Origin of the sequence: Nocardia sp. NPDC058518, assembly GCF_042719655.1 — a bacterium.
Classification (GTDB): Bacteria; Actinomycetota; Actinomycetes; order Mycobacteriales; family Mycobacteriaceae; genus Nocardia.
Window position 1 is genome coordinate 787,300 of the sequence record NZ_JBHXNJ010000001.1, and the last position, 57,671, is coordinate 844,970.

At 66.8% G+C, this 57,671-nt stretch carries 48 protein-coding genes (1 of these 48 running past the window's edge); 17 read left to right on the plus strand and 31 right to left on the minus strand.

Going from position 1 to position 57,671, the window contains the following annotated elements; all coding sequences use genetic code 11:
• Positions 1-159: 159 nt before the first annotated feature.
• The 10 genes from ACFWPX_RS03455 to ACFWPX_RS03500 form a co-directional block, all read right to left on the minus strand.
• Positions 160-2,319, minus strand: coding sequence for a 3-hydroxyacyl-CoA dehydrogenase NAD-binding domain-containing protein (locus ACFWPX_RS03455; RefSeq protein ID WP_378925603.1), 2,160 nt, complete (start codon positions 2,317-2,319; stop codon positions 160-162).
• Positions 2,320-2,323: 4 nt separating this feature from the next.
• On the minus strand, positions 2,324-3,535 hold the full coding sequence (locus ACFWPX_RS03460; RefSeq protein ID WP_378925606.1) for an acetyl-CoA C-acetyltransferase: 1,212 nt from the start codon (positions 3,533-3,535) through the stop codon (positions 2,324-2,326).
• A 51-nt stretch (positions 3,536-3,586) separates the two neighbouring features.
• Complete coding sequence (locus tag ACFWPX_RS03465; RefSeq protein WP_378925608.1) at positions 3,587-4,672, minus strand: hypothetical protein; 1,086 nt, start codon at positions 4,670-4,672, stop codon at positions 3,587-3,589.
• A gap of 58 nt (positions 4,673-4,730) precedes the next feature.
• Positions 4,731-5,591, minus strand: coding sequence for an enoyl-CoA hydratase (locus tag ACFWPX_RS03470; RefSeq protein ID WP_378925610.1), 861 nt, complete (start codon positions 5,589-5,591; stop codon positions 4,731-4,733).
• Between the two features lie 2 nt (positions 5,592-5,593).
• A complete protein-coding gene (locus tag ACFWPX_RS03475) occupies positions 5,594-7,219 on the minus strand; it encodes an aldehyde dehydrogenase family protein (RefSeq protein WP_378925612.1) in 1,626 nt (541 codons plus the stop codon).
• The gene (locus tag ACFWPX_RS03480; protein ID WP_378925614.1) at positions 7,216-8,886 is read right to left on the minus strand and encodes an AMP-binding protein; all 1,671 of its coding nucleotides are present in this window, start codon (positions 8,884-8,886) and stop codon (positions 7,216-7,218) included. Before ACFWPX_RS03480 ends, ACFWPX_RS03475 begins: the two co-directional genes overlap by 4 nt.
• A gap of 43 nt (positions 8,887-8,929) precedes the next feature.
• On the minus strand, positions 8,930-10,624 hold the full coding sequence (locus ACFWPX_RS03485; protein WP_378925616.1) for a thiamine pyrophosphate-requiring protein: 1,695 nt from the start codon (positions 10,622-10,624) through the stop codon (positions 8,930-8,932).
• A gap of 110 nt (positions 10,625-10,734) precedes the next feature.
• Complete coding sequence (locus ACFWPX_RS03490; protein WP_378925619.1) at positions 10,735-11,931, minus strand: amidohydrolase family protein; 1,197 nt, start codon at positions 11,929-11,931, stop codon at positions 10,735-10,737.
• A 99-nt stretch (positions 11,932-12,030) separates the two neighbouring features.
• Complete coding sequence (locus ACFWPX_RS03495) at positions 12,031-12,480, minus strand: VOC family protein (protein ID WP_378925621.1); 450 nt, start codon at positions 12,478-12,480, stop codon at positions 12,031-12,033.
• Between the two features lie 774 nt (positions 12,481-13,254).
• A complete protein-coding gene (locus ACFWPX_RS03500) occupies positions 13,255-13,896 on the minus strand; it encodes a TetR/AcrR family transcriptional regulator (protein WP_378925623.1) in 642 nt (213 codons plus the stop codon).
• Positions 13,897-14,011: 115 nt separating this feature from the next.
• Between ACFWPX_RS03500 and ACFWPX_RS03505 the strand changes: the two genes are divergently transcribed.
• Positions 14,012-14,347, plus strand: coding sequence for an NIPSNAP family protein (locus ACFWPX_RS03505; protein ID WP_378925625.1), 336 nt, complete (start codon positions 14,012-14,014; stop codon positions 14,345-14,347).
• Positions 14,348-14,478: 131 nt separating this feature from the next.
• Positions 14,479-15,246: an SDR family NAD(P)-dependent oxidoreductase gene (locus ACFWPX_RS03510; protein ID WP_378925629.1), complete on the plus strand. Its 768-nt coding sequence runs from the start codon at positions 14,479-14,481 to the stop codon at positions 15,244-15,246.
• 66 nt (positions 15,247-15,312) lie between these two features.
• Here ACFWPX_RS03510 and ACFWPX_RS03515 read toward each other — a convergent pair whose 3' ends face one another.
• Positions 15,313-15,810 (minus strand): flavin reductase family protein, encoded by a 498-nt coding sequence (locus ACFWPX_RS03515; protein ID WP_378926126.1) that lies wholly within the window; start codon positions 15,808-15,810, stop codon positions 15,313-15,315.
• Positions 15,811-16,492: 682 nt separating this feature from the next.
• Here ACFWPX_RS03515 and ACFWPX_RS03520 point away from each other — a divergent pair.
• The 7 genes from ACFWPX_RS03520 to ACFWPX_RS03550 all read left to right on the plus strand — a co-directional run bounded on the left by ACFWPX_RS03520 (position 16,493) and on the right by ACFWPX_RS03550 (position 26,445).
• Positions 16,493-17,686, plus strand: coding sequence for an acyl-CoA dehydrogenase family protein (locus ACFWPX_RS03520; protein ID WP_378925631.1), 1,194 nt, complete (start codon positions 16,493-16,495; stop codon positions 17,684-17,686).
• Positions 17,679-18,878, plus strand: a complete 1,200-nt coding sequence (locus ACFWPX_RS03525) for an acyl-CoA dehydrogenase family protein (protein ID WP_378925635.1) — start codon at positions 17,679-17,681, stop codon at positions 18,876-18,878. The genes ACFWPX_RS03520 and ACFWPX_RS03525 overlap by 8 nt, the downstream gene beginning before the upstream one ends.
• A 465-nt stretch (positions 18,879-19,343) precedes the next feature.
• On the plus strand, positions 19,344-19,850 hold the full coding sequence (locus ACFWPX_RS03530) for a hypothetical protein (protein ID WP_378925638.1): 507 nt from the start codon (positions 19,344-19,346) through the stop codon (positions 19,848-19,850).
• 253 nt (positions 19,851-20,103) lie between these two features.
• The gene (locus ACFWPX_RS03535; protein ID WP_378925640.1) at positions 20,104-21,096 is read left to right on the plus strand and encodes an oxidoreductase; all 993 of its coding nucleotides are present in this window, start codon (positions 20,104-20,106) and stop codon (positions 21,094-21,096) included.
• A gap of 172 nt (positions 21,097-21,268) precedes the next feature.
• The gene (locus tag ACFWPX_RS03540; RefSeq protein WP_378925643.1) at positions 21,269-21,952 is read left to right on the plus strand and encodes a TetR family transcriptional regulator; all 684 of its coding nucleotides are present in this window, start codon (positions 21,269-21,271) and stop codon (positions 21,950-21,952) included.
• Positions 21,937-22,986: a helix-turn-helix domain-containing protein gene (locus ACFWPX_RS03545; protein ID WP_378925645.1), complete on the plus strand. Its 1,050-nt coding sequence runs from the start codon at positions 21,937-21,939 to the stop codon at positions 22,984-22,986. The genes ACFWPX_RS03540 and ACFWPX_RS03545 overlap by 16 nt, the downstream gene beginning before the upstream one ends.
• A 222-nt stretch (positions 22,987-23,208) precedes the next feature.
• Positions 23,209-26,445 carry a protein kinase gene (locus tag ACFWPX_RS03550; protein WP_378925647.1) on the plus strand — a complete coding sequence of 1,079 codons (3,237 nt, stop codon included), beginning with the start codon at positions 23,209-23,211 and terminating at the stop codon, positions 26,443-26,445.
• Between the two features lie 33 nt (positions 26,446-26,478).
• Here ACFWPX_RS03550 and ACFWPX_RS03555 read toward each other — a convergent pair whose 3' ends face one another.
• From ACFWPX_RS03555 to ACFWPX_RS03600, 10 genes are all read right to left on the minus strand, one after another.
• Positions 26,479-26,706 (minus strand): hypothetical protein, encoded by a 228-nt coding sequence (locus ACFWPX_RS03555; RefSeq protein WP_378925650.1) that lies wholly within the window; start codon positions 26,704-26,706, stop codon positions 26,479-26,481.
• The gene (locus tag ACFWPX_RS03560; protein WP_378925652.1) at positions 26,706-27,134 is read right to left on the minus strand and encodes a hypothetical protein; all 429 of its coding nucleotides are present in this window, start codon (positions 27,132-27,134) and stop codon (positions 26,706-26,708) included. The genes ACFWPX_RS03555 and ACFWPX_RS03560 overlap by 1 nt, the downstream gene beginning before the upstream one ends.
• A gap of 76 nt (positions 27,135-27,210) precedes the next feature.
• Positions 27,211-27,990, minus strand: coding sequence for a TetR/AcrR family transcriptional regulator (locus ACFWPX_RS03565; RefSeq protein WP_378926128.1), 780 nt, complete (start codon positions 27,988-27,990; stop codon positions 27,211-27,213).
• Between the two features lie 29 nt (positions 27,991-28,019).
• Positions 28,020-28,478 (minus strand): hypothetical protein, encoded by a 459-nt coding sequence (locus ACFWPX_RS03570; RefSeq protein ID WP_378925653.1) that lies wholly within the window; start codon positions 28,476-28,478, stop codon positions 28,020-28,022.
• 205 nt (positions 28,479-28,683) lie between these two features.
• Positions 28,684-29,829 carry a TetR/AcrR family transcriptional regulator gene (locus tag ACFWPX_RS03575; protein ID WP_378925655.1) on the minus strand — a complete coding sequence of 382 codons (1,146 nt, stop codon included), beginning with the start codon at positions 29,827-29,829 and terminating at the stop codon, positions 28,684-28,686.
• Positions 29,830-29,846: 17 nt separating this feature from the next.
• Positions 29,847-30,992: an acyl-CoA dehydrogenase family protein gene (locus ACFWPX_RS03580; protein ID WP_378925657.1), complete on the minus strand. Its 1,146-nt coding sequence runs from the start codon at positions 30,990-30,992 to the stop codon at positions 29,847-29,849.
• Positions 30,993-31,006: 14 nt separating this feature from the next.
• The gene (locus ACFWPX_RS03585; protein WP_378925660.1) at positions 31,007-31,837 is read right to left on the minus strand and encodes an SDR family NAD(P)-dependent oxidoreductase; all 831 of its coding nucleotides are present in this window, start codon (positions 31,835-31,837) and stop codon (positions 31,007-31,009) included.
• Between the two features lie 13 nt (positions 31,838-31,850).
• Positions 31,851-32,258, minus strand: coding sequence for a MaoC/PaaZ C-terminal domain-containing protein (locus ACFWPX_RS03590; RefSeq protein ID WP_378925663.1), 408 nt, complete (start codon positions 32,256-32,258; stop codon positions 31,851-31,853).
• Positions 32,255-32,713, minus strand: coding sequence for a MaoC family dehydratase N-terminal domain-containing protein (locus tag ACFWPX_RS03595; RefSeq protein WP_378925665.1), 459 nt, complete (start codon positions 32,711-32,713; stop codon positions 32,255-32,257). The genes ACFWPX_RS03590 and ACFWPX_RS03595 overlap by 4 nt, the downstream gene beginning before the upstream one ends.
• On the minus strand, positions 32,713-33,888 hold the full coding sequence (locus ACFWPX_RS03600; protein WP_378925667.1) for a lipid-transfer protein: 1,176 nt from the start codon (positions 33,886-33,888) through the stop codon (positions 32,713-32,715). Before ACFWPX_RS03600 ends, ACFWPX_RS03595 begins: the two co-directional genes overlap by 1 nt.
• A 127-nt stretch (positions 33,889-34,015) precedes the next feature.
• On the opposite strand from ACFWPX_RS03600, the gene ACFWPX_RS03605 reads away from it, so the two are divergent.
• The 3 genes from ACFWPX_RS03605 (at position 34,016) to ACFWPX_RS03615 (ending at position 37,624) form a co-directional block, all read left to right on the plus strand.
• Positions 34,016-35,563, plus strand: coding sequence for a long-chain-fatty-acid--CoA ligase (locus tag ACFWPX_RS03605; RefSeq protein WP_378925669.1), 1,548 nt, complete (start codon positions 34,016-34,018; stop codon positions 35,561-35,563).
• Between the two features lie 164 nt (positions 35,564-35,727).
• Positions 35,728-36,888, plus strand: coding sequence for a zinc-binding dehydrogenase (locus ACFWPX_RS03610; protein WP_378925671.1), 1,161 nt, complete (start codon positions 35,728-35,730; stop codon positions 36,886-36,888).
• Between the two features lie 118 nt (positions 36,889-37,006).
• The gene (locus ACFWPX_RS03615; protein ID WP_378925674.1) at positions 37,007-37,624 is read left to right on the plus strand and encodes a TetR family transcriptional regulator; all 618 of its coding nucleotides are present in this window, start codon (positions 37,007-37,009) and stop codon (positions 37,622-37,624) included.
• 16 nt (positions 37,625-37,640) lie between these two features.
• Here ACFWPX_RS03615 and ACFWPX_RS03620 read toward each other — a convergent pair whose 3' ends face one another.
• From ACFWPX_RS03620 to ACFWPX_RS03640, 5 genes are all read right to left on the minus strand, one after another.
• Positions 37,641-38,432: a TetR/AcrR family transcriptional regulator gene (locus ACFWPX_RS03620; protein WP_378925676.1), complete on the minus strand. Its 792-nt coding sequence runs from the start codon at positions 38,430-38,432 to the stop codon at positions 37,641-37,643.
• On the minus strand, positions 38,429-40,012 hold the full coding sequence (locus ACFWPX_RS03625; protein WP_378925680.1) for an FAD-dependent monooxygenase: 1,584 nt from the start codon (positions 40,010-40,012) through the stop codon (positions 38,429-38,431). The genes ACFWPX_RS03620 and ACFWPX_RS03625 overlap by 4 nt, the downstream gene beginning before the upstream one ends.
• 69 nt (positions 40,013-40,081) lie before the next feature.
• Positions 40,082-41,770: a (2,3-dihydroxybenzoyl)adenylate synthase gene (locus ACFWPX_RS03630; RefSeq protein ID WP_378925682.1), complete on the minus strand. Its 1,689-nt coding sequence runs from the start codon at positions 41,768-41,770 to the stop codon at positions 40,082-40,084.
• Positions 41,767-44,088, minus strand: coding sequence for a hydantoinase B/oxoprolinase family protein (locus ACFWPX_RS03635; RefSeq protein ID WP_378925684.1), 2,322 nt, complete (start codon positions 44,086-44,088; stop codon positions 41,767-41,769). The genes ACFWPX_RS03630 and ACFWPX_RS03635 overlap by 4 nt, the downstream gene beginning before the upstream one ends.
• Before the next feature lie 28 nt (positions 44,089-44,116).
• Complete coding sequence (locus tag ACFWPX_RS03640; RefSeq protein ID WP_378925686.1) at positions 44,117-46,219, minus strand: hydantoinase/oxoprolinase family protein; 2,103 nt, start codon at positions 46,217-46,219, stop codon at positions 44,117-44,119.
• A 338-nt stretch (positions 46,220-46,557) separates the two neighbouring features.
• Between ACFWPX_RS03640 and ACFWPX_RS03645 the strand changes: the two genes are divergently transcribed.
• The 5 genes from ACFWPX_RS03645 (at position 46,558) to ACFWPX_RS03665 (ending at position 50,440) form a co-directional block, all read left to right on the plus strand.
• Entirely contained in the window at positions 46,558-47,313 is a 756-nt protein-coding gene (locus tag ACFWPX_RS03645; protein ID WP_378925688.1) for a maleate cis-trans isomerase, read from the plus strand.
• 37 nt (positions 47,314-47,350) lie between these two features.
• The gene (locus ACFWPX_RS03650; RefSeq protein WP_378925691.1) at positions 47,351-48,010 is read left to right on the plus strand and encodes a VOC family protein; all 660 of its coding nucleotides are present in this window, start codon (positions 47,351-47,353) and stop codon (positions 48,008-48,010) included.
• Positions 48,007-48,252 carry a hypothetical protein gene (locus ACFWPX_RS03655; protein ID WP_378925693.1) on the plus strand — a complete coding sequence of 82 codons (246 nt, stop codon included), beginning with the start codon at positions 48,007-48,009 and terminating at the stop codon, positions 48,250-48,252. The genes ACFWPX_RS03650 and ACFWPX_RS03655 overlap by 4 nt, the downstream gene beginning before the upstream one ends.
• Complete coding sequence (locus tag ACFWPX_RS03660; protein ID WP_378925695.1) at positions 48,249-49,484, plus strand: alpha/beta hydrolase; 1,236 nt, start codon at positions 48,249-48,251, stop codon at positions 49,482-49,484. Before ACFWPX_RS03655 ends, ACFWPX_RS03660 begins: the two co-directional genes overlap by 4 nt.
• Positions 49,485-49,546: 62 nt before the next feature.
• Complete coding sequence (locus tag ACFWPX_RS03665) at positions 49,547-50,440, plus strand: SDR family NAD(P)-dependent oxidoreductase (RefSeq protein ID WP_378925697.1); 894 nt, start codon at positions 49,547-49,549, stop codon at positions 50,438-50,440.
• Positions 50,441-50,463: 23 nt separating this feature from the next.
• Here ACFWPX_RS03665 and ACFWPX_RS03670 read toward each other — a convergent pair whose 3' ends face one another.
• The 5 genes from ACFWPX_RS03670 to ACFWPX_RS03690 all read right to left on the minus strand — a co-directional run.
• A complete protein-coding gene (locus tag ACFWPX_RS03670; RefSeq protein ID WP_378925699.1) occupies positions 50,464-51,729 on the minus strand; it encodes a lipase family protein in 1,266 nt (421 codons plus the stop codon).
• A gap of 628 nt (positions 51,730-52,357) precedes the next feature.
• Positions 52,358-53,515: an FAD-dependent monooxygenase gene (locus tag ACFWPX_RS03675; protein WP_378925702.1), complete on the minus strand. Its 1,158-nt coding sequence runs from the start codon at positions 53,513-53,515 to the stop codon at positions 52,358-52,360.
• Between the two features lie 18 nt (positions 53,516-53,533).
• The gene (locus ACFWPX_RS03680) at positions 53,534-54,421 is read right to left on the minus strand and encodes an SDR family NAD(P)-dependent oxidoreductase (RefSeq protein ID WP_378925704.1); all 888 of its coding nucleotides are present in this window, start codon (positions 54,419-54,421) and stop codon (positions 53,534-53,536) included.
• Positions 54,418-55,845 (minus strand): hypothetical protein, encoded by a 1,428-nt coding sequence (locus tag ACFWPX_RS03685; protein ID WP_378925706.1) that lies wholly within the window; start codon positions 55,843-55,845, stop codon positions 54,418-54,420. The genes ACFWPX_RS03680 and ACFWPX_RS03685 overlap by 4 nt, the downstream gene beginning before the upstream one ends.
• Positions 55,842-57,671, minus strand: partial view of an amino acid adenylation domain-containing protein gene (locus ACFWPX_RS03690; protein WP_378926130.1) — the 3' portion only. Its footprint extends 5,325 nt past the window's final position; only the last 1,830 of its 7,155 coding nucleotides appear in the window; its start codon lies beyond the right edge, outside the window; its stop codon occupies positions 55,842-55,844. Before ACFWPX_RS03690 ends, ACFWPX_RS03685 begins: the two co-directional genes overlap by 4 nt.

Consider the following 57,671-nt stretch of genomic DNA (forward strand, 5'->3'; position numbering starts at 1 on the left):
GGGCGGGGGCTTGTGGTGTCTCTCTCGGGTTCTCGCGCTCTCTCTTTTTGGTGTGTTCTCGTTCGGTCTGGGGGGGGGGGGGGGGGGCCCCCCCCCCCCCCCCCGACTCTGGTTGCCGAGGAAGGACCAGATGAACGCGGAAATGATCACCGCGTAGTCCTACTCGTAGATCTCACCCTTTTCCGCCTTCTCCACCAACGACTTCGGCGGCAGAAAGTGGTCACCGTAGCGTTCGGCCAGTTCTCGGGCCCGCGCCACGAAACCCGGTACACCGCCCTCGAATTGATTGATGTACTGGATGACCCCGCCGGTCCAGGCGGGGAAGCCGATCCCGAGCAGCGAGCCGATGTTGGCGTCCGCCACGGAGTTCAGCACTCCCTCGTCGAGACACTTGACAGTCTCGAGTGCCTCGGCGAACAGCATGCGGTCGCGCAGGTCCTCGAGCGGGATCTGGGTGCTACCACTGTCGAACGCCGCACGCAGGCCGGGCCAGATACGGGTGCGTTTACCGTCGACATACTCGTAGAAGCCGGCACCGGTGGAACGGCCCGATCGGCCGAACTCGTCGATCATGCGGTCGATGACAGCTTCGGAACTGTGCGGCGTCCACTGTCCACCCGCGGCCTCGACCGCGGCACGGGTCTCCTGGCGGACCTTGCGCGGCAGCGTCAAGGTCAGCTCGTCCATCAACTGCAGCGGCGGAGCCGGATAACCGGCCTGCGCGCCTGCCTGTTCGATCGACGCGGGCTCGATACCTTCGCCGACGGCCGCCATCGCCTCGTTGACGAACGTGCCGATCACGCGCGAGGTGAAGAAGCCACGACTGTCGTTGACGACGATCGGTGTCTTCCCGATCCGCAGGACGTAGTCGAAGGCCTTCGCGAGGGTCGCGTCGGATGTCTTCTCGCCGCGGATGATCTCCACGAGTGACATCTTGTCCACCGGTGAGAAGAAGTGGATGCCGATGAAGTCTTCCGGCCGCTGCACACCCTCGGCGAGATCGGTGATCGGCAGCGTGGAGGTGTTCGAACCCAGAACGGCATCCGGGTCGACGATGTTCTCGATCTCGCCGAACACCTTGTGCTTGAGTTCCGGACTTTCGAAAACAGCCTCGATCACGAAGTCCACGCCGGCGAGGTCCGCCGGGTCGGCCGTCGGCTCGATCCGCGCGAGCACCGCGTCCGAGGTCTCCTGTGTTGTCTTGCTCCGGGCAAGCGCCTTGTGCTCGAGCCTGACCGCATAGCCCTTGCCCCGTTCGGCCTTCTCCTTGGACACATCTTTGAGCACCACGTCGATGCCTGCCTTCGCCGTCACATAGGCGATGGCCGCGCCCATCATCCCGGCACCGAGTACACCGACCTTGCGCGCGGTGTACTTCTCGATGCCATCGGGACGTGAACCGCCCGCAGCGATCCGCCGCAGATCGAAATAGAACGCCTTGGTCATGTTCTTCGCGACCTGACTGATCACGATGCTGACGAAGTAGCGGGTCTCGATCAGCGCCGCGGTGTCGAAGTCCACCTGCGCGCTCTCGATCGCGGCGGCCAGGATCGCCCGCGGAGCGGGCATCGGCGCACCCTTGACCTGTTTGCGCAGGTTGCCTGCGAACGCCTGCAAGTTCGCCGCGAAGGCCGGGTCCGCAGGCGAGCCACCGGGCATCCAGTAGCCTTCGGCGTCCCATGGCTGGACGGCACCGGGGTTGGCTTCGATCCACGCCTTGGCCTTCGGCAGCAGTTCGTCCACCGAGGACACCAACTCGTCGACGAGTCCGAGGTCTTTGGCCCGGCCGGGGCCGTGTCGCTGACCGTGCAGCAGAACGTTGCCGAGTGCGCTCTGGACTCCGAGCAGCCGCGTGGTGCGGACGACTCCGCCCGCACCGGGCATCAGACCGAAGGTGACCTCGGGCAATCCTATGACGACATCATCAATGTCCGCCGCGATGCGGTGATGCGTCGCGAGCGCGATCTCGAGGCCGCCGCCCAGCGCGAGACCGTTGATAGCCGCCACGACCGGTTTGCCCAGTGTCTCGAGGCGGCGCAGCCGTGCGTTCATGGCGGTGGTGGATTCGGTGACGTGCTCGGTGTGCTCCGGTGTGGCCCGGATCAGGTCCCGCAGATCGCCACCTGCGAAGAACGAGCGCTTCGCCGAGGTGATCACCACGCCGGTGATCGATTCCCGCTCGGCTTCCAGCCGGTCCACGACCTGTGTCAAGGACTCCTGGAAGTCGGCGTTCATCGTGTTGACGGGTTGATTGGGGTCGTCCAGGATCAGCACGACGATGCCGTCGGCGTCCTGCTCCCAGCGAATCGTGTCGGTCATGTCCTCACACCCGCTCGATGATCGTGGCGATACCCATGCCGCCGCCCACACACAGCGACACCAGTGCGCGCCGGGCCTGTCGCCGTTCCAGCTCGTCCACCATGGTGCCGAGGATCATCGCGCCGGTGGCGCCCAGTGGGTGCCCCATCGCGATCGCACCACCGTTGACGTTGACCTTCTCGGCCGGCAGGTTCAGGTCCTTCATCCATTTCATGACGACCGATGCGAAGGCCTCGTTGAGCTCGAAGAGGTCGATGTCGTCGATGGTCAGCCCGGCCAGGTCGAGGACCTGGCGGGTGGCCGGCGTGGGTCCGGTCAGCATGATCGTCGGATCCGATCCGGTGATGGCGGCGGCCGTCACGCGGGCGCGTGGCGTCAGTCCGAGGTCTTGGCCGACCTGCTCGTTCCCGATCAGCACCAGCGCGGCGCCGTCGACGATGCCGGAGGAGTTCCCGCCGGTGTGCACATGGTCGATCTTGTCGACCCAGTGGTATTTCTGCAGCGCCACGGCGTCGAACCCATTTCGTTCGCCGATGCCCTCGAACGCGGGCCGGAGCTTGCCGAGGGACTCGACAGTGCTCCCTGGACGGCGATGCTCGTCGTGGTCGAGGATCGTCACGCCGTTGATGTCACGCACCGGCACAACGGATTTCGCGAAGAATCCGCCGGACCACGCGGCCTCGGCGCGGTCCTGCGACCGCACGGCGAAACCGTCGACGTCTTCGCGCGAGAAGCCCTCCATGGTCGCGATCAGGTCGGCGCCGATCCCCTGAGGCACGGTCGAGGCGTCGTAGGTCAGGGCCGGATCGTTGTAGATCGGGCCGCCGTCGGATCCCATCGGCACCCGCGACATCGACTCGACACCGCCGGCGATGATCAGCGATTCCCAGCCCGAACGCACCCGCGCCGCAGCCTGGTTGACCGACTCGAGCCCGGAGGAGCAGAACCGGTTCAATTGCACCCCGGCGACGGTGTCCGGCAGGCCCGCACCGATAGTGGCGGCACGGGCGATGTCGCCACCCTGGTCTCCCACCGGCGAGACGACGCCGAGGACGACGTCATCGATAGCGGCGGGATCGAGCCCGGGGTGGCGGGCGGTCAATTCTCTGATCAGGCCGACCACCAGGTCGACGGGCTTCGTCCCGTGGAGCGCTCCGCCCTTGTTCTTTCCCCGAGGCGTGCGGATCGCCTCGTAGATGTAGGCCTCGTTACTCACAATTGATCTTTCCTCTCGTCCAGCTGTTCGATATTTCGCGCACCGCCGGGTTCAGTCAGCGACGGTGAGGACGAAGGCGGTGGTTCGGCGGGCGTCGGAGGCCACGAGGGCCCCGGCCCTGCCACCGGTGTCTTCCAGCGAATTCAGCATCGTGACCAGCGACCGCAGATGGCCGGACCGGGGCAGGTAGCCGAACGCGAGGTCCCCTCCGCGCGGGTTCACGAGGTACTCACACATTCCGGTTTCCTTGATCCAGGCCACCGGCGTGACGGCGTACTGTTCCGGAACCTCGAGCTGGTCGAGACCGCCGACGTAGAAACCGCCGGGAGCAAGGAGTTGATCGACAGCGTGCGAACCGAGTGGGGCGATGCCGAACTCGGTGGTCGACCGGATCGCACCGGTGGCATGCAGGCGGGCCCGGACACGCAGCCCCAGCCTGATCGCGTTCGGCTCGCTGGTGAGCAGCATCGCGCTCGCACCACGGGCCGGGCGGGCGGTGACCGCCGATCCGTCGTCGATGAGGCCCTGCCCGGACATCGTGCTGTCACCCGTCCCGCCTCTGAACGAATCACCTGCCTCCGGCTTGTGGAAGCAGTCGGCGAGGTAACCGGGTGTGGTACACACGATCTCGGCCACGAAGTCCCCGGCCGCAGCGCACTCCGCGGACCGCGAATAGGACGAGCGGGCCCAGCCGGCCATCTCATCGGGAGCGATACCCCACCAGGCCGCGGCAACTCGGGCCATGTGCTGCTGTCGGTACAGCTCGGCGGCACCGCCGCCGAGCCACGACGTACTCATTCCGAAGTCGGCCGCCGCGACGACGACGACGGCGTCTGGGTACTTCTCGATCGTTCGTATCGCTTGCGCCATGCTCAGCGAACTGCTCGCGCCCGCCGTGGTGGTCAGACCGAGCGGCGGTGGGTCGACGACCCAACCGGCCTGCCCGACCGAGCAGCCGGTCGACAGGCAGCGGGGGTCGGCGAGAAACAGCTCGGTCAGCTCCGATCGGTCGAGGCAGCTTCTGCGTAGCAGCGCCGCGATCACGTCCTCGGCGAGCGTGGTGGGCGTTTCGGGCAGGTCGGGGTCATCCGGAACGACTCCCGATCGGCCCGCATCGATGAGCACAACGTTGGTCATCTCGGCCTCTCGAGCGGTGGGACTGTAGATCAATCGAGGTGGAAACCGGAGCGCCGGATCATGACCCCGCCCCCGCTCCCGCCTTCGCCCCGAACGTCCGCTGCATGAACCCCGGATCGATCAGCGTGCCGTGCACCTGCTGGTTGTGGCTGTGGCACAGCTGGTGGTAAGCGAAGGAGGTCTGCAGAGCGTTGGCGCGGCCCTGGTTGTCCTGGGCGACGTTGACGGCCTCCTTCGCGAGTCTGAGTGCGAACAGCGGCTTCTCGGCGATGCGCGAGGCCAGCTGCAGCGTGAACGACTCCAGCTCGGCCAGAGGTACGACGTGGTTCACCATGCCGAGCCGATGCACTTCGGCGGCCGTGAGGAAGTCGGAGGTGAACAACATCTCCTTCGCCTTCCGGACACCCACCTCGAACGGATGCTGGAAGAGCTCCACACCGGACACACCCATCGACACGGTGTTGTCCTGAAACAGCGCGTCGTCGGCCGCCACGATCAGATCGCACGGCCACACGAGCATGAGGCCACCGGCGATGACCTTGCCCTGAGCGGCGGCGATGGTCGGTTTCGGGAGGTTGCGCCACCGCTCGGACAGCCCCAGATACATCTCCTTCTCGACCGCCATCTGCGATTCGGCACCGGCGCAACCGAAACCGCACCACGTGCCGACCCGCCGGTGATCGGTCACGACCTGCAAGGCCTCGCTGTCGCGCAGGTCGTGTCCGGCGGAGAAGTGTGGTCCGTTCGCGGCGAGGATGATCACACTGATCGAATCGTCCTGCGCCGCAAGGTCGAAGGCGTCGTTGAGCTCATAGAGCATCCGCATGCTCTGCGCGTTGCGCGCTTCGGCGCGGTCGAGCACGATCCGAGCGACCTTCTCGGCAGGCCGTTCGTAGCGGATGGTTTCGAACTCGCTCATCATCAGCTCCGCTCGTCCGGACGATGCAACCGCGCCGTGATATCGGCGGGGGGGGGGGGGGCCGCGGCGGGGCGGCCCCCCCCCCGCCCCCCGGGGCGGACGGCGGGTCGCACAACACCCCCCCCGCCACACCCTCGCCAAGCGACGCTCTTACCAACCCGCCCTCTTATCTCGGGGGTCCCCCCGGGCCCCGCTCCGGCCACGCCGGCGACGCGCTCGGGTGTCAACGGGGGAACAAGCGCAGCGGCCAAGCCGATCGGCAGGTCGCTCTGGGCGATCACACGCTGGTGGGAAAACGTATCGAATCCGGCCATACCGTGGTAGGCACCCGAACCGCTCATCCCGACCCCGCCGAAGGGCGCGACGTGGTTGCCGTATGCCAGACCGAAGTCGTTGCGCGACACCGCACCTGACGTGGTGTTCACCAAGAACCGCTGGAAGTCGCTGGTGTCGGCGCCGTACCAGTAGGACGACAGTGGATGTTCGCCTGCGGCGACGAAGGAAATGGCTTCGTCTACGTCGCGGTAGGTGTGCACCACCAGCACGGGCCCGAAGATCTCCTCGGCGTTGATCTCGGCGTCGGCCGGGGTGTCGAGCAGCAGCGTGGGCGGGATGCGCCGAACCTGAGCATCGGGCACCCGGTTCCGCTCCGACTCCGGCACGATCACGACCTCTGTCGCGCCCTTCGACTTGGCGTCCTCGACGAGCCCTGTGACCCGCGCGTAGTTCGCGTCGTTGACGATCGACACGACATCAGGGTTGTCGATGAAGGTCGGGAAGTGCGCGAGCACGGCATTCCGATAGGACTCGACGAACGTGTCCCGCCCCGATTCGGGGACAAAGGCATAGTCGGGCGACAGGCACACCTGGCCGTTGTTGATGTGCCGAGCGGCGGCGAGCCGTTTCGCGGCCTCGGCGACATCGGCGTCCGGCGCCACGACGGCAGGGTTCTTACCGCCGAGCTCGAGCGTCACCGGAACCAGATTCCGTCCGGCGGCAGTCGCGACCAGTCGTCCCACCTTCGGTGAGCCGGTGAAGAAGAGGTGGTCGAACCGCAGGTCGGAAAACGCAGTGGCAGTGGCCAATCCACCATTGACGACGACGGCCTCTTCGGGACTCATCCGCGAGGCCACCGCGCGAGCGAAGACAGCGCCGGTCCTCGGCGCCATATCGGAGAACTTGATCATGACCCGATTCCCCGCGGCGAGTGCTTCGACGGCGGGCACGAGCACAAGCGCGACAGGGAAGTTCCACGGGCCGATGACTCCGACCACTCCCTTGGGACGATTCTGGACATAGGCCGGGATCGCACCGCCCATGGCCGCCGGCACTTCGGTCGGCGCCATCCAAGTCTCGAGTTGCGTCCGGGCGAAGGCGATTGTCTCCAACCCACCGAGGATGTCGAGTTCCATCGAAATAGTGGGGGGCCGACCGCCGAAGTCGGCGTCGAGAGCCGCGGCGAGCTCGTCGCCGTGCTCGAGAACGGCCGCGACGAAACGGTCGATACGATCACGCCGGGTCGGGGCGTCCGGAATCGGATCCAGAGCCTGGGCGGCTCGCAGGGCGTCGAGGAGACGCTGCAATTCCTCGGGCGCCACGTCGACGATCGGTGCTGTGGTCATGGTCATCTGCTCGGTTCCTTCTGTGCGGGCGAATTCTGGGCGGCGATATCGCGGCCCCATCGGTAGTCGGCCTTTCCCGCGGGGCTCCGGACCACCACGTCCACGCGGACGATGGCTTTCGGCAGCTTGTACCGGGCGAGCCGTTGCTCGGCCTCGGCCAGCAGTTCTCGGTCGGTGGGGTCGTGTCCGGGTAGTAGCTGTACGACCGCGACGATCTCGCTGCCCCATCGCTCGCTCGGCCTACCGACGACGATCACATCGCGAACGGCGGGATGGGCGATCAACGCCTCCTCGACCTCCTCGGCGAAGATCTTCTCGCCGCCGGAGTTGATCGTCACCGAGTCGCGACCGAGGAGCTCGATGCTGCCGTCGGCCCGCAGTCGCGCCCGGTCGCCGGGCAACGCCACGCGGCGGCCTTCGATGATCGGGAACGTGCGCTCGGTCTTGGCGCGGTCGCCGAGGTACCCGAACGGTATGGTGCTGTGCCGGCCCAGCCATCCGGTTTCGGTATCACCCGGTTCGAGGATCCGGCGACCGTCGTCGTCCACTACGCAGGTACCCCGCGCCGCGGTGAAGACACCGGAAGTAGCCGGTGCAGCACTGGTACTCAGGTTCGACAACTGTGAGCCGGTCTCCGAGGAACCGGCGACGTCGGCGATGGCGATGTGTGGAAGCAGCGCCAGGATGCGGTCCTTGACCGATGCGCTCGCGACGGCGCCGCCGGTACCGATCAGCTGCAGGGAACGCCCGTGGTAGCCGCCCCGCTCGAACTCATCGCACAGCGGCGTCGCGAACGAGTTGCCGACGAGGTTCATCAGCTGCACGCCCTCGCGGTCGATCACCTCCCAGACCGAGGCGGCGTCGAGCCGGTCCACGACATCGGGGAATACGACGGTGCCGCCGGTCAATACACCGGCCAGGGCGAGCCACTGGGCTGCGGCATGCATGAGTGGAGGCAGCGGCAGCACGACTCGCCGATCACCGGACACGGCCAGAGCGATGCCCTCGATGAGCGACGCGACGTCGAAGATGCCTGCCGGCAGAAAAGCCGCCAGGGCGCTCTCCAGGATTTCCGCCTGAGCCCACAGCGTGCCCTTCGGCATCCCGGTGGTGCCACCCGTGTAGACCATGTAGAGGTCGTCGGGGTCCGGTGCCGTCTCGGGAGCATCGGCGGAGGAGGCCGCGAGGGCCTGCTCGTAGTCGAGAGCGCCGGGGAGCAGCGGGTTGCCGGATTCGTCCGCCACCTGGAGCAGCAACGTCGGCTTCGCGCGCAGCGAGTCGAGGACCGCCGCCAGCGTCGGAGCGAAACGGGCGTGGTAGATGATCGCGCGCGGCGCGGAGTCGTCGAGCAGGTAGGCGAGTTCGGCTTCGACGTATCGGTAGTTGACGTTCAACGACGCCGCCCGGGCGGCCGCGGCGCCCAGCATCCCCTCCAGGTACTCGTTGCCGTTGTACAGATACAGCGCGACATGGTCCTGGCCCGACTCCCACGGATGCAGGTCGGAGCGCGGCTGGTAGATCGTGATCCCCTGCGACAGCAGGAGATTCGCCAGCCGGTTGACTCGCGCCGACACGTCGCGGTAGGTCAGCCGCCGGTCCCGGAACACGATGCAGTCGTGCTCGGGTTTCGCCGCGGCGACGCCGGCGAAAAGCTCGGCGTGGTTGTATCGCATCAGATCTCCATCAGGTGAAACGATCGGCAGTGGTGACGACGGGTCATTTGCAGCGGATGTCGAGCAGCGCCTGACGTCCCTCGTCACGCACTACGCGCAGCGCCTCCTTGATCGCGCCCTCGAGCTCGCTGCGGTGGTGGACCGTCGCGCCATGGCCGCCCGAGGCGACGCAGTAGGCCGCCAGGTCCGGCGAGGGGGCGAGGTTGGAAAAGCGGTCCTCGCCGGTGGTGGCCGCCGTGCCGTCCGGGTAGACGAGGTACGTCGCCATGTCGACCGCGGTCCAGTTGCTGTTGTTGGCCACGATGGTCAGCACCGGCAGGTCGTGTTTGGCGGCCGCGTGGTGGCACGCCGCAGGGTTGGCGAACATGTAGGCGCCGTCGCCGAGGGTGGCGACGACGGTGCGGTCCCGCGCGGCATACTTGGCGCCGAGCGCCGCGGGCAAGCCCCATCCGAGACCTCCCGACGCGGGCAGGAAGTAGTACGTGCCGGGCTCCGTGCGGCCCAGCAGGTCGGGGTAGGACACGTACTCGTTGAACACGATGTCGTCGTCGTCGAGCAGGTCGCCCAGAACGGCGGAGATCGCCGCCGTGGTGATCACGTCCTCGTCGCCACGGGCGAGCTCGGTGTCGCGCAGTTCGCCGACGGCGGCCCGGCCGGCCGCGGCCAGCGCACGAATCTGTTCGGCCCGACCCTGATCGATGCGGTCGGCGCGCACCTCGAGTGCCTCGATCAACCGGGTGAGGAACGCGGTCGGCGTGGCGCTGATGTTGAGGTCCGAGCGGTGCGACCGCATCGGGTAGGTGGTGAACAGCGGGTCGACGCCCACCTGGGCGACGAAGCAGTCGGCCGACGGCGCGGTGCGCGCCTGGATCCACGGGACATCGCACTCGACGAACACCACGACATCGGCCCGTTCGAGGACGGCCGCCACGTCGGAGCCGACGCGGTGTGGATGATCGGAAGGAATGTTCAGGTAGCGAGCCCACGGGTCAGCGACCCCGAGCGCGAACCGGGTGCAGCACTCGGCGAGCAGGCCGACGGACTCGGTCTCGGCGCCTGCCGCGGCGGCCACGATGACGGGGAACTCGGCCGCGGCGAGCCGGTCGGCGAGCGCGTCGATCGCGGCGGGGTCGGGCTGCAATGCGGTCGGAACCGGCGTGCGCGGCTGTGCCCGCACGGGTTCGTCGGCCGTCTCGGCGAGTACCTCACGCGGAAGCGAGAGGTACACAGGACCACGCGGGTGGGCTGTGGCGACGCTCAGTGCGCGGTCGACGACGGCCTCGACCTGACGCGGATCGCGCAACTCATAGTCCCATTTGACGAACTCGCGCACCATGCTCGCCTGGTCGAACATCTCCTGCGACCAGTGGATCGGCAGGTCACGCGCACCGGTGGCGCCGAACTCGAGGATCGGCGAGCGACCGGCGGTGACGAGCAACGGGACCCGGTCACGCGCGGCGTTGGCGACCGAGCAGACAGCGTTACCCGTGCCGACATTGACGTGCAGCATCAGCGCCTGCGGCCGTCCCGTCACCAGCGCGGCGCCGTGCGCCATGCCCCCGGCGAGGTTCTCGTGGGCACACAGGACGGGGATCGGCAGTGTCGGGCCACCCTCCTGCTTGTTGTCGGCGTAGGCCTCGACGATCGGCGCGAAGTCGGTCCCCGCGTTGACGAAGAACCACTCGATGCCTTGCTCGGCAAGGGCAGTGAGGTAGCGGGTTGCAGCGGTGTGCGGCATGGAGAACTTTCTGTTCGGTGCGCGGACATTCGTCAGGTGGCTGACAGGGCCGCACCGACGAGCCACCGCCCAGGACCGAAGTACCGGACGGTGGCCTCGTCGGGCGTCGATTACGGCAAGAGCCACTCGGCATTCGAGCGGAAGAACTTCGTGGTGATTTCCTCGCCGAGCGGTTCGACCTTCGCGAGCATCTTGCTCATCGAGTCCTTCGTGCCCTCGACGTGCGGATAGTCGGTCGAATAGCAGTACACGTCGGCCAGATTCGGATCATCCTGGAAGTAGCGGTCGACGGGCTCGAAATTGAACGGTGACACCCGCACGTTTCGGGCGATGTATTCCGACGGCTTCAGCGGGAATTTCGCAGCGGCCGCACCGGGGAATACCCCGATGTACATATCCATTCGCCGAGCGGCCGGCCCGACCCAATAGGCACCGACCTCGAGGAGGCCGACTCGCAGCCGCGGGAATCGCTCGAACACTCCCCCGAGCACCAACGCCGACAGATAATTGTCGATTGCCGTGTGCACGGTCGAGAAGAGCTGAATATTGGCGTTCGGGATTTCCGGCGACTGGAACAGATCCTGGAAGGTCTCGGCGACGGTCCACCGCGGATCGAGGAAGGCGAACTCGGTACCGATGTGCAGCGTGACCGCGACATTCGCGGCCTCGAAAAGCCCCCACAGCGGGTCGAGTGCCGAATGCGCCGGCGAGACCCCGCCCGGCGGCTCGTCGGCCTGCAGGTACACCGCGCGAACACCGGCGTCGACCAGCCGCTTCGCCGTGTCGATCATCTCGCTGACATCCGGGCTGGTCGGGACGATCCCGACGAGCCGGATTCGACCATCGGCCAGGACCGCGTTGTCGATGACCCAGTCGTTGTACGCGCGCAGGAAGCTCTTGGCGAAGTCCGGCCTCGACATCCCCTCGAACACGGATTCGTCACCGCCCCAGCGCAGTTCGAAGCCGAGGTCGTCCATGCCGCCGACCATCATCGCGCCGATCGCCGTGGTCGGGAAGACCAGCTGACGATCGACCCCCATGACGTCGAGGACCTCTACCCGGCGCCCGAGGTCGATCGCGCTCGGAGCCGTCGGCCCCTTGATCTCCCACACCGCCTTCGAGTCGATCGGCACCGTGTCCCCGGCCACGTTCGGCTGGTGCATATTGGTCGGACTCGGGTCGGGACGGAGCCGGTCCGCGACATCGAAGAGATTTCCCATAATTCGACCCGGCTGGCCGAAAACATCCCCGAGCAGGTGACCGGGAATCATTTCGTGGCTGTCGACATCATGTGCCAGGAGCTTCATTGCAACCTCTAGTTCTGACTTCCCGGCGACAACACCGGGTGGGTGTGAAAGCAAGCACCGGGAGGAGCTCACTCTGAGTTCTCGGATTCGGTGCCGACATCAGGGAATGAGCGCCTCGACGTCGATCGGCTTGAGAAAGCCGACGAAGTCGTCGTTCGTCCGCCAGTCGTACTCCGGTACCTCGCAATAGATCTCGATCGCGTTGCCATCGGGATCCTTGACGTACAGGCTCCGGGTCATGCCGTGGTCGAACATGGCCTCGATCGTGACGCCCTCGGCCTGCAGGTGCTCATGCATCCGCACGAGCGACTCCTGACTGTCGACGACCAGTGCGAAATGCAGCAGACCGACCTGACCGTCCTGCGGCGACCCGGCGTCCTCGGGCACCTTGAACACCCCGATGTCGTGGTGGTAATCGGCGAATCGGAAGAAGATCGCAATGTCCGATTCCGAGGAGATCGTCATGCCGAGGATCCCGCCGTAGAAGCGTTTGGCCGCCTCTAGATCGCGCATTTTCACCACGACGTGTCCAACGCGTTTGATGCCCATCATTTGCCTCCGCTGGCCTCGAGCCCACCGGTGTCACATGACCACGCCCGGCGGTTCCAGCCATAGGTAGCGTGCGATCGGTAGACGACTAGATAGATTGATCTATCGCCGTCAGAGTAAGCGGAATCTTCCCGGTCCGTCAACCCTCTGGAGGCAACTCGAAAACGGGAATTCGTCCGACCGGCGCCGCGCATCCCGGGGAGAACGGCGGCGTCAGCCACCCCGCTCCACACCGGGCATCCATGAATGTTTCGCGCATCGCCATCGCGATCGGCTTCAGCACACCGCAGGGCGGACCGACAAGCTACTGGTCGCATCATCTGCCCACCTCGCGAAAGACTTCGGATCAGATGAAGTCTCTGCGGTGGGCCGCGGGCTCACTACCCGCCATTCGTCGTGCGGTAGCCGCACATCGCCCGCCAACTGCCGGGTAGGCGACAGCACTACTCGGCCGCAGCCGCATTCGGCTCACTGGGACCGCGTAGGAATCACAGAATTCGGTGCGCCACGCGATCGGCACGGCGATCGCGACGGTCAGACCACCGGAGACCCTGGACCGGCGGCTCTCCGCACAGTCCGGCCAGTAGGCCCCGTACTGCGAGCAACAGCACGAAATCGGCTGCGCCGCAGCCACTCACCATCGGGACGTCGTCAACCGGTCAGCCGAAGATGATCGCGGTGTCCGTCGGCCCCCGGCCACTGTCGAGAACTCCGCCGAGTCGCCGACCGTCGGCCCTGTTGCCGACCCGGACCAGCACTCGGTAGCGGATCCGCTTACCGACTGACGTTGCCCTGACCTGTGCGGTCGTACCGACCAGCCGCGAGTCCAGCGGCGACGGCGTTGGTCGCGGCCCGCCCGGCGGTGTGCAGCGGCGCCGGCGATCGCGTGGTCCGCGACAGCAGCACCGATCCTTCTATCAGGCAGAAGATCTCCACCGCGACCTCGCGGGCGCGTTCGGCGGTCATCCCGGCCGTGGTGAAGCGCTCTTCGAGAACCTCCAGCCACGACTCGAAGGCCGTGGCGGCGGCGGTCCGCATCACCTCGTCGTTGTTGGCCACTTCCAAGGCGATCGTCGCGATCGGGCAGGCGTAGCCGTAGTCGGTCTGCGCGAGCAGCTCCGCCGCCTGGACGAAGGAGGCCGCCGTCGCCTCGACGACGTCGGCCCCGGGCGGGTACACCGACTCGAGTAACTCCCGGTAGCGCGTGCCACCGTGGGCCAGGGCAGCGGCGCCGAGTTCCTGCTTGCCGCCGGGGAAGAAGTGGTACAGCGATCCATAGGGCGCCTCGGCTGCGGCGAGGACGGCCTTGATGCCGGTGGCCCCGAAGCCCTGCCGGCTGAACAGCTCCGCCGCGGACTCCACGAGCCGTGTTCGCGTTTCCGGCTGCTTACCAAGGGTTGACGAGGAGGGAGACATACGTCCAGATTACCCCGCTAGATCAATCTGTCGTGCTGTGACGTTCACCCCAGCGCCGAACAGCCTACCGACGCATGCCGTTGTCGGCGGTCGCCAGACTTGATAGATTGATCTAGTGACTGACACTCGAATCTTCGAACTCCGCACGTACGACGCGGTACCGGGCAAGATCGACGCGCTCCTGGGCCGCTTTCGCGATCACGCCGCCCCGCTGTTCCAGAAACACGGGATGACCAACATCGGCTTCTGGGTGGCGACCGACGACGACGGCAATCCCACCGAGACTCTCGTCTATCTCGTGGCCCACGCCAGCCGAGCGGCCGCGGCGAAGTCGTGGGAGGCCTTCTGGGCCGACCCCGAGTGGACCGCAGCGAGGTCCGATGGTGAACAGGTCACCGCCAGCGCAACGACGAAGTTCCTCGACCCGACAGGTTTCTCCGAGCTGCGCTGAAGCGGCTCTCCGGTCCCCGCCACCGGCGCGGATGGCACAGGATGATCGGTGGCCCCGACATCCCCCGGCCGCGTGCCCGGCCGTTTCGACACTCTTCCCGGCACGGCCGGGGACGACCCGGAGGATTTGGCTTGACCTCGCTTTTCGACCTCACCGGACACGTCGCGTTGATCACTGGAGGAAACTCCGGGATCGGACTCGGCATGGCACACGGACTCGCCCGGTGCGGTGCCGATGTCTGCATCTGGGGCACCAATGCCGAGCGCAACGAGAAGGCCGCGCAGGAGCTCGCGAAACACAGCACCCGCGTGCGGGCGATCCGCTGCGATGTAGGCGACGAGGACGCCGTGACAGCGAGCTTCGCGGAGACCCTCGACCACTTCGGCAGGGTCGACTCCTGCTTCGCGAACGCGGGCACTCGCGCTCCCGATACGCCGTTCGTCGAGACGAGTCTCGCGGACTTCAGGGAGGTCACCCGGGTAAATCTCGACGGGGCGTTCCTCACGCTGCGCACCGCGGCTGCCCACATGGTGGAGCGCGGCGGCGGGGGCGTACTCGTCGGCACGTCGAGCGTTTCGACGATTCACGGAACCCCGCGTGGCCAGTCCTACGCGGCGAGCAAGGCGGGGCTGTCGGCGATGATCAGAGGGTGCGCGGTGGAGTTGGCGCGACACCGGATCAACGCGCACTCGATCATCGCCGGCTGGACCGAGACGCCGCTGATCTCCCGGGAGATGCAGAACTCGGCGTTCGGGGAGAACGTCATGAAGCGGATGCCGCAGCGCCGGTGGGGCGAGCCGGATGATTTCTCACGACTGGCGGTATATCTCGCCGGCGGGGTCGGCGGATTCCACACCGGCGACGAGATCGTGATCGACGGCGGATATTCGATCTTCTGAACGAACCGGCTCGAGTATGTTCGCCCGGGCCTCAGCGTCGAGTATCGGCGCTGAGGCCCTCTGCTGTCAGTGCGTAGCGAGTCGACGGAATCGGCTGCCGTGGAAGACCAGCGGCGCGGCCTCGGGATCCGCCCACATGCCGTGGATCTCGAACAACGCGACGGCGTGGTCGCCTGCCGGGACCTCGGTGTGCAGGGAACACTCCAGCCACGCGGTGGCGCCGTGCACGAACACCCCACCCGATGCGGCACGATCCCAGGCGATGCCGTCGAAGCGGTCGGTTGCGTTCCGGGACAGGCTCATACAGATCTTGTCGTGATCCTCCGCGAGCACACTGATCCCCAGCCGGGGCCGGTCCCGCAGTCTCGGCCAGGTGGTCGAGGAGGTCTGGAAGCACACCGAGACGAGGGGCGGTGCGATCGACACCGACGTGAACGAACTGGCGGCCATGCCGATCGGTTCGCCGTCGTCCATCGCGCACACCGCGGTGACCCCGGAGGGGAAGCACCCGAACGCCCGGCGCAGTGGACCCGCGTCAGCGGTCATCGGATCGAAGGCGATCATGGATCCGGTCGACCCGCCGATCGGGCCGGTCGCGGTACTCGCCATGACAACGACTGGGGTGGACTGGTTCACGGGGTCTCCCAACACTGGGCCGCGAGCGCGGCGGTGCGTTTCTCCCCTGCGACGCCAGAGCGGCGCCGAGGGCGCAGGTAGATAGATTGATCTATAAATCAGCCTGACATACGACATCTAGCGCGTCAACAGCCGCCAGGCAGCCCCGAATCACCGGGCCCGATGACCGGATCGGACGGGCAGGACGGCATCGTCCGCGCTCTCGGGCACCGCCATCTGGCGGATGTTTCCGACAGCAATCCCGCCGTTTGATGGCTACGACCGCGCCCACACGGCGGATTGACTGACTCTCGTGACGCAGATACCGCCCTTCATCAGCACCGCCCCGGTCAGGCCGCCGTTCAGTGCCGAGCCGGTCCCGGGGTTTCGAGCCTTCCGTTCCACCATTCCTCGGCTCACCACCGACACCGAGGGCGAGATTCGCGAACCGTCTGCCACGGAACCGCCTGGTCGACCCGCCCCCCGCTCCGCCATCTTCGACGTTGACGCACCGGGCGACATCCCCTAGTGTCACCCTAGCTAGATCGTTCTATCTAGTCGTGTTGTTGGTGAAGAAAAGGGAGCCGAATGCGATCCTCCGGCAAGGATGCCTCGATCACTGGAGCTGAAGTTGAGCGCTGAAGCCGACTACGCACGGGTCTCGGACGCCGCGCGCAGGGTCATCCGGGAGCACGATCCCCGGTCCGTTCCACTGACCGAGTTCCTCGGGGCCTGCTTCGACGCCGGTCTGTCGTGGGTGCACTTCCCCGAGAACCTCGGCGGGCTCGGCGTCTCACGCGGCCTCCAAACCGTCGCGGCCGCGATCCTTCACCAGGCGGGGGCCACCGCGCCGTACGCCGTGAACCCGGTCGGCTACGGCATGGCCGCGCCGACCCTCATCGAACACGCCCGGACCGACGAACTGAAGCGCCGGTGGCTGCGCCCGCTCGCAACCAACGAGAACATCTGGTGTCAGCTGTTTTCCGAGCCGGGCGCCGGATCCGATCTGGCCGGACTGGCGACCTCGGCCGTCCGCGACGGTGACAGCTGGGTGGCGAACGGGCAGAAGGTGTGGACCACCCTGGCGCATCGCGCCAGCTGGGCACTACTGCTCGCCCGCACCGACCCGGATGTGCCGAAACACCAGGGCCTCACCTATTTCGTCGTCGACATGCGCGCGCCGGGTGTCGAAACCCGGCCGCTGCGCCAGATGACCGGCCAGGCCGAGTTCAACGAGGTCTACCTCACCGATGTCCGGATCCCGGACGCACACCGGCTGGGCGCGATCGGCGCGGGCTGGCAGGTCGCCATGACCACGCTGATGAACGAACGAAATTCGATCGGCGCCAGCGGAACCCGTCGCGGCGACGGCACGATCGCCGACGCCGTCGCGCTGTGGGCTCGGCGCCCCGACCGGCACACCCCGGTGCTGCGCGATCGCCTCACCCAGCTCTGGGTGCGCTCGGAGGCACAGCGACTCACCTCGGCGCGCTCCGGCGCCACCGCGACCGTGCGCGGCCCCGGACCAGAGGGGTCGATCGGCAAACTCGTCGGCGCCGAGCTGAACAAGCAGATCTACGAGTTCTGCATGGATCTGCTCGGACCGGAGGGACTGCTCTACGGCGACTACACCATGCGCGACAACGACTTCGGCGAGGACGAGCTGGGACCGGTGCAGCAGCGCTTCCTGCGCTCCCGCGCCAACACCATCGAGGGCGGCACCTCCGAGGTGCTGCGCAACATTCTCGGCGAGCGGATCCTGGGCTTGCCCGGCGACCTGCGTGCCGACTCCGGACGACCCTGGCGCGAGGTGCCCCGTGGCTGATCAGAACTCGACTCCGAGCAAGCAGTTCGTCTTCACGCCGGAGCAGCAGGAGCTGCGCCGAGCGGTACGCGCCTTCTGCGCGGAGAACTCCGACGAAGCGACCGTGCGGCGGCTGATGGAGTCCGAGTCTCCGTTCGACCCCAAGGCTTGGGTCCGACTCGGATCCGAGCTGGGCGTACTCGGGCTCGGCGTGCCGGAGGACCTCGGCGGCTCGGGCGGTGGCATTGTCGACGCCGCGATCGTCGCCGAGGAACTGGGCGCCGCCCTGTTCTGCGGCCCCGTTGTCGGCACCCTCGCGTTGTCGATCCCCGCGCTGGTCGCCGCGCCGGACACGCAGGCCCGTACCGAAACATTGAGCCGGCTCGTCGCCGGAGTCCGGACCGCCGCCTTCGCCGCCCCCGACCGGGCCAGGCGCTTGGCCGTCGAGGCCGTGACGGTACGGGCCACCGGCTCCGGGAACGCGTGGACAGTGTCCGGGACCATCGAGCGCGTCGTCGACGCGAGCACCGCGGACGACCTGCTCGTCGCCGCGGCCGGTCCGGACGGGGTGAGTTTGTTCGTGGTCGACGCCACCGGTCCCGGAGTGCAGCGCACCGCCCTGTCCACACTGGACCCGACCCGGCCACAAGCCACCGTCCGGTTCGCCGACGCGGCAGCCCGGCTACTCGCCGGCCCCGCGCAGACACCTCGGATCTGCCGGCACGCCATGGACACCGGCGCCGTACTGCTGGCCGCCGCGCAGGTGGGCGGCGCCCAGCACCTGCTCGATCTGAGCATCTCGTATGCCAAGCAACGGCGACAGTTCGGTCGGCCCATCGGTTCGTTCCAAGCCGTCAAACACCGGCTCGCCGACATGCTCGTCGACCAGGAACACGCGCGCTCCGCGGCCTACTACGGCGCGTGGACGCTGCAGGACGGTACCGACGACCCGGCGCTGACGGCGTCGATCGCCCAGGCAACCTGCTCGGCAGCCTTCACCCGCATCGCTGCCGATACCGTCCAGGTGCACGGCGGTATCGGGTTCACCTGGGAGCACCAGGTACACCTCTACTTCAAGCGCGCCTTCACCGACGCCGTCCTGCTCGGTAGCGCCGAGGAACACCGGGCGCGGATCGCCGAGCTCGTGCTGGACACCGCCGCCGGCGACTTCGACGTCCCCATCGCGACCGGGCAGCTGCTCGTCAACCGTTGACGAGCTGGAAGACACGAGGTTACACTATCTAGTAGATCAATCTATCTATACACATTTCGTCACCATGATCCGGACACTCGCCCGCCAGCGGGTCAACAGTGCAGATCTGTCATCCCAGAGGGACGACAGATCTGGTTGCGATTACGGTGAACCGGCCAGGAGAATAGCTACCCATACCTATTCCCGATCCGCAATCCACCCTGACAGAGGAGCAATTCTTTTGTGCGCCGTTCAACTTTTCGGCGCACTCACCTATCGAGAAAACGCCTGGTCAGCAGCCCGCGGCGCCGCACATACATGTGCCCATGAAAGGCAAGCCATTCATACAGTGGCTGGCCTTTTGCGGTCATATGATGTGCGGCGCCGGAATTGTTTGTGGCACGATTTATAATCGTCGTACGAGTATTGACTTTCAGCTCACACTCATCGAATATTTGTCACATGAAAGAACTGACCTTCAAGGAAATGGAAGACATCCTGCTCGCGCACGAAAAGGCGGAGCTGGAGCAGGACATCGAGGCAACGATGGCGACGGTGTCCCCGAACCCGCACTACGAGTTTCCGAACTTCGGCTGGGCGGCGGACGGGACCGGCGCGGTCCGTGAACACTATCGGCGGGTACTGCCGAACACGGGCAAGTACGATATCGCCGCGGAAAAACGAGTGCACGCATCGGCATCGAACACACTGATCCGGGAAGCGTGGGTGTCGTTCACCCTCGAGGGCGAGCGCTATACCGGCATGTACTTGGTCGTGATCAGCTTCGATGCCGACCTGAAGCTGATCTCCGGCGAGCGGCTGTACACAGACTCCAACTTCGCGAAGGTCATGGGCGAGGACCTCGGTGACGACTACGGCGATGTGCCGGGCGTTTCACGGATCGACGCTTCCGCGCCGATCATCGACAAACATGACGCATTCGCCGAGGCGGCCGCGCGCGGAATCACAATTACCGCCCCCACCGCGAACTGAAGCGCCATCCTTCGCTGAGCATATTCCTGGCCTAGCACGCCCGGATTCTGCCTCGAAACGATGACGGAGGGCGGTCCATGTTGGCCACCCTCCGTCATTTCTTGTCAGGTAGCGGCACTGCGGATCACGGCTGAACCGACAGTGATCTCGTCGCACCTGCTCGGCCCCTCCAGCAATTGACGCACCGATAGTCCTGCACATACGATTCACTAGATCAATCTATCTAGGTTCGTGTTCGATTCAGGAAGGTGTCATGTCCAAGTCCTTCAACGCTTTCGTTGTCAACAAGAGCGAGACCGGGTTCAGCGCCGGCGTGCAGCAGCTCACGCTCGACGACCTACCCGCAGGCAACGTCACCGTGCGCGTGCAGTACTCGAGCATCAACTACAAGGATGGCCTCGCCTGCCTCCCGGAGAGCCCAGTCGTGACCTCGTACCCGATGGTGCCCGGCATCGATATCGCCGGCACGGTGACCGAATCGAGCGACCCGCGCTTCACGGTCGGCCAGGAAGTCGTCGCCATCGGCCGCGGGCTCGGCACCGACCGCTTCGGCGGCTACGCCGAATACGCACGCCTGCCCGGCGAATTCCTGGAGCCGCTCCCGCCGGGCCTGACCGCCAAGGAGGCGATGGCACTCGGCACCGCCGGCTTCACCGCAGCCCTCTCGATCCAACGGCTGGAGGAGAACGGGCTCGTGCCAGGCGATGGCCGCGTGCTCGTGACCGGCGCCACCGGCGGCGTCGGCAGCACCGCGGTGAGTATGCTCGCCGGACTCGGCTACGAAGTCGTCGCCAGTACCGGAAAGCCCGCGGAGCACGACTACCTCCGGGAATTGGGCGCGTCCGAGGTCCTCGACCGCGAAGACGTCTCCGCGAAGAGCCACTTTCCGCTCGAGGGCGAGCTGTGGGCAGGCAGCGTGGACCCGGTCGGTGGCGACACACTCGCCTACCTGCTGCGAACCACGCGCTACCGCGGCGCCGTGGCGAACTGCGGCCTCACCGGCGGTCCGGCACTGAACACCACTGTGCTGCCCTTCATCCTGCGCGGAGTCACGCTGTTGGGGATCGACTCCGTCCTGTGCCCGGAGGATGTCCGCGCCGCCGTGTGGCTGCGACTCGGCACAGACCTCAAACCGAAGAACTTGGTGGACAGCCTCTCCCACGAAGTGGGACTGGACCGCGTCCCCGAGATCGCCTCCGACATCCTCACGGGTGCCGTCCGGGGCCGCACCGTCGTACGACTGTAAGGGCGTTGTGAACAGCCGCGGCCGCGGCGGCGAACCTCTCAGGTTCACCAGCGAGTGGTGAACCTGAGAGCTCTGCGATCCAGCCGTGGCCCCCTGCCTCGCCCAGCGATCTCGCCCGATCCGGTACATCATTCTTGCCACACCAAACGGTTTGGTTTGGTACACTGACGGAGTGACTACCGCCACAGATGCCGATACCACACGCGACCGCATTCTCACTGCGGCAACGGACGAGTTCGCGCAGTACGGGGTCGCGGGTGGTCGCATCGAGCGGATCGCGCGCAGGGCGAAAACGAGCAAGGAACGCCTGTACGCGCACTTTCACAGCAAGCAACAGCTCTACCGGATCGTCGCCGAGCGGGAACTTGCGACGATGACCGAAGCCACCCGCATAGACGCGACCGACCTACCCAGCTACGCGGGGCGGGTGCACGACTACTTCACCGCCCATCCCGATCATCTGAGGCTGCTGCAGTGGGGACGGCTGGACATCACCCGGGCCGACGTCATGGACGACCCCTTCGAGGAGTCCGTGCGACAGACGGTGCGTCGAACTGTCGATCTGTTGAGACAGGCGCAGGAGACCGAGCAGCTGAATCCGGCATGGGACCCGATCGACATCATGGTTCTCGTCACTCAGATCTCGCTGGCTTGGGCCTGGCAGCCAGACCTCGTCGACTTGGCCCAGGGACAAGTTCGCAACACTTCCGGCGAGGCGCGCCGCGCCGCGATCGTCGCCGCCGTCGCGGGCTTGTTTCCCGCGGCCGCCGCGTCATCAGCAAGCCCTGGCACCGATGGCGTGGACCCATCGTCGGTGTATGAGGATCGAGGAGATTTTTCATGCGGGAGTGGATAGTCAAGCTCGCGACGATCGACGGCGGCGCAGCAGAAGCCCTACGGGTGATCGAGCATTTCGACTCGCTGGTGGACCAACGGTCCTCAGCGATGGCCATGCTGCGGGCAGCCGCGGTGCTGGCCGATTCCCCGATCGGGCTCGATGATCCGGAACGCGGCCTTCGGGTCGGCGTCGACGCGGCCGGGCGGACCATAACCGAGCTCGGCACCGGGACAGCATCGCGTCAGACCCAGCGATTCGAGGAGATCACGGTCTGGCTGGACCGCGAGGGTCCGGCCTGGCCCCTGGACCCGCTGATCCTGGAACGATTCGCCCGAAGCCTGCACGCGGTCAAGAAGACCCGCGACTCCTCCCCCATCACGGCCGCGGCACGCACTGCCTGTGATCCGGGCGTCACCCCCGCAGACCGGGACAGCGCACTGCGTCGGCTCGGCCTCGGATCGACCATCACAGTGGTGGCCACCCATCCGGCGGATGCGCGGCGGATGCCCGCCGGGCTCCTCATCGATGAGCACCAGATCCGCCTCTTCCCCGCTCCGGTGGCACAGAGCACGATTCCGCTCGACATCGCCGCCGGAATCCACACGTGCGCGAGCACCGAGGTTCATCTCGGGGTCCAGCACGCCCGCACCGCGCTGCGCATCGCCGTCGACCTCACCACCGGCAAACCCACCCACGTGCGATATGACCAACTCGGCAGCATCGCCACCATCGTCGAGAGCATCGATGCCGACACCGCCGCGCGCGCACCCGATGTCCGCCAGGTGGTCGAGCTGCAGGCCCAGCGACCATGGGTGGTGCCGACGCTGGAGGCTGTGCTGAGCCACAGCAGTATTCGCGAAGCCGCTCGCCTGCACAATCTGCACCACTCGACCATGCGCCAGCGGATCGATTGGCTCGAGCGCCAGCTCGGATACACCCCACTCAGCAGCGAGGGGTACGCCCGCGCGAGCACGACCCTCACCCTCTGGCGCATCGCGATGGCTGCGGAACAACGGCACAAAATTGTGCCCACCACCGCCATTTGTCGGTAATTCGGCCGCCGACAGCCGTCTGTCGGCGGCTACAGCGACCCTCACCAGGTGAGTTCACTGAGAAGCCGAAGGAGGCTCCTATGACCCACGACACAATCTGGTTCGGCTCAGCGACGGTGCAACCGCCCTACGGCAAAAGCACAGCTTCGCCGATATTCACGGTCCGCGAGGAGCGCCGTCGGAGATATTCCGACCGGCCTCACTGGTAGATCGCGAGTTGCGATGGCCGAAGACGACCCGTGCGAGACCCAGCGTGATGCCGGCGACGATGTCATCGCGGAACTGAGCACTGCCGGTTTCGCGGGCGCAGAGGAGATCGGGCGCGGAGGGTTCGGAAAGGTATATCGGTGCCGGCAGGTCGGCGTGGAACGCACGGTGGCAGTGAAGGTACTGATCGGAGAACTCGACGAGAATCGGGAGCGATTCTTTCGTGAGGAGCAAGCGATGGGACGTTTGACCGGACACCCGAACATCGTCGACATGCTGGAAGTCGGCGCCACCGGCACCGGTCACCCGTACCTGGTGATGCCGTACCACTCGCGTGGTTCCCTCCACGCGCGCATTCGATGCGACGGTCCCCTGCCGCTGCCCGACGTTCTGCACCTCGGGGTGAAGATCGCGGGGGCGCTCGAAACAGCACATCGAACCGGCATCCTGCATCGCGATATCAAGCCGGACAACATCCTGCTCACCGACTTCGATGAACCGGCGCTGACCGACTTCGGCATCGCCCACATCACCGGCGGGTTCGAAACCGCGACCGGTACTGTCACCGGTTCGCCGGCGTTCACCGCGCCCGAAGTGCTCCGTGGCGACGATCCCAGCCCGGCCTCGGATGTCTACGGTCTGGCCGCGACATTGTTCTGCGCGCTGACCGGACACGCGGTCTTCGAGCGCCGTAGCGGCGAACAGATGATCGCCCAGTTTCTGCGGATAGCCGAACAGCCGATCCCTGACCTGCGTGTCAGCGGCATGCCCGATGACGTATGCACGGTACTCGAGGCCGCGATGTCACAGAGCCCGGCCGAGCGTCCCACTGCCGCGCACTTCGGCGACCAACTCCGGCAGGTCCAGGTCCGGCACGGTTTCCCGGTCGACCGGCTTCCTGTCCGAACCCGGCCCGGCGCCGAATCGCTACCGCCGGCATCATCGAGCGCGGCAGAAAGCGGCGTCGGGAATCTCCCGCTCGAGCTGTCCAGCTTCGTCGGCCGTCGCAGCCAGGTGACCGAGGTCAGGAACCTGCTGGCTGGGTCCCGTCTCGTGACACTGACCGGAATCGGTGGCGTCGGCAAGTCGCGGCTCGCGCTGCGCGTCGCCCACAAGGCGACAGGAGATTTCACCGACGGCGGATGGTTCGTCGAGCTGGGCGATCTGCGGGATCCGGCCCTGCTGGTCGACGTCGTCGCCACCGGTCTCGGCCTTCGAACCCGGGGGGCCGGATCGACGCTCGCGGTGCTGGTCGAATACCTGTCCACACGCGACCGGCTGGTGGTGCTGGACAACTGCGAACAGGTGATCGACGCTGTCACCGCACTGGTAGAAACACTGTTGCGGGCGTGTCCGCAGATCCGCATCGTGGCGACCAGCCGTGAGGCGTTGAACATCGGCGGCGAATCGGTATTCGTCGTGCCCCCGCTGACAATTCCCGATCCGGCCGGCAAGCCCGCTCCTCGAGCAGCCCGCGAAGACGCCGTGGCCTTGTTCGCCGAACGTGGCTCGACAGTCGTGCCGGGATTCGATGTCACCGACGAGAACAGGGCCTGCGTGGCGCGTATCTGCGCTCGGCTCGACGGGCTCCCACTGGCGATCGAGCTTGCCGCTGCCCGGCTCCGCACGATGTCGCCGGAGCAGATTCTGGTTCGCCTCGACGACCGTTACGGTCTGCTGACTCGCGGGCGTCGTGGCGCCCCGATGCGGCAGCAGACCCTGCGGTGGTGCGTCGACTGGAGCTACGACCTGTGCACACCGGACGAGCAACGCTTGTGGACGCTGTTGTCCGTCTTCGCGGGCGGTTTCGAGCTCGACGCCGCCGAGGAGGTTTGCGCCGGCGAACTGACGCGATCCGAATTGCTCGACTCCCTGTCCGCATTGGTCGACAAGTCGATCCTGATCCGCGACGAGATCGACCGAACGGTCCGCTTCCGGATGCTCGAGACCGTGCAGGAATACGGTAGACAACAGGCCGAGGAAGGCGGCGCGTATGTGGATTCCGCTCGGCGACACCGGGATTGGTGCCTTCGACTAACCCTGCAAGCACAGGCGGAATGGATCGGTCCACACCAGTTGCAGTGGGTTGCCCGACTGGAACGTGAGCTGCCGAATCTCCGGAAGGCTCTGGAGTTCGCGCTGTCCGAGTCGAACGAAGCGGCGGTGCGGATGACTACCGCACTGTGCCTGTTCTGGATCATGCGGGGACGCCCCAACGAGGGCCGCCACTGGTCCGCTCGTGCGCTGACCCATACCACCGGATCCCAGACCATCGATCGAGCCAGGGCATTTCACGCCGCCGTGGCAATGGCCTCGTTGCAAGCGGACCTGGCCGATGCCACCGACAACCTGAAGCAACTCGCGCTGTTGGCCGACCGATCGACCGATCCGGTGGTGGCGGCGCTGCTCTCACATGCCGAGGGGACAACTGTTCTCCTGGCGAACGACGCCGACCTGGACCACGTCGACAAGCTCATGGCCGACGCCATCGAAGTGTACGAAGCAGGCGGCGAGCGCAGCCTGCAACTGGACGCACTGATCTCGCTCGGGTTGTCTCGCGCATTGCTCGGTGACACCGCCCGAGCCCTCGTCTGTTTCGAGCAGGTGCTGGCGATCACCGAGTCGGCCGGCGAAACGATGCTCCGCTCATGGGCATCGTGGGCAGCGGGGTATGTCGTGTGGCGCCGGGGCGAGTCGGCGCACGCCGCGCATTTGCTGGAAGAAGGCATCCGGTTGGCTCGGCTGGTGGCAGATCCGCTCGTCGCCGCGGCCTGCACCGAGGCACTGGCGTGGGTCGAATCCGAGAAACACGATCATCGGCGCGCGGCGGTGTTGATGGGCGTCGCCGATTCGATGGTGAGTGTCACCCACAGCTCGGCCTACGTGTTTCCGGCCCTGCTCGTTCACCGCGAGGACTGTGCGCACGACAGCCGGGAGGCCCTCGGCGAGCGAGTCTTCGAGGCGAGCCGCCAGGAAGGCGCCGCGATGACCTTCGATTCCGCGGTGGCCTTCGCACTCGGCGAACAATCCGCAGCCGCCACCCGCACCCGTGGTCCCGGCGGGACCCTGACCAAACGTGAGCGCCAGGTCACCGAGCTCGTCGCCCGCGGTATGTCCAACAAAGATATCGCCGCCCACCTGGTGATATCACAGCGCACGGCGGAGGGGCACGTGGACCATATCCTCACCAAACTCGAATTCACCTCGCGCTCGCAGATCGCCGCGTGGGCCGCCGACCAGCCGGATTTCTGAGCCTGCCCGGGCCACGGCTACTGTGCCGGGCGGCTACGGGCCCAGGAACAATCGCTCGTTCGGCAGACGATTCTCGGGCAGGGATCGCCCGATCGTGGACAGAATCAATTCGACCGTGCACCAATGCTTTCGGCGGCAATCATGAATCAAGTTGATCGCCGCGGCCAATGTTGCCCGGTAGTCGAAGGCCGTTCGGTCCAGCCAGATTCGCACGTGCACATCGATCTGGATCGGGAACCGAGACTGCTCGGCGAGGGTCATCAACGTATTTCTCCGATCGAGCCGCCCACATCGCGCCACGCCGATGTCAACGCGACCGCCAGCTGTCGCTTGAGCAGGCGCTGCTGTTGGCGGTCTGCTCGTCGGGTGCGCAGCCCTTCTTGCACCAACGCCATGAATCGCCCCCGGTCGACACCGAAGTTCACGAGCAGGTCGCCTGGACTCGCACCGCCGAAGGGCGCCCAGCTGATGGCGAATTCGATGATCGTCCTCATGTCCGGATCGATCGAATGACGTGACGCGAGAAGTTCCAGTTGCCGCTGTGTGGAGCGGACCCACACCGCGCCGTCATCGACGGTGGTGGAGGAGTTCGTTTCCTCGCCCGGCGTTCGCGGTGGCTTCGCCGAGTACACCCGACGCGCGCCGTGCATCGCGCCGGAGCGACTTCGCTGTCGCTGCTGTGATTCCATGATGTCCCCGAGCGGTAGGTGTGTGATCTGTCCCCTCACAGACTGCTTCCGGATCAGGCAATCGGCGACGGTAAAACTACGTAGACGAGTACCTGTCTTGTCCCGACCGGGCGCGCAGCGGCGTTTCGGCGGCAGGGGCGAGGACAGCCTCGGCGCCGCGAAATTCCGGCGCACCCCTTCGTCGGCGGCTCGCGCAGGCCTGTCTGGCGATCTCGATCTCTTCATCGCTGAGCGGCGGGACCGGCAACGGCGCCCGCGGCGGGCCATCGCCGCGCAATCCGTCGAGGACCAGCACGAAATAGCGGCGCCACACTTCGGTACTGACCGACCAGGAGAAATCGGCGATCGCCTGCACCATGCGGATGACCGCGAAGAAATCGTTCGGCTCCACGTCGGGCCGCAACACGCCGGCACCGCGGGCCTGGTCGATGATACGACCGACCACTGGATTCAGGCGATCCCGCACGGACGCGACCCGTGCCAGTCCGGCGTCGCTTCCGACCAGCACCTCGCCGAGCCCTCGATCGAATGCGACAGTGCGGCAAGTGAATTCGAAGAACTGCACCAGCCCGTCCCAAGGATCAGGGTTCGTCAGGGCGAGTTCGGCCTGCTCCACCACCATCTCGATGTGCTGTTCGAACACCTCATCGATCAGTTGCTGCTTGTTCGCGAATCGGCGATACACGGTGCCGACTCCGACACCCGCCTGCTCGGCGACATCGTCGAGAGTGACTCCGAGCCCACAGGTCGCGAACAAGGTGCGCGCCGCCGCGAGAATCAGCCGCTGATTGCGCACCGCGTCGGCACGCAATCGACGGGGCGCGGCCCCGTCGATTGCCGTGGCGGCGGGGTCCATGGCGTTCACACAGCCCTCCGCGCCCGGAACTAAGCAGCGGCCGGTCGAGGAACTCCACCTTGTGGCTGCGCATCGGGTGTCGGCAGTCTCCGGAGGCCGGCGTAACCGAGCGCCGCCATGGAGCCGAGGAACAGGACCGTACCCAGTCGCGCGTACGGGAGACCTGCGACCAGAGCGGATAGATCAGGTGCCGCTTCGGCCATGACGAACAGGGTGAGTACCAGCTGAACGGTGCCGGTCACCGCACACAGCAGCCCGCCGACCCGATTGCCCGCTCGGACCGCGACGAGCACGACCACGGTCGTGCTTGCCGCGAAGGCCCAGGCAACCCAGTGATAGAAGGCAGCTTGCAGCCCACTCGGATTGTTCGCATTCAGCACAGCCAGATCCGCGAAATTCAGCGTCATGGCCGGAGTAGCAGGGGAGGCCGGTACGTAGGTCCATGCCGGACCGAGCAGCGCGAGCCAGATCGCACCGACACTGACCATCAGGAGAGTGTCGGACTTGCGTCGGGTATGCGTGTCAACAAGAAATGTGTCCTGAGTCATAGTTACCAGTCAAGCTGTCCGCTTCGGCCCAGAAAACCGCCATACGACCTGAATGTATCCCCGCACATCCCGCCATCTGGCGGGGTAGCCCGCTCGCTACAGCGGCAGCCGTCGCTCCCGACACCCACCGCGGTGGCCGCACCGCCTACCCGGAAAGGCCGAGGGCGGCAACGGCAATCGTAGCCAGCGGGACGCTCAGCTGACGAACGTCGGAAAACGAGTCGTCCCTGGCGATGTCGTTCATCGCCATCAGGGTCGCTTGTACGGTGACCAGGGCTTGTTCCCGGGTGAGGGTGGGTCGTGCCGCACGGCACAGCCTGACCCATTCGCTGACATAGTCGCGCTGTGCTTGCACCAGCGGTTCCGCCTGCGCGCCGAGGCTGCGGACTTCGGTGACCAGGATGTCGACCAGGGTCGGGTGGCGCAGGGTGAACTCGGCGTAGACCGCGACGAGCGTGCGCAGTGCGGCGGCTTCGTCGGATGCGGCCAGCAGTGTGTCGTCCAAGGTGACCTGGAGGTAGCCGTTGGCTCGATGCAGCGCGACTTCGAGTATCTCCAGCTTGCTGCTGAAGTGGTTGTAGACGCTCGAGGTGGACAGGCCCACGGCCTCGCCGATCTCCTCCATCCCGGTGCTCGCGTAGGTCTGATCGGCGAAGATGCCCAGCGCCGCGCGTAGGATCTGTTCGCGCTTACTCCCGCGCGACAGGCCTGTCGGCGCTGGAACCGGTGGTGGCGCAAGCACTTCCAGTTCGACGCTCAGCACCGCCTCGGCGATGCCGACGAGGGTCACCCGGAATTCGTCGGCGGGCAGCTTGGTGCTGTGGAAGGCGGGGCTGAGCAGTACCGCCAACGCCGTTCTCGCGCGCAATCGGGCGCCGAGGCCGGGGGCGTCACCGGTCGCCACCACCGCGAACGCCTCGTACAACTGGTCGAGACGGGCGGCGAGATCCACGCGCTGTGGGCGGGGAAGGTGGCGTGCCTCGCGCACCCACAGCAGCGGCGCGCAGCGCCGCCCGACCGTGAAATCGGCGACGGCACCCAGGACGTCGGGGCCGTCGAGCGTGGTGGCGAACCGGTCGAGCGTCTGCTCGATGGCGGCCCGCAGCAGGTCGTCCTTGCCGGTGAAATGCCGGTAGAGCGCGGAGGGCCCGACGCCGACAGCGGCCGCGACATCGCTCATCGCGATGTTCTCGAAACCGCTGTCGGCGAACAGCAAAGCCGCCGCGTCGACGATCAGTTCGCGACGGTTGGCCGGGCGTTTGCGACGCGCGGCGGCGGGCGGTGAGGACACCACGGGGATGCTACCGCTCAGCCCAACCGCAACGATCGGCCGATGATCTCCTTCATGATCTCGCTGGTGCCGCCGTAGATGCGGGCGATCCGCGAGTCCAGATAGGCCCGGGCGATCGGGTATTCCAGCATGTACCCGTAGCCACCGTGCAACTGAACGCAGGCGTCGATGACCCGGCTCTGTAGTTCGGTCGCCCACAGCTTGGCCTTGGCCGCGTCGACGGCGCTCAATCGACCGGCGTTCAGTGCGGTGATACCACGGTCGACGTAGGTCTGGGTGACCTCGACCTCGGTGACCAGATCCGCGAGCCGGAACCGGGTCGCCTGGAAATCGCCGATCGTGCGCCCGAAGGCCCGGCGTTCCCGCACATAGTCCATCGTCTCGCGCAACGCGGTGGTCGAACCGGCCATAGCCGCGACCGCGATCGACAGCCGTTCCTGGGGCAGGTTGTTGCTGAGCCCGAAGAACCCCGTGCCTTCCTCGCCGAGCAGGTTGGCCACCGGAACCCGCGCGTCGCTGAAGGACAACTCCGCGGTGTCCTGGGCGTGCATGCCGACCTTCTCGAGATTGCGCCCACGCGTGAACCCCTCGATCTCGCGTTCGACGACGATCAGGCTGATGCCGCGGTGCGGGTGCTCGCCGGTGCGCACCGCGGTGATCACCAGATCGGCGTTGACGCCGTTGGTGATGAAGGTCTTCGCGCCGTTGAGCACGTAGTGCTCGCCCTCGCGGACCGCTTTGGTGCGGATACCCGCGAGGTCGGAACCGGTCCCCGGCTCGGTCATGGCGATGGCGACGATCGTCTCGCCGGTCGCGACGCCGGGCAGCCAGCGCGCCTTCTGCTCGTCGTTCGTCAGTTCGAGCAGATAGGGCATGCAGATATCGGCTTGCAGCGCCGGGCCGAGCATCGCGGGAGCGACATCGGCCGCGGCGGCCTCCTCGGTCAGAATCGCGTTGAACCGGAAGTCGTTCACCCCCGCGCCGCCGAACTGCTCGGGCACCGCCATGAACGCGCCGAGGTCGGCGACGTCGGTGAACAGCGAGCGCGGGACGATGCCCGCCTGTTCCCACTCCTGGTAGCCGGGCACGACGTGCTTGGCCAGGAACTGCCGCACGCTGTCGCGGTAGGCATCGTGCTCGGGTTCGAAGATCTCCCGGTCCATCGTGGAATCCCCTCTCAGATGGTGTAACCGCCGCCGCAGACCAGTGTCTGGGCGCTGATGTAATCGGATTCGGGACGGCACAGCAGATAGACGGCGCCCGCCGCCTCGGCCGGGGTGCCGGCGCGGCCAAGTGGAATCTGCGCCGCCATCGCGTCGAGCAGGGTCGGGTTCACGCCGACGGCGAGCTCGCGGCCGCCCACGTCGATGGTGGCGCTGCCGTCCGCGGGCGCTTCGGTGAGCCGCGTGGTGATCAGGCCGAAGGCGACCGTGTTGACGGTGACATTGAGTCTGCCCCACTCCTTGGCGAGGGTCTTGGTCAGCCCGGTGATGCCCGCCTTGGCCGCGGCGTAGTTGGCTTGGCCCGCATTGCCGCCGAGCCCGGCGATCGAGGAGATGTTGACGACCTTGCGGCACGGCACGGCTTCGCCGGCGGCCTTGGCCCGCTTGACCTCGGCCGAGATGACCGGCTGGGCCGCGCGCAGGATACGGAACGGCGCCTTGAGATGGACGTCGATGATGGCGTCCCATTGTTCGTCGGTCATCTTCTGGATGACGGTGTCCCAGGTGTAGCCCGCGTTGTTGACGACGATGTCGATACCACCGAACTCGTCGACCGCGGTCTGCACGAACCGGTCGGCGAAGTCGTCGTCGGTGACGCTGCCCGCGCACGCGACCGCCGTGCCGCCCGCGGCGCGGATGTCGGCGACGGTCTGCTCGGCCGGGTCCTTGTCGAGGTCGTTGACGACCACCGACGCGCCGTCCGCGGCGAACTTCAGCGCGATCTCACGCCCGATGCCGCGACCGGATCCGGTGACGATGGCTACCTTGCCGTCGAGTGTTCCCATGATGTGCTCCTGCTCAGTTCTCGCTCGGCACGGCGACGACCGCGGTGCCGAGCAGGGTGGAGGTGCCGTCAGCGAGAGTGACGGCGAGGGCGAGGGTGGCGAGTCCGTCCTCGACGGCGGTGACCGTCGCGGTGCAGGTCGGCTGCCCGTGGATCGGGGTGATCGCGGTGAAGCGCACGGCGAAGGACCGGATGTCGTGCTGGGGCACCCAACCGGTCAGCAGGCGGCCGAGGTAGGCCATGGAGAGCATGCCCTGGGCGAAGACGTCGTCGAAGCCGGCGGATTGCGCGTTGTCGAGATCGATGTGGATCGGGTTGTGGTCACCGCTGGCGCCGGCGAACAACGCCAGCGTCGCGCGGGAGATGGGCGGCAGAGCCAGGGGTGCCAGCTCGGCACCGACGGTCAGGAGCGCGGTGCTCACGTGGTCACCTCCGGATTGCGGACGACGGCCACATTGGTGGCCTTGGCGAGAAGATCGGTGCCACGGCGGAATTCGGTTTCCTTGGTCACGAACTCAAGGGCCCCTCCGCGTTTGACGGTCACGTCCACGACGCGCTCGCTGATCTCGACCGTGTCGCCCGCGTAGGCCATGGCGACGTACTCGAAGGCCTGCTCACCGTGCAGGATCCGGCGCAGGTCGATGTCCAGCTCGTCGAGATAGCCGAAAGGCGAGGGTGCTTCGAGGATCAGGCTGAAGAAGAACGTCGGCGGGACCGGGAGATCCGGGTGACCCGCCGCCCGCGCGGCCTCGACATCGGTGTAGAGCGGGTCGGTCTCGCCGATGACTCGCGCGAACAGGCGCAACCGGCCGCGCTCGACGTCGACGGTAAAGGTGGGCAAGGTGAGCGCGAGCGCGCGTTCGATGTCGACGCTCATCAGCCGACCTTCTCGTAGAGGGTGACCACGGCGGCGCCACCGAGGCCGATGTTGTGCTGCAGCGCCACCGTCACGCCGTCGACCTGCCTGGCTTCGGCCTGACCGCGCAATTGCCAAGTGAGCTCGGCGCATTGGGCGAGCCCGGTCGCGCCGAGCGGATGTCCCTTCGACAGCAGTCCGCCCGACGGGTTGGTGACCACACGGCCGCCGTAGGTGTTGTCGCCGTCGCGGATGAACTTCTCCGCGGTGCCCTCGGGGGTCAAGCGCAGCGCTTCGTAGCTGAGTAGTTCGTTGGCGGTGAAGCAGTCGTGCAGTTCGACCACCCGGATGTCGGCGGGGTCGACACCGGCGGCCTCGTAGACCTGGTCGGCCGCGCGCCGGGTCATGTCGTAGCCGACGAGCTTGGGCAGATCGTCGAAGGTGTCGGGGGTATCGGTCGTCATCGCCTGCGCGGTGATGGCGACGTCGGTCCGCAGACCGTGGCGGCGCGCGAAGTCTTCGCTGGTGATGATCGCGGCGGCCGCGCCACAGGTGGGCGGGCAGCACTGCAACCGGGTCAGCGGCCCGAAGATCTGCGGTGATTCGAGCACCTGCGCGACGGTGACCTCGTCCCGGAACACCGCGAACGGATTGTTCTTCGCGTGCGTGCGCGCCTTGACCGAGATCATCGCGAAGGTCGCCGGATCGGTGCCGTACTTCTCGGCGTACGCGGCGCCCGCTCCGCCGAACAGCTGCGCGGCGAACGGTGCGTCACTCTCGCCGTTGTGCTGGTGGGCCACCGCCATGAAGTCGACGAACGGACTCGGCCGGTCTGGCCACTTCATGGCGAGGGCGCCACGTTCCATCTGCTCGAAACCGAAGGCGAGCACGCAGTCGGCGGCGCCACTGGCGACGGCCTGGCGCGCCAGCCACAACGCCGACGATCCGGTCGAACAGTTGTTGTTGACATTCACCACCGGGATACCGGTCATACCCACGCTGTAGAGCGCGCGCTGGCCACTGGTCGAGTCGCCGTAGACATATCCCGCGTAGGCCTGTTGTACCTGTTCGATGCCGATTCCGGCGTCGCGCAGCGCGTTGCGGACCGCACCCGCTGCCAGGACGTCGTAAGGCTCGCTCTTACTCGGCGTCGAGAACGGCACCATCCCGACTCCGGCGACCTGCACCCGTTGCATCACACCACCACCCATCTAGACGAATCAATATTCACTTCATGGTTACATGACCCTTGACATTCCATCAAGACCCGCCAGAATGTCAGGTACATCACACGCATGAATATTCACAACAGAGGAGTTGGCCGTGCACATCACGCAATCCCTGCACGCGGCGCTGCAACACAGTCCCGACCGGACCGCCACCATCTTCGGGACCCGCCGGCGCACGGTCGCCGAATCCGTCGATCGCATCGCACGGCTGGCGGGGGCACTGCGCGAGCTCGGGGTCGGAGCCGGTGATCGCGTCGGGATCTACGCCCTCAACAGCGACCGCTACCACGAACTACTGATGGCGGTGCCGTGGGCGGATGCCGTGGTCAACCCGGTCAATATCCGCTGGAGCACGGCCGAAGTCGCCTACTCGCTCCTCGATTGCGGCACCGATGTCCTCGTCGTCGACGAGGCCTTCGCCGGCGCCGTCGACGCGCTGCGCGCCGGGGCGCCGAACCTGCGCACCGTCGTCTTCGCCGGTGACGGTCCGACGCCCGCGGGCATGCTCTCCTACGAGGAACTCATCGCCGCTACGGCGCCGATCCCCGATGCCCGTCGCGGCGATGACGAGCTCTACGGCGTCTTCTACACCGGCGGCACCACCGGTTCCCCCAAGGGCGTGATGCTGTCGCATCGGGCCTGCCTCACCTCGGCCATGGGCAGCCTGGTCACCACCGACATCCTCACCCGCGGCGGCATGCTGCTGCACGCGGCGCCGATGTTCCATCTGGCCGATATCGCCGCGTGGAACGTCGGCAATCTGACGGGGGCGACCCACGTCATCGTGCCGTCGTTCACCCCGGCGGCCACCCTCGACGCCATCGTCACCCACCGGGTGACCGACGCGCTGCTGGTACCGACGATGATCCAACTGCTCGTCGACTCCCCCGCCGCCGCCGACGCGGACCTGTCCAGTTTGCGGCGCGTGCTGTACGGCGCCTCACCGATCTCCGAGACCGTGATGGCCAAGGCGCGCACCGTCTTCGCCAACGCGCGGTTCACCCAGGCCTACGGGATGACCGAACTCGCGCCGGTCGCCACCTTGCTCACCGCGCAGGACCACGACGATCCCGCGCTGACCAGGTCGTGCGGGCGCGCGGCGGTCCACGCCGAGGTCCGCATCGTCGGCGAGGACGAGATCGAACTCGCGCGCGGCGAGATCGGCGAGATCGCCGTCCGGGGTGATCATGTGATGACGGGCTACTGGAACCGGCCGGAAGAGACCGCGTCGGCGCTGCGCGATGGCTGGATGCACACCGGCGATGCCGGATACATGGACGAGAGCGGCTATGTCTTCCTTGTCGACCGGCTCAAGGACATGATCGTCACCGGCGGCGAGAACGTCTATTCCGTCGAGGTCGAGAACGCCGTGGCCAAGCACCCGGCCGTCGCCCAGGTCGCGGTGATCGGCGTTCCCGACCACGAGTGGGGCGAACGCGTGCACGCGGTGGTCGTCCTGGCGCCCGGACAGACCGCGGCCGAGGCGGATATCCGCGAGTTCTGTCGCGAACACATCGCGAACTACAAGCTGCCCCGCAGCGTCGAATTCCTCGACGCGCTACCGGTTTCCGGGGCGGGCAAGGTCCTCAAGCGCGATCTGCGCAAGCTGCATTGGGAGGGCGCCGACCGCGCCATCCACTAGACACCACACCCGGCTGGGGCGTTCGAGGTCAGCCGGGGCGATCACCTGCCCCGGCTGACCTCGCAGAGCTACGATGACGACCGCGGACCTGTGACTCGACCCCTGCCCAGGGATTGCGGGCTCGGTCCGCCGGGTGACAGGCCGGCACAGCTCAGGAGGTACTCATGCGTGCGACGGTGGTCAGCAAGGGCGAATTCCGGGTCGAGGACCTGCCCGCGCCGGAACCCGGGCCGGGCCAGGTGCTGGTCTCCGTGACCCGCTGCGGCATCTGCGGCTCGGACCTGCACGCACGAATGCACTGCGACGAACTCGCCGACCTGGCCGGCGCCACCAGCTACAGCGGCTTCATGCGTTCGGACCAGCGGATCGTCCTCGGGCACGAATTCACCGGCGAGATCGCCGAGTACGGCCCGCGCACCCACCGTCGCTGGAAGCCGGGCACACCGGTGGTCGCGATGCCGATTCTGCGCAGGGATCGCGAACCGGAGCTCACAGGGCTGTCCGCGAACGCCCCCGGCGGATACGCCGAACAGGTGCTGACGCAGGAGTCGGTGACCTTCGAGGTCCCCAACGGACTCGCACCCGAGCTCGCCGCACTCACCGAGCCGATGGCGGTCGGCTGGCACGCCGTCCGCAAGAGCCGGATCGCCAAGGGGCAGAACGCGTTCGTGATCGGCTGCGGACCCATCGGGCTGGCCGTCGTCACCATGCTGAAGGCCGCCGGTGTGCGCACCGTGATCGCGAGCGATTTCTCGCCGCGCCGCCGGGAACTGGCCCGCGCCTGCGGCGCCGACGTCGTGGTCGACCCGACCACCGAATCCGCCTGGGAGGCGGCGCCGAGGCCGCCCCGCATCGCCGGCGCCGCAGATTTGCTGAACCTGGGCTTCGACGTCATGGAACGGGTACGCCGCATCCCCAAAGTCCCGTGGTGGTACCTGTTTCGCGCGGCCCACCTGCTCGACCGCGGCCCGGCCGGTCCGGTCGTCTTCGAATGTGTCGGCGTGCCCGGCATCATCGACCAGATCCTCACCGCGGCACCGCCGTCTACCCGTGTCGTGGTCGTGGGGGTGTGCATGCAGCAGGATGCGTTCCATCCCGCCAACGCCATCAACAAGGAGATCGAGCTGCGGTTCGTCCTCGGCTACGACCCCGGCGAATTCCGCGACACCCTGCACATGATCGCCGACGGCACCGTCGATCCCAGCCCGCTGATCACCGGTACGGTCGGGCTCGACGGCGTCGAAGCGGCCTTCGCCGCACTGGGCTCCCCGGACCACCACGCCAAGATCCTGATCGATCCGCGCAGCGACAAAGTTGCGCCCTGAGACCGGAGCCGTTGGTCGACCGACGGGGTGGTTGATACGGTCGCCTGCCCGCGCACTCAACGCCCAGGAATAGCCACGAACCGTCAATACCGAACAGTTCGGCCGGTACCGTTGTGGAGTGACCACCTCCGCTGATGCAGACACCACTCGCGACCGCATTGTCGCCGCGGCGACAGACGAGTTCGCGCAGTACGGAGTAGCGGGCGCTCGCATCGACCGGATCGCGAGCAAAGCGAAAACGAGCAAAGAGCGGCTGTACGCGCACTTCGGCGGCAAGCGCGCACTCTATCGGCATATCGCCGAGCGCGAGCTGGCGATGATGACCGAAGCCACCCGGATGGACGCAACCGACCTGCCCAGCTACGCGGGGCGGGTGCACGACTACTTCATGGCCCATCCCGACCATCTGCGGCTGCTGCAATGGGGGCGGCTGGAAATTGCCGAGTCACTGGGCAACCCGTTCCTGAGTACCGCGCGACGGACCGTGCGTAGCACTGTCGAACAGCTGCAACAGGCGCAGGACGCCGGGTATCTCGATCCGGCGTGGGATCCGATCGACGTCATGGTCGTCGTCACCCAGATCGCGCTGGCCTGGGCCTGGCAGCCCGACCTCGTCGACTTCCTGGCCGAAGGACAAGTTCACAACCCATCCAGCGAAGCCCGCCGCGCTGCGATCGTCGCCGCCGTCGCAGGCCTGTTCCCCGTCATGGCTGGTACAGCTCCGGCGATCGACTAGCTGCAGGGCTGCTAGGTCAGATTGCGCCGAGAGTTTGCTCGAGCGAGTCCAGGTTCTGGCGCAGGCGTTCGAGAATCCGGCGCGGGCCGCCTTGCCCGTTGGTGTCGGCTGCCGGATCCACGACGGTGCGCATCGCCATGTCGGCCAACTGCGCGGCGGCGGCCGGGCCGTCGTCCTGCCCGGGATGGTGCCAGAACGCGATCCAGTTCAGCATGCCGATGATGCCGAACGCCGCGGTGCGGGAATCGGCCGGGTAGAACTGCCCGGCACGGATGCCGTCGTCGATGACGGCAATGAATTCCTTGAGGACCCGGCGCTTGCTGTTGCGGTAGGTGTTCGCGAGCGTGTCGGGCAGTTCCGCTTCGGATCGCAGGAGCAGCCGGAAGCGGTCGGGCGCCGCCAACTGATGCAGGGCGATCGACATCGCCATTTCACGGAGTCGTTGCGCCGGATCGAGATCGGCGCGTTCGTTGATCTTGCGCAAGATTTGCGCGGGCTGTTCGGCGATTTCGGTCACCAGGCGGGCCAGCAGATCGTCTTTGTTGGCGACGTAGTGGTACAGCGCGGGGCGGGTCAGACCGGTCGCCTTGGCGATATCTTGGAGGGTGGTGCCTGCGAAACCCTTCTCCGCGAACAGGATGGTCGCCTGCTCCATGATCTCACGCTCGACGAGTTCGCGCCGGGAGGTGCTCTGCGCCCCCGCCGCGGGTTCGGACGCCGCCCGGCCACGGGTAGCGCGGCGGGCGGCGGCGGGTCGCGACTCGTCGTGTGCATCGGTGTTCACCCTCGATAGGCTATGCGCTGTCATGACAGCGCACTATCGCGCTCGCGCGGTGATCCCGCCACAACGGTGGCAACGGCGGTGAGGTCGACGAGGTGGGTGCGGCCGCCGGCGAGCCCGGCGGCGGCGTCGGCCCGGTATTCCTCGGGAACATCGACGATGACCGTGGCCTTCGAGCGCCACGTGACACGCTCGGCGAAGTCGAGGCGGGTGAGCACCTCCTGGCGGGAGGGCCGCCCGGTCAGCCAGATCACGCCGGACGGCGGAAGCCCCGCGATGACGGCGTCCGCCGCCGCACTCCAGGCCGAATCGATGTCGAGTTCGACGACGACGGTCGACGGGTCGTCACGCAGCGCGGCGGGAGCAAGCCGATCGGGGTAGGCCCGCTCGGCCCGTTCCAGCGGCTGATCGAGCACCCACTCCAGCAGGCCGGCGTCAGGGACCGCGTCAGGCGAGACTCCCGCGTAGTCGGCGACGCCGCGTTTCGCGACTTCGGGCGCGGAGGCGGCGAATCGTTCGAGCGAAACCTTTCCCGCACGGGTCATGTAGTTGATCATCAGCTGGTCGACCGGCAGGTCCATGCGTTCGGCGAACGCGTCCCACCACCGCTCGCTGCGGGCGGCGATGGACTGCAAGCGCTCGACGTCGGCGCGGCGGCGGTTCTCGTACTCGTCCAGTGCCGCCTCGATCGTGGTGGCTTCGGCGATGGCCTGATCGAGCGCGATCGCGTCTTCCATCGCCAGTTTGGTGCCCGAGCCGATGGAGTAGTGCGCGGTGTGCGCCGCGTCGCCGAGGAGTACGACATTGCCCGCGTGCCACCGGCGGCAGGTGACCGTGCGGAACCGCAGCCAGCGAGTGCGATTGCCGATCAGGTGGTGTCCCTGCAAGGTGTCACCGAACGCCTTCTCGAGGTACGCCAGGGACTCGTGATCGGATTCCGTCGCGGGGATCTGTTCGGTCGTGAGGTCGAATCCCGCTCGCTTCCAGGTGCGTTCGTCGGTTTCGATGAGGAATGTGCTGCGGTCGGGCGCGTAGGGATAAGCGTGCGCCACAAAGGTGCCGTGCTCGGTCGTGATCGGGGTGAACACCGCGCTCGGCAGGGCGAAGTCGGTGCCACACCACAGGTAGAGGCCGGTGCCGGTCCGGATGTCCGGTTCGATCGTGGCGGCCAGCGCGGTCCGCGTGGCGCTGTTGACACCGTCCGCCGCCACGATCAGATCGGCGTCGAGGTCGTCGATCGAACGTCGTTCGCCGAAGCACAGCCGGACGCCGGCGGCTTCGGCGTGGCGCTGCAGCACCGACAGCAAGGTGGTCCTGGCGATCGCCAGTAGCTCACCGTGCGAGATCCGCGCGACGTTGTCGCCGATCCGCATCGACATCTCGTGCCCGTGCGAGGACGCGACGATGTCTTCCAGCGAGGACGAGTCGGCGGCGCGCAGATTGCGCTGCGTGCGGGAGGCGAGACCGACGCCGAACCCGAATGTCGTATCCGGCGAACCCTGTTCGTAAACAGTAACCTCCGCGTCCGGGTGACTGCGCTTGAGCAGCCGCGCCGCGTACAAGCCGCCGGGGCCACCCCCGAGCACGGCCACTTTCTCCAGCCTCATGACGAACTCCTCATTCGATATCCACGTTTCTTCGGCACAGCCGTATTCAGAGAAATGATTTCGGCCGATCTAGCCGGGTGACTGTTCGCTCTCGAGCTTGTCGATGACATCGGCGCGCAGCTGCTTCTTGTTGATTTTTCCCACATTGGTCTGCGGGAAGGCACTGACCCATTCCAGTCGTTCGGGCCATTTGAATTTCGCCACCCCCAGCGCGTCGAGGTGCTGCCGGACCTCGTTCATGGTCAGCGGAATCCCGTTCTCGGCTATGAGATAGGCGCACGTCTTCTCCCCGAGTCGTTGATCGGGCATCGCCACCACTGCGGCGTTGGCGATGTTCTCGTGTTTCACCAGCAGCAGCTCGATCTCCTCGGCATTGATCTTCTCCCCGCCCCGATTGATGAGGTCCTTGATCCGCCCTTCGATCGACAGGTACCGCCCGCCGTCGATGGTGGTCACCATGGCGAGATCGCCGGTGCGATAGAAGCCCTCGGAGGTGAAGGCGGTCCGATTGTGTTCGGCCGCGTCGAAATAGCCGGGAATGGTGTACGGCCCGCGACAGACGAGCTCACCGACGCTGCCGTCGGACAGTTCGGTCTCGCCGCCGGGATCGAGGATCCGGATCTCGTCGTCGGCGGCGATCGGGGTGCCGACCGTGGCGAACCTGGCTTGCTCCGGAGCCGCCGGTTCGGTCACAGTGAACAGCCCCTCCGACATGCCGAAAAGCTGCCCGGCCCACCGCCCTTCGCCGTCATCCGCACGTTCGAAGAGCTCAGCGGTCGGCTTCGCGCCGGAGAGGATCACCTGCCGGACCTCGCGCCGGACCTCGTCGTAGCCGGGCGACAACAGGGCTTGGAAGTGTCCGTGCCCGAAGAGAACCGCCGTCGCCTGCGCGCCGGCGATCAGCGGAAACGCCGTCGCCGGATCCGCGGTCGCCAGGATCAAGCAACCGCCCACCGAATGCGCGCCGTGCAGACCGCAGGTGATGCCGGCGTTGTGGATGATCGGGATCAGGTGGGCGACACGGGTGTTCTCGTCCCAGCCGAGCCTGCGCGCGTAGAGCAGTCCGTTGTTCCAGTACTCGACGTGCAGGCGTGGAATCACCTTGGGCACCCCGGTGGTGCCACCGGAGAGCTGAAACGCCGCGATGTCGAGGGGATCGATGGCGGACTGAACCTGTGCCACGTGCGCTCGCGCCTGATCCGCCGGCACGTCGGCGCCGAGCGATTCGAGCGCGTAGGTGCCGATACCGTCCGGCGCGGCGAGCGTGAGAATGCGCCGCAGGGTCGGATGGCCGTCGGCCTGCTCGCGGGCGAAGGTGACCAGATCGAACGTTGTTCCGGCCTCTACCAGGTGCGCGACCGCGCCGACCTTGCGGCTGATCTGCCCGACTTCGTGGCCTCGATGGGCCGCCAAGGTCGCGACCGGGACGAGGCCCGCTTTCAGACAGCCGTACCAGGCGAATACGGTCTCGAGCCGATTGCCGACCTGGAACAGGACCGGATCACCGGGTCGGAGGCCGATCTCGCCGAGCCCGACGGCGATCCGGTCGGTGCGGACGTCGAGCTCGGCGAACGTCACCGAACCCTCGGCGGCGATCACCGCCATCCGGTCCGGGAACCGGATGGCGATGTCGTGGAGTCGTTCGGCGACTGGCTGATCGGTCCACGCACCGGAGTGGCGGTACCGGTCCGCGCGGTCGGCCGGGAACCCGACGAGGCGTTCGCCCCAGCGCGCGCGGCCGGTCACGGACGTGGTCATCGCTGTGCCACCGCGGGGAGCAGCTGGGCCAGTTCGGCGATGTGGTCGGGGTGATCGGCCGGAACCACACCGGAGTACACCGCGGTCCAGCATCCGGGGCAGCACTGCTGCCGGAACACCACTTCGGTGTCGACGTAGACCGCTGGGTCGGAGGTCACCTGCGGTCCGGCCACACTGGACGGTCCCTCGAAGCGCGCCAGCGCCAGCTTGCCGGACTTGCTGTCGCCGAGCAGCTGACCACAGTGCGCGCACCCGACCACGCGGTTGTCGCCGATGCGGACTTCGACCAGGTTGTCGTCGAGGCGGCGGGCATGCGTCAGATCCAGTTTCGCGTCTTGGCTCGGTGGCACGGTGGAGCGCTGCCGCCGTTCCTCGCGCACGGACGCACGCAATGTTTCGGTGCGGGCGGAGTCGAGGTCGCCGTCGGTGACGACGACGCCGTACCCGGCTTCGGCGCCGGCCGGTGTCACCTTGCCGTTGCGCACATCGATCGCCACGGACTCGGGCTCGCGTCGCAGCGGGTCGCCGTAACCGCCGCCACCCTGCCAATGCATGTAGAGCACCTCGCCCGGAGCCAGGTAGCTCTCCGCGTAGCACGCACCCAGATCCTGGGTGCCCGCCAGCTCGTCGAGCGAACCGGGAATCGTTCCCGCGGCCAGCATCTCGGTGACACCGGAGTCGCGCGCCAGGATCTCCAGGCCGGTGTTGCCCGGCAAGCCACCGGCGAGTCCACCGTTCTGGGACACCGCCTTGCCCGCGGACGCGAAGACCAGGCCCATCGGCAGGCTCGTCCCGTACGGGGTGACCGCGAGTGAGGCGCTGACACCACCGCGATGCCGGCCGGGGCCGCCGGAGTCGGGCTCCTCGCGACGCCACAGGGTGAGCAGCGGATACAGGAACTCGGTCATCTCGGTGTCGGGAATGCGCCCCATCGGGATACAGAACAAACCGCCGGTGTCCATGCCGTCGGCCACCGGACGCGCACCGTAGCCGCCCGCCATGGGTTCCATCATGATGCTGAGGAACGGCACGGGCTGCTCGGGCCGCTCGTCCAGGCCCGCCACCACAGTGGTGTCCCAGGTGCCGCAGCAGGACGCCTGTACGTTCTTGCCCAGCTCGATGTGCTGGTCGAGCATCTGGGCGAGGCACTCCGCGATCAGGTTGCCGGTCAGCCACGCCGGCCCGATCGGGCCACGGCTGACCGCGGCCGGGAAGGTGGCGTTGTTGAGCGTGCCTTCCTCGGAGATCAATTCGAAGCAGCGCATGAGGCCACCGGCCGACCAGGGGATGTCGCCGGCCAGGATCGGCAACAGCGCGAGCATCACCCCGCCGCGCATGCCGGCGTAGGTGCAGTTGATCACGCCGGTCTGCGGGTCGGTGCCGGTGAAGTCGAAGACGAGGTGGTCGTCGCGCTTCGTCATGGCCACGGTGATCTTGTGGACACCACGGTCACCCACATTCGCCTGGTCCTGGTAGCCGGTGGCGCGCCAGGTCCCGTCGGGCAGATCGGACAGCTTCGTGCGCAGCCGGGTCTCGGCATCGGCCATCATGCGCTTCATGACGGCCTTGACCGTGTCGGCTCCGTATTGCTCGATCACCGCGAGCAGCCGGTTGCGGCCGACGGAGTTGGCGCCGATCTTCGCGCGCAGGTCCAGGCCGACCAGCATCGGCACGCGCGAACGGCGAACCCAGGCATCGGCGACATCGCGCTGCAGTTCGTAGTCACGCACGACCTTGATCGGCGGAGTGGGCAGGGACTCGGAGAACACGTCCTTGGCCGCGGGGTCGAAGGACCCGAGGCCGGAGCCACCGAGGTCGGGTTCGTGGCAGATCGCGCTGGTCCAGGCGAACAGCTTGCCGTCGTGGAAGACCGGCTGGTAGACGATGACATCGCTCTGGTGCAGACCGCCACCGACCCAGGGGTCGTTGCACAGGAACATGTCGCCCTCGGTGATGCCGGGGTTGCTCGCGCGGTTCTGCAGGGTCCAGTAGATCGCCAGGTCCACCGCGCCGACCAGCATGGTGTTGTAGAGACCGACCTGAACCTCCTGGCCGAGCTCGTCGCTGATGGCGAAGTCGAAGTCGTTGGCGTCGGTCACGATCGGTGAACCCGACATCCGCTTGAGCGCCTCGCCCATCTCGTCGGTCACCGACCAGAGCCGGTGCCGGATCACCTCGTAGGTGAGCGGGTCGACGTTGTCGATCTGTTCTTGCGTCACGGTGTGCACGGGCACCGACGAAGGCAGCGAACGCTGCAATGCCTCGAGGTCCGGCGGTCGGCTCACGAATCCTTCGGAGCCGGGAATCGTTGTGGTCATGGTCGTACTCCTGGTGTGCTGAGGGCGGTCAGTCGACGGTGATCGTGAGGTTGCCGAGCCGGTCGATCGAGCCGGTCGTGTCGTGCGGCACAACGACTGTCGTCGTCGGTACCTCGATCACCGCGGGTCCGCGCAGGACATGGCCGGCCCGCAGTTTCGTGTAGTCGTAGATGTCGGTGTCGACGTAGCCGCGGCGCCCGTCCAAGCACACCTTGCGAGTGCCGAGCAACGCGGGGCGCGCGTCGGCGGATTCCGCGGCGGCCAATGGCGGCAGTTCCGGGGTGAAGGGCAGGACGCCGGTGCCGCGCACGCGGTAGGTGATCGCCTGGATTCCCGCTTCCCGGAACCCGCTGTCCTGGCCGTAGAGGTCGGCGTAGCGTGCTTCGAATGCCGTTGCGGCGTCCGTGATCTCCGTCGAGGTCAGCGCACCGCCCGGAACCGGGGTCGCGACCTCTGCCAGCTGCATGGTGTAGCGCATGTCGATCTCGCGGGTGATCTCGACCGACGCGAACTGCAATCCCTGCCGCGAAAGTTGTTCGCGGACCTGTTCCTCGAGCTGCTTGAAGTTCTGTTCGACGCGGGCCGGGTCCAGCGGCATGGCCGCGGGATCGGACAGTTCCCTGGCCAGCACGATGTCGGAGGCGGCCAGGCCGTAGGCGGAGAACGCCGAAGCCACCTGACCGAGTGGAACGACAACGTTGTTCACGCCGATCTCCTGCGCGTAGAACCCACAGTGCGCCGGACCGGATCCACCGAACGCGTAGACGATGAACTCACGCGGATCGTGTCCCGCCTCGACCACCGTCTTGCGCAGCAGGTCGCCGGTCTGGGCGTTCTGGACCTCGTAGATCGCGGCCGCGGCCTGTTCGATCGTCAACCCGAGCGGTTCGGCGATCCGGCGGCGAATGGCCTCCCGTGCCTGTTCCAGGCTCAGCGCCTTGCGTCCGCCGAGCAGCCCGCGTTCTGGCAGGATGCCCAGCACCAGATTGGCGTCGGTGTTCGTGGGTTCGGTTCCGCCCTGGCCGTAGCAGGCAGGGCCGGGCACCGCCTGGGCACTGTGCGGCCCGATCTGCAGGTTGCCGCCCGCGTCGAGCCAGGCGATGGCGCCACCGCCGGAGCCGATCGCGTGCACCTCCAGTGTCGGCACGTTGATCGGGTGATGGTTGATGGTGGTGGAGGAGGAACGCACCGGCTCGCCGTCGACCACGAGGCCCGCCAGAAACGTGGTGCCACCGGCGTCGGTCGCGATGATGTTGCGGTGACCGAGCTGCCGCCCGAGTGAGACCGCGCCGACGACGCCACCGGTCAGAACCGAGCCGACGGTCGAGATGGCGTTGCCCGGCGCCTCCGAGGCCGCGACCGCGCCGCCGTTGCTCTGCATCACCAGCAGCGGACCGGCCAGCTTCTTCTCCCGCAGCCGCCCTTCGAGCTCGCCGAGGTAGTCGCGCAGCCCGGGTCCGATCTGGGTGCTCATGATCGTGGTGGCGTTGCGCGCGAACTCCCGGATACGCGGGCTGACCTCACTGGAGAGCGCGACGAACACCGACGGGTCGATCTCGTGCACGATGTCGCGGATCCGCCGCTCGTGTGCCGGATTCCGGAACGACCAGAGCAGCGACACCGCGATCGCGGCGATCCCGTCCGCCAACAACGTCGCGACCGCCGACCGCACGTCGTCCTCGTTCAGGGCCACGACCACGCGACCGTCTCGATCGATGCGCTCGGTCACCTCCAGAGCGTGCCGCTTGCTCACCAGGCCGTGCGACTTGCTCTGGTTCAGCACGTTCTGCAGCTGCTCGGGCGAGTTGCCCAGGTACCGCCCCTCGACGTTCATGATGTAAATCGAATCGCGATGTCCCTTGGTGGTCAGGAAGCCGACCTCGGGGACTTTGTTCATCACCAGGGCATTCAGCGACGACGTGGTGCCGTGCGCGATGTGGTGAGTGTCGGCCAGCATCTCCTCCATCGGCCGACCGAGCTGCTCGGCCAGTACCTCGAGGACGTCCATCACCCCCTGCGAGTAGTCCGGCGGCGTCGATGGCGCCTTTCCGGCGACTATCAGCCCATTCCCGTCATCGAGGACGGCATCGGTGAACGTGCCACCGACGTCCACACCGATCACATATGCCATTGCCGCTGCGCTCCTTCGGACAGTGGTCGGACAGGTCGAGCTTCGACCGATCCCAACGCTAATTACGTTGGTGTCGATTATTTGACGTCTGTGCCGACATGTCAAGACCTATTCGTGATGCCAGTCACTTCTCCCTGGTCAGCGGCATATCAGCTGCCGTCAGGCCATACACCGATGGTACACAGCAGCTACTGGGCATGGATGCGTACGACACGCTGCCCTCCCGCAATGGGAGAAGCGCTCGGCGGCACCCACTTGACCAACCATCACTTGTGTCGAATAATTGTCGTATACGTAAATCCTCGACAGTCGGTCGAGGCCGGATCGGAAGGAATCACATGGGTATCCATCGCGTCGGGTTGGTCGTTCCCAGCTCCAATACCACCGTCGAGACGGAGATGCCGGCGCTGCTGTCCCGCCATCCCGAGGCCGAGTTCTCCTTCCACTCCACGCGGATGCGGATGCACACCGTCTCCCCCGAGGGACTGGCCGCGATGAACGCCCAGCGGGAACGCTGTGTCCTCGAGATCGCCGATGCCTCCCCCGAGGTGATCCTGTACGCCTGTCTGGTCGCGGTGATGGTGGGCGGACCGGGCGAGCACCAGCGTGTGGAGAGCTCCGTCGCCGAACAGCTCGCCACCGGCGATTCCCCGGCTCGGGTCCGGTCGAGCGCCGGGGCCCTCGTGGAGGGACTGCGGGCACTGAACGCCCAGCGCGTCGCCCTGGTCACCCCGTACATGCGGCCACTCGCGGCGAAGGTCGTGGCGTACCTCGAGGCGGAGGGTTTCTCCATCAGCGACTGGAGGGCCCTCGAGGTCGAGGACAACACCGAGGTCGGCTGCATCTCGGGCGATCGCGTCATGGACGCGGCCCGCTCGCTGAACCTGGCGGGCGTCGACACACTCGTCATCTCCTGCTGCGTACAGATGCCGTCGCTGCCCCTCGTCGACGCCGCTGAGCAAGAGTTCGGCATTCCGGTCCTGTCCGCCGCGACCGCGGGTGCGTACAGCATTCTGCGCAGCCTCGACCTGCCGGTCGCGATCCCGCGGGCCGGCAGTCTCCTGCGCGCCGACGTCGCGGTCGCACCGCACTGACCGCCCCTATTCGTCCACTTCACCCAGAGGAGTCATCATGAGCGACCTCGCACACACCGTTCGGGGCGTCGACCACGTCGCCTACCCGACCTTCGATCCGGCGGCCACGGTCACCTTCTACCGTGATGTGCTCGGCTTCCCGGTCGTGCATTCGATCTGCGCGGCAGGCTGGGGGCCCGACAAGCACCCCGACTTCATCCACTTCTTCTTCGACATCGGCAACGACGACCGCTTGGCCTTCTTCTACTACTTCGGCCTGGAACCGTTCGAGGACGGCGGCCCACAGGGCGACGCGTACTCCCGGTTCGGTGCCGAGGTCCCCGTCTGGTTCATCCGGTCCCGGCATCTGGCCATCCACGTCGACAGCGAGGACGAACTGCTCGAGTATCGTCGCCGCCTCGACGACAGCCGGTGGCCGGTCGAGATGCGCGTGCAGCACGAGACGATCGACTCGATCTACACCCACGACCCCAACGGCTACATGATCGAGATCACCCGCGCGCTGCGGCCGGTCACGCCCCAGGAAGATCTCGACGCGAACCTGACGATCGACGCCCTGGTCGACGTTGTCTCACAACCGAATCCGAGCATGGCCGCGCTGCTCACCCGCAAGGCCGAGCTCATCGTCGAACGCGCCGCGGCCTGGCAGGACGCCGAGGACGAGCGCCGCCTCGACGCCGAGGCGGTGGCGAAATGACGACACTGTTCATCCTCGACGTTCCCGAGAACAAGCCCGTCGCCGAAGTCGCCGGGCGCGATCCCGAGGTCGGCATCGAACGCGTCGGGCCGTACTTCAAACTCACCTCCGAGGGCACGATCGTCATCGATCGCCGGGCGACCGGGTGCCGCCACGCGGTCTGGTACAGCAGCGTCGCCGGACTGACCGACTCGGTGATCGTGCAATGGGACAAAGACGCGATGAAAGTCGAACCGCGATGACCCGATCCGCCGAACGGCTGGGCGCCGGACGCTACATCGAATCCGCCGCTGCCCCGACCTCAACAGTGACCTCGGTGCACGAACTGCGCACCCACGACGGCGCGAAAGTCGCAGGCGTGCTGCGCACGGTGCCCGGGGCGCGCACCGTCGTCGCGATCATGCACCCCCGCCAGGACCTCACCCATCACGTGCTGGTGCCCGAACTCCTGGAACGCGGATACGCCGTGTGGACGCAGGGCACCCGGTCACCGAACAACGACATCGCGCTCGTCCACGAACAGGCATTGCTGGACGTGGCCGCAGGCCAGGTGTTCCTGCGCGACCAGGATTTCGATCACGTTGTCACCCTCGGACATTCGGGTGGCGGGACACTGTTCGCCTTCTACCACCAGCAAGCCGGCGCACCATCCGGACAGCGGCTGGCCATCACACCCGCCGGGCGCCGAATCGATCTCACCGGCGCCGAGATGCCGATGCCGGACGGCGCGATCTTCATGGCGCCACATCCGGGTCAGGGCGCGTTGCTGCTGCGGTTGATCGACCCTTCCGTACTGGTGGAATCGGACCCGCTCAGCGTCGATCCCGCGTTGAACCCGTTCGATCCGGCCAACGGATTCGCGGAGCCACCGCACAGTTCCACCTACTCCCCCGAGTTCGTCGAGTCCTACCGCGCGGCGCAACGCCGGCGCATCGAGCGGATCGACGAGGTAGCCCGAGAACACGTCGCCGCGGCATCGCAAGCACGGCGACGCTTCGCGAAGTCCGCGGATCCCGTGGATCAGCGCACCGCCCTGGCGCCCCGGATTCTGACCGTCTATCGCACCGACGCGGACCTGCGGTTCACCGACCTGTCGCTGAGCCCGAACGAACGCCCTTACGGTTCGCTGTTCAGTCGCAGAGCCGACCTCACCAACTACGGCCTGGTCGGATTCGGCCGCTTCACCACCGCGGATGCCTGGCTGTCGACCTGGTCGGCGCTGAGCACCAATGCAGACTTCGTCCGATGCGCCCCCGGCGTGACGGTTCCGTCGATATTCGTCGAACTCACCGGCGATCAGGCCTGCTTCCCCGAGGACGCGACGAGGATGGTCGAGGCCCTGGGTTCGACCGACAAGAGCCACACCAGTGTTCCCGGTACCCATTTCGGTGGCCCGATCGCCGAGGGGGCGCCGACCGGCGCCAGCTTGGCGGCGGCCGAGATCGGTGCGTGGCTCGCCGGGCGGTTCGGCTGAGCGGCGCGGCACGCCGATCGCCCATCACACCGAACCTACGTACACCAGAAAGATGACACACCTTGACCATCGACTTTCGTGACCAGGTCGCCATCGTCACCGGCGGTGGCCGCGGGTTGGGCCGATCCCACGCCCTCGAACTCGCTGCCCGCGGCGCCCATGTCGTCGTCAACGACCTAGCGGTGCCGGGCGCCGCCGTGTCACCCGCGGAGCAGGTGGTCGCCGAGATCACGGCCGCCGCTGGTTCGGCGGTGGCCGACCACGCCGACATCACCGACTACGCGCAGGTGGTCGCCATGGTCGACCGAACCCTGCGCAGGTGGGGACGCGTCGACGTACTGATCAACAACGCCGGAATCCTGCGTGACGCCAGCTTCCGAAATGCCGACCTCGGCGACTTCCGCCGAGTCATCGACGTACACCTCACCGGAGCCGTACACACGACGAAGGCAGTGTGGGACACCATGATCGTCCAAGAATATGGCCGAATCCTGATGACCACCTCCGGGTCGGGGATCTACGGAAACTTCGGCCAGGCCAACTACGCGGCGGCCAAATCCGCACTCGTCGGGTTGATGAATGTCCTGGCCATCGAGGGACACCCCAAGGGGATCCGTGTCAACGCGATCGCCCCGCTGGCCACCACACAGATGACCGCGTCTCTCTTCGACACCGACACATCAGAGTTGATGCGCCCCGAGGCGAGCACCGCCGGGGCACTCTTTCTGGTCTCCCGCGCCGCGCCGACCAAGACCATCCTCGCTGCCGGAGCCGGTGTCTACGCGACGGCCGAAATGCAGGAAACCACCGGGGTTCTGCTGCGCACCGACGAACAGACCGTCGAAGGAGTCGCAGCGCACTGGGAGCAGATCACCGCCGGACCGAGCATCGCCGTCGGGGACCTGCAAGGCCAGTTACGCCGATTCGTGGAACGCGCGAATTCCACAGATACCTGAGTGCACGTCGACCGCCGAGTGCATTACCGGCAGCTTGCTTGTGCCGGTACCCCGGCGAGGCGGTCGGCGAGCCATGCCATCGCGACGTCGGCGCCCAGGATCGTCGCGCTGTGACCGAACAAACCGATCTCGGGCAGCAGAGGTGGATAGTCGAGCTCGTGGTAGATCACGTCGGCGCCCTTCGCGCACCAGTCGACGGAAAGCTGACGGGCCGGTCCGGCCGGCACCGCATCGTCGTTGATGTTCTGCAGGAGCATGACAGGATCGGCGGGCGCGATGGTGCCGAGGGCGAAGCTATCGATCACCGCTCGAACGGCGGGATCGGCTCGCAGCGAGGTCATGATCGGCTGGCCGGTGACCGTGAAGTCCCTGGTATCGCGGAACGCCCAGCGCGCCACGGTTCCGGAAACACATTCGTTGGCGGTGGAGTGCAGAAAGTCGATGCCCGCCGGACTGAGCATCGCGGTGACCGTCGAGGTGAGCTCGGGGTGACTGGTCAGCAGTCCGTTGATGAAGTACCCGATCACGCCGGTCAGGCCCCGGCCGTTCTCCGCACCCGTCAAGGCGACACTCGGGTCCGCCGGCGTTGCCGCGGCGACGGTGCCTTTGACGTCGAGCTCGGGTGCGTAACCTGCGGCCTGTTCCGCTGCCGCCGCGGCAGAACCGCCCCCCTGAGAAAATCCCCAGATCCCGATGGGTGCGCTCGGTGGGACGACGCCGAGCCCGATCGCCGCGCGGGCGGCGTCCAGCACCGCGTGAGCCTCCGGCAGAGGTTGCACATACGTGGTCCCGCCTTCGGTACCCAGACCTTGGTAGTCGGTCACGACCACCACGTATCCCGTCGCAACCAGCTGGGCCAGGTCCGTTTGAAGTTCGGCAGCCGGATTCCCCGCACCGTCCACCTGCACCCCATCGGTCAGCAGTTTGGATGGGGCGCAGACGTCACCGGTGCCGTGGGTACCGATGGCATAGCTGATCAGCGGCCGCTGCCCCGGTCCGGCCCACGGGGTGGTGGGATCGAGAACGATTCCGCTGGTAGCGACCGGGACACCGCGGGCATCAGCGCTCTGAAACAGAATTCGGGTCGCGCGCACCGGCAGTGCGCTACCCAATCCCGCGAACAGTTCGACCTGCTGCGACCGGATCAGCGCACCGTTGGCTTTGGTCGGCAGCGGGTTCGGTGCTGTGTAGAAGCCATCGTCAGGTCCGGCACCTGCCGGGCCCACTCCCATTGATAGAGCCGCTGTGGACACCAATAGTGCCGCGGTGATCTTCCATTTGCCGTTCATTCACTGCCTTTCGTCTCCCCTGCGTTGTTCTTCAGCCCCTGGATATGCCGTTATAAACACGCCGACCCCCAAGCAGTTTCCGCATGGATAAGCCCCCGCAGCCTGTTGTGCCACGTCCCCGCTCGTGAAATCGATTGTCAGCGGTTTCGGTGACAGCTGGCACCAACTCCGATGCACTCGCACAGCTCATTCTTGTTCCTTGTGAGGTGAGCCACCCCTGCGGTCGGCTACTAAATTCTCGACGAAAGTATTTGTCCGCACATCCGCCAGTTGGCGGTATTTTCGCGCCGAATCCGAAGCAATTGGCGGCTTACCCCGCATCTCATCGGCGGCGGAGGCCTGACTCGGCGTCGTAACTGCGGCTGCGCCCCTGAACCCGGCCGCACAGCGAAACCGACGAGCAGTCACCCGCCGCACGATCGAGGGCAAGAAGGCGGCGAACTCGCCAGCACCGCCCAGCCGAGGCCTGCGCCGCAATCTCTGCCTCGTCGCACCGGGAGTGTGCAGTAGGTCAGCGCCGGTCGATCCTCCTCGGAGTGCGACCAGAGATGGTAGACAATCTCATCTCTCGTCGGTTGAAATTCCGCTCCGAACAAGATTCTGGAAGTGGGCATTTCACAACTTACGCTCAGGGGCCTACAGGTCGTTCGACCGGCAGCTCGAACCGCATCGGGGCCGAATTCTGCCTGCGCAGCACCGCCAGCGGCGCGGCGCGGACGGCGGCATCACGGATTCGAACAACCAGGGGATTCTCGATTTGCTCGAGCTTGGACAGTCTGCGTGATTCGGTGACCAGCATGCGTGTGCGGTCGCGGCGTGCGTTCTCATAGTTCCGCAAGGCGCCGACCGGGTCCGATTCGGTCGAGAGGTGATGGGCCAGTACGAAGCCGTCCTCGACCGAGGACGAGCCGCCCTGACTCAGGCTCGTCAGCATCGGATGAGCGGCATCGCCCAGCAGCGTGACAGGTCCGTCACCCCATACATCGAGAAAAGGTCGGTCCTGGGCCGGGACGCTGACGATGGCGTCCTCGGGTGTGCGTTCGATGACTTCGCCCACCTCCGGGGCCCAGCCGGCGAAGGCCGCGGCGATCTCGGCCTTGCCACCGTTCCACTCGCGAGCCAGCGCGGTCGGCAGGTTCCTGGTGCCCCACCAGTAGGCCTGCCCGCCACCGATATCCAGGAGCCCGAAGCGCAGGCCGCGACCCCAGTAGTGATAGGCGTGGCCGGGGGGCAGCCGCGGATCGCGGAACGGGACGGTGGCGAGCCAGCAAACATAGCCGTGCTCGGTGACCGGCGCGTGACCCGCCAACTGCGCGCGTACCTGGGATCCGATCCCGTCGGCGCCGATGAGCAGCTCACCATGCGCGGTGCGACCGTCCTCGAATATCGCGCTCACCCCGGTACCGGTTGCGCTGTAGCTGCGCAGCTGTGCGCCCAGATGGATCGGTGTGTCCGCCGCCGATTTTCGAAGGGTGGCGATCAGATCGTTGCGGTGGATATTGACAACCGGTGAACCCAGCTCCCTGGTGACCGCGCCGATCGGCAGCTCGCGCAGCTGTTTTCCGGTCGTGGTGCGAATGCTGAAGTGCTCGAGCGAACTGCCGGCGCTCAGGTCGACGTCCAGTGCGTGGAGCACTTTGGTGGCATTGCTGGCCAGCCCCAGTCCGGTGCCGGTGTCGCGCCATTCGGGCGCGGCCTCGAACACCTCGACCTCGATGCCTTGCCGGAGCAGCGCGACGGCCGCGGTCAGGCCACCGATCCCGGCTCCGATGATGATCACCTTCACGATGTAGGTCCCCTGTCCTCAGTCCGCGACCGACAGGCCGCGAGCAAGAGCGAAATCCAGTACCCGGTCCGGAAGCAGGCGTGAAGCCGCCTCCACCATCACCGAATCCAGACCGACCCGATAGCGGGTGTGCGGGCGGCGCGCGGTCATGGCGTGCGCGACAGCCGCGGCGACCTGCTCGGGGCGCGTGCGGCTGGCGGCGGCACGTGCGGTGTTCTGATCGATGAAGCCGCGAAATCGCCTGCTGTACAGCTCGGCGATCTCGGCGGGCGTGTCGTTCATGATGCGATCGGCGGTATCGGTCATCTTGTCCCAGATCGGTGTGGCGATCGCGCCGGGCGCGACGATGGACACCGCGACCCCCAGTGGTGCGAGCTCGCGGCGCAGCGCCCCGGACAGGCCCTCCTTGCCGAACTGCGCGGCCGCATACGCTCCCAGGTACGGCGTGGCCACCTTGCCCACCCCCGAACTCACATTCACGATGCGGCCTGCGAACCCAGGCGTACCGGCGGCACGAGTGCGCAGCAGCGGCAGGAACTGCCGGGAAACCGCGAGTGTGCCGATCACGTTGACCTCCAGCTCTTCCCGGAGCCGGTCGCTGCTCACACATTCCAGCGGCGCGGACACGCAGATGCCTGCATTGTTGACCAGCCCGTGCAGGCCGGACGGTCCGAGTTCGCCGCTGATCAGTTTGTGCGCGTTCGCGATCGAGAGGTCCGAGGTCACGTCCAGCATGACCGGGCGCAGCCGTCTGGTGCCCGCCTCTGCCCACAGTCGTTCCGCGCTGTCCTCCGTGCGCACACCGGCGTAAACGACGAACCCCCTGCCCGCCAGGTCGAGTGCGGTCTGTTTACCCAGGCCCGAGGATGCTCCGGTGACAACGATGACTCCAAGGTCTTCACTCATGCGTTCGATCCTTCTGTGCTGCTGCTGCGCGGTGTCGACTCCGCGAGCAGGATGCGGATGGCGGCGTCGGCGATCCGCGCCGCGCGGGCGGCGGAGACGACGGTTTCGATATAGGTGAAGTTCCAGTGCAATGTCGCGTGCGTGGTGTTGACGGTTCCGACGAAGAACCCGCTCACCGAGACGCCGGCGATGAACTGCGCGCCCGCCAACGTCCAGTTCCCCACCCGGTTCGCGAATTCGTAGTGCCCGATATTGGACAGGCACACATTGCCGGGCCCTGTGGCTTCCACCATGGCAATCGCGCGCGCGGAGGTCGCCACCGATTTCGGACACAGGAATCGCAGCGTCACCAGCAGTGCCAGATGCTGCTGACAGCGTCTGCGCCGCAACAGTCCCCGATGCAGCCGGCGCGCGGACTGCCACATTCCCAGCGACGGTCCGAAGTGCACGCCGACGGGCACGGTCGCGACGTACGCGCCCGCATCCTGTTGCGGGACGATCGGATCGAGCTCAGCTCGAAAGTCGATCGGTGAGCCGACCCCGATGCGCCCGTCGCGCCCCGGTGCGATCTCCTCACCGATAGCCGCTGCCAGCGCCGCAGCCAGCGCCGAATGCACGGTGACCCCTTCAGCACGGCAGCGTTCGATCAGTGCCGCGAGCCGCGTGGCGTCGAGCTCGCGGTGCAGCAAGCGGCTGCGCCGATCGGCCGGTGCGACAGGGACTTCCGGTTCCAGACGGCAGGCACGGGCGGTGGCCGACACGACCTGATCACCGATACCCGCGGCCACCGCGTAGCCGACACCGCGCGCACCCCGAAACCGCTTGGGTAGCAGCTGCTCCGGCGCGGGCAGCGGATCGCGCGCGTCGATGATCTCGGCGACGGTGACCGCCGGATCACGCAGTCGGTCGGCCAGTTCCACCAATCGGCGCAGCAGGCTCAGCGCAGTGGTGCCATCGGCGACGGTGTGGGCGACGGTCAGCACCACATCGTGGGTCTCGTCCGGGGTCGCACCAGCTTGCGCGATATCGACGAGCCGAAGCAGCGGTCGCCTACGCCAATCCAATCGAGTAGGAAGTTCGACGGTGTCGATCTCCCGCTGCCAGGCATCCGGATCTTCCTGTTCGAGTACGACGGTGCGGATCGGGACCAGCGGGTCCACCGGAGCGACGAAATGGGGGGATGTCCCATCGACCGCCGAGTCGATGCTCACCCGCAGCAGCGGATGCTCGGCGGTCAGCGCCGCGGCCGCGGCCGCGAGCACGGGTGCGGGCAAGTGGCCACGCACGCGCACGCGCGCAACGACATTCAGCGGGGAGATCTGGTCGCACATCCAGTACCAGCGCTCCACCGGACTCAGTGCCCGGCGCACCTGCCTGTCGTTGGAGCTGGTCACCGCCGTGCCGGTGCCGGTTCGTATGCTCATCGCTTCCCCAGATCTGTCAGGTCGGATCGTTCGGTGGCGAGCGCCGCGCCGAGCGCACTCGCCACAGCCGCGACATTCGCGCCGGTCATCATCGTCAAGTGGTCACCAGGGACCTCGATGATCTCGAGATCCCGGGTGGCCCACTGGGCCCAGCCGTTGTTCGCGCTCTCGAACCAGCTGCCGACCCGCCGGTGCGCACCTCCGATGAGCTCCGGCAGTGCCTCCCTGGCCTTCAGCAACACCAGATCCCGGTCCAGCTGGGTCATCGTGTAGTCCACCATCGCTTGGTAATTCGCTCGGAACACCGAGTACAGCCGTCGAATCAGCTGCGGGGAGCTGTCCCGCGGCACGATGCCCTTGGCCACCGCCTGGCCCAGCACCGAATCGAACAGCAGGTCCACATCGGTGTCGCAGGAGCCGGAGGTGTCGAATCCGGCCTGCGCGGCCCTGTCGCCCTCGGCGTACCAGAGCAGTTCCACGAAGAACCAGACGATCAGGTCCGGCTCCGAGATGGGATCCGGCTGATCACCGATGGCGATGGTGTCCAGCAGGATCAGCTGTGCCAGATCACGTTCGGGAAGTTGGCGTGCCATCTCGAGAGCCACGTAGCCACCGAACGACCAGCCCGCGATGTGGTACGGCCCGTGCGGGTGGATCCGTCGGATCGCGTCGAGATAGCTCCGGGCGAGCTTGGCCATGGTGGTGAGTGGTTCGGTTCCCGGCTCCACGCCCGCGGCCTGCAACGCGTACACCGGCCGGCCGCCAGGCAGCTGCTTGGCCAGTTCCAGGTAGCAGAGCACGTTTCCGCCGATCGGATGTACCAAAAACAGTGGCACCTGATCCGCACCGGCGCCACGAGGGCGCAGTGGAACGACGGGATCGAAGACACGGGCAGCGCCGCCGGAACGCACGACCGCCGCGAGTCCGGCCGCAGTCGGCGCGGCGACGAAGGCTTCCAGCGGGACCTGCACCGACCATCGATTGGACACCGTCATCGCCACCCGCATCGCACCGATCGAGGTGCCACCGGCATCGAAGAAGTCCGAGTCGGCGAACAGCGAGGGCACACCGGCGAATTCGGCGAGGATGGCGACCATCGCGACTTCCAGGGCATCCTCGGGTTCGCGGGCACCGATCACCGGAGCGACTGCCTGTTCGACCACGTGGCGCAGTGCGACATCGTCGCGTTTGCCGCTCGGGGTGAGCGGGAAGGCGTCGAGCCACTGGTATCTGGCCGGAATCATATGCGCGGGCAGCATTTCCCTCAGTCGCGCACCGACTGTCACGGTGTCGGTTCCGGCGGCACCGACAAGCAACGCCGCCAGCACAGTGTCGTTGCCTCCGAGTTCGTGCGCGACCACGGCGGCCTGTTCGATTCCCGGCAGCCTCAGCAGCGCCAACTCCACTTCCGCGCATTCGACGCGATAGCCGCGCACCTTGACCTGGGTATCGGTCCGGCCGAGGCAGACCAGGTCGCCAGTCGGCAGTTCCAGCCCGAGATCGCCGGTGCGATAGTGGGTTTGCCCACCCGGGGCAGCGACGAACCGGGTTGCGGTCAGACCCGGCTGTCCTTCGTATCCGTGGGCCACCGCGCTGCCGCCCAGATAGATCTCACCCTTGACACCGGGCGCTACCGGCCGCAGGCGCGCGTCGAGCAGTTGGGTCGAGGCTCCGTCGATGACGGTGCCGATCGGCGGCAGCTGTGGTGCGGTCTCGGCCGGTCCGCTCATCGGGAAGGCCAGGGCCACATGCGTTTCGGTGGGACCGTACTGGTTCTCCACGACCAGGCCGGGGTTGTGGGCCCACAGTCCCCTGATCTCCTGGGT

Excerpts from the sequence above, each read along its gene's own strand:
- ACFWPX_RS03645 (WP_378925688.1), top strand. The coding sequence starts at position 46,558 with ATGGGTATCCATCGCGTCGGGTTGGTCGTTCCCAGCTCCAATACCACC.
- ACFWPX_RS03480 (WP_378925614.1), bottom strand. The coding sequence starts at position 8,886 with ATGCGATACAACCACGCCGAGCTTTTCGCCGGCGTCGCCGCGGCGAAA.
- ACFWPX_RS03560 (WP_378925652.1), bottom strand. The coding sequence starts at position 27,134 with ATGGAATCACAGCAGCGACAGCGAAGTCGCTCCGGCGCGATGCACGGC.
- ACFWPX_RS03550 (WP_378925647.1), top strand. The coding sequence starts at position 23,209 with ATGGCCGAAGACGACCCGTGCGAGACCCAGCGTGATGCCGGCGACGAT.
- ACFWPX_RS03580 (WP_378925657.1), bottom strand. The coding sequence starts at position 30,992 with ATGGACCGGGAGATCTTCGAACCCGAGCACGATGCCTACCGCGACAGC.
- ACFWPX_RS03495 (WP_378925621.1), bottom strand. The coding sequence starts at position 12,480 with ATGGGCATCAAACGCGTTGGACACGTCGTGGTGAAAATGCGCGATCTA.
- ACFWPX_RS03535 (WP_378925640.1), top strand. The coding sequence starts at position 20,104 with ATGTCCAAGTCCTTCAACGCTTTCGTTGTCAACAAGAGCGAGACCGGG.
- ACFWPX_RS03530 (WP_378925638.1), top strand. The coding sequence starts at position 19,344 with ATGGAAGACATCCTGCTCGCGCACGAAAAGGCGGAGCTGGAGCAGGAC.
- ACFWPX_RS03485 (WP_378925616.1), bottom strand. The coding sequence starts at position 10,624 with ATGCCGCACACCGCTGCAACCCGCTACCTCACTGCCCTTGCCGAGCAA.
- ACFWPX_RS03455 (WP_378925603.1), bottom strand. The coding sequence starts at position 2,319 with ATGACCGACACGATTCGCTGGGAGCAGGACGCCGACGGCATCGTCGTG.
- ACFWPX_RS03680 (WP_378925704.1), bottom strand. The coding sequence starts at position 54,421 with ATGAGTGAAGACCTTGGAGTCATCGTTGTCACCGGAGCATCCTCGGGC.
- ACFWPX_RS03565 (WP_378926128.1), bottom strand. The coding sequence starts at position 27,990 with ATGGACCCCGCCGCCACGGCAATCGACGGGGCCGCGCCCCGTCGATTG.
- ACFWPX_RS03545 (WP_378925645.1), top strand. The coding sequence starts at position 21,937 with ATGCGGGAGTGGATAGTCAAGCTCGCGACGATCGACGGCGGCGCAGCA.
- ACFWPX_RS03685 (WP_378925706.1), bottom strand. The coding sequence starts at position 55,845 with ATGAGCATACGAACCGGCACCGGCACGGCGGTGACCAGCTCCAACGAC.
- ACFWPX_RS03465 (WP_378925608.1), bottom strand. The coding sequence starts at position 4,672 with ATGACCAACGTTGTGCTCATCGATGCGGGCCGATCGGGAGTCGTTCCG.
- ACFWPX_RS03650 (WP_378925691.1), top strand. The coding sequence starts at position 47,351 with ATGAGCGACCTCGCACACACCGTTCGGGGCGTCGACCACGTCGCCTAC.
- ACFWPX_RS03630 (WP_378925682.1), bottom strand. The coding sequence starts at position 41,770 with ATGACCACGTCCGTGACCGGCCGCGCGCGCTGGGGCGAACGCCTCGTC.
- ACFWPX_RS03595 (WP_378925665.1), bottom strand. The coding sequence starts at position 32,713 with ATGAGCGTCGACATCGAACGCGCGCTCGCGCTCACCTTGCCCACCTTT.
- ACFWPX_RS03500 (WP_378925623.1), bottom strand. The coding sequence starts at position 13,896 with ATGTCTCCCTCCTCGTCAACCCTTGGTAAGCAGCCGGAAACGCGAACA.
- ACFWPX_RS03620 (WP_378925676.1), bottom strand. The coding sequence starts at position 38,432 with ATGACAGCGCATAGCCTATCGAGGGTGAACACCGATGCACACGACGAG.
- ACFWPX_RS03585 (WP_378925660.1), bottom strand. The coding sequence starts at position 31,837 with ATGGGAACACTCGACGGCAAGGTAGCCATCGTCACCGGATCCGGTCGC.
- ACFWPX_RS03610 (WP_378925671.1), top strand. The coding sequence starts at position 35,728 with ATGCGTGCGACGGTGGTCAGCAAGGGCGAATTCCGGGTCGAGGACCTG.
- ACFWPX_RS03475 (WP_378925612.1), bottom strand. The coding sequence starts at position 7,219 with ATGACCATGACCACAGCACCGATCGTCGACGTGGCGCCCGAGGAATTG.
- ACFWPX_RS03490 (WP_378925619.1), bottom strand. The coding sequence starts at position 11,931 with ATGAAGCTCCTGGCACATGATGTCGACAGCCACGAAATGATTCCCGGT.
- ACFWPX_RS03600 (WP_378925667.1), bottom strand. The coding sequence starts at position 33,888 with ATGCAACGGGTGCAGGTCGCCGGAGTCGGGATGGTGCCGTTCTCGACG.
- ACFWPX_RS03625 (WP_378925680.1), bottom strand. The coding sequence starts at position 40,012 with ATGAGGCTGGAGAAAGTGGCCGTGCTCGGGGGTGGCCCCGGCGGCTTG.
- ACFWPX_RS03635 (WP_378925684.1), bottom strand. The coding sequence starts at position 44,088 with ATGACCACAACGATTCCCGGCTCCGAAGGATTCGTGAGCCGACCGCCG.
- ACFWPX_RS03670 (WP_378925699.1), bottom strand. The coding sequence starts at position 51,729 with ATGAACGGCAAATGGAAGATCACCGCGGCACTATTGGTGTCCACAGCG.
- ACFWPX_RS03660 (WP_378925695.1), top strand. The coding sequence starts at position 48,249 with ATGACCCGATCCGCCGAACGGCTGGGCGCCGGACGCTACATCGAATCC.
- ACFWPX_RS03655 (WP_378925693.1), top strand. The coding sequence starts at position 48,007 with ATGACGACACTGTTCATCCTCGACGTTCCCGAGAACAAGCCCGTCGCC.
- ACFWPX_RS03470 (WP_378925610.1), bottom strand. The coding sequence starts at position 5,591 with ATGAGCGAGTTCGAAACCATCCGCTACGAACGGCCTGCCGAGAAGGTC.
- ACFWPX_RS03515 (WP_378926126.1), bottom strand. The coding sequence starts at position 15,810 with ATGATCGCCTTCGATCCGATGACCGCTGACGCGGGTCCACTGCGCCGG.
- ACFWPX_RS03555 (WP_378925650.1), bottom strand. The coding sequence starts at position 26,706 with ATGACCCTCGCCGAGCAGTCTCGGTTCCCGATCCAGATCGATGTGCAC.
- ACFWPX_RS03570 (WP_378925653.1), bottom strand. The coding sequence starts at position 28,478 with ATGGTCAGTGTCGGTGCGATCTGGCTCGCGCTGCTCGGTCCGGCATGG.
- ACFWPX_RS03640 (WP_378925686.1), bottom strand. The coding sequence starts at position 46,219 with ATGGCATATGTGATCGGTGTGGACGTCGGTGGCACGTTCACCGATGCC.